The following is a 53,992-nucleotide window of genomic DNA, read 5'->3' as shown; positions in this document are numbered from 1 at the left end:
CGACTTCGTGACCGACGACGAGGGCACGGGCTTCGTGCATTGCGCGCCCTCGCACGGGATGGAGGAATACGACCTCTACCGCGGTCTCGGCATGCTCGAGCAGGTCATCACCTACAACGTCATGGACGACGGCAGCTTCCGGTCCGACCTGCCCTTCTTCGGCGGCGCGCGCATCCTCCGGGAGAACGGCAAGGAAGGCGACGCCAACAAGGCCGTCATCGACAAGCTCGCCGCCGTCGGCGGCCTCCTGGCGCGCGGCAAGATCAAGCATTCCTATCCGCATTCCTGGCGCTCGAAGGCGCCGGTCATCTACCGCAACACGCCGCAATGGTTCGCCGCCATCGACCGCCCCGTGGGCGACGGGCAGGACACCTACGGCACCACGATCCGCGAACGCGCGCTGCGCTCGATCGACGAGCTCGTGACCTGGACGCCGCGCTCCGGGCGCAACCGCCTGCACTCGATGATCGCGGCGCGGCCCGACTGGGTGCTGTCGCGCCAGCGCGCCTGGGGCGTGCCGCTCACCTGCTTCACCCGGGCCGGCGGCAAGCCCACGGACCCCGATTTCCTGCTGCGCGATCCGGCCGTGAACGCCCGCATCCTCGAGGCGTTCGAGGCCGAGGGCGCGGATGCCTGGTACAAGCCCGGTGCCAAGGAACGCTTCCTCGGCGACGACCACGACCCGGCCCAGTGGGACCAGGTGTTCGACATCCTCGACGTGTGGTTCGATTCCGGCTCGACCCACGCCTTCGTGCTGCGCGACCGCGCGGACGGCACCGAGGACGGCATCGCCGACGTCTACATGGAGGGGACCGACCAGCACCGCGGCTGGTTCCATTCCTCCATGCTGCAGGCCTGCGGCACGATCGGCCGGGCACCCTACCGCAACGTGGTGACCCACGGCTTCACGCTCGACGCCAAGGGCAACAAGATGTCGAAGTCGCTCGGCAACACGGTGGTGCCCGACGAGGTGGTCACGCAGTACGGCGCCGACATCCTGCGGCTCTGGGTGGCGCAGGCGGACTACACCGCCGACCAGCGCATCGGCCCCGAGATCCTGAAGGGCACCGCCGACAGCTACCGGCGGCTCAGGAACACCATGCGCTTCCTGCTGGGCGCGGTGTCGCACTTCTCCGAAGCCGACCGCGTCGCGCCGGCCGAGATGCCCGAGCTCGAGCGCTGGGTGCTGCACCGGCTCGCCGAACTCGACGTCCGGGTGCGCGAGGGCTACCGCAGCTTCGACTTCCAGGGCGTGTTCCGCACGCTCTTCGACTTCTGCACCATCGACCTCTCGGCCTACTATTTCGACATCCGCAAGGACGCGCTCTACTGCGACGGCGACACCGCGCGCCGGCGCGCGGCGCGCACGGTGATGGACCTCCTGTTCCACCGGCTGACCACCTGGCTCGCCCCGGTGCTCGTCTTCACCATGGAGGAGGTCTGGCTCGAGCGGTTCCCGGGCGAGGACAGCTCCGTCCACCTGCAGGACATGCCCGAGACCCCGGCCGGATGGCGCGACGACGCGCTCGCCGCCAAGTGGGCGCGCGTGCGCCAGGCCCGGCGCGTGGTGACCGCGGCGCTCGAAGTGCAGCGCACCGACAAGGCGATCGGCGCCTCGCTCGAGGCGGCCCCGGTGGTGCATGTGGAGGACACCGAGATCCTCGCGGCGCTGCGGGACGTGCCCTTCGACGACATCTGCATCACCTCGGGCATCGCGCTCTCGGGCGACCCGGTGCCCTCCGACGGCTTCCGCCTCGCCGAGAGCCCCGGCATCGGCGTGGTGTTCGAACGCGCCGATGGCGGGAAATGCGAGCGCTGCTGGAAGATCCTGCCCGACGTGGGCACCCACCGGCATCCCGCCGTCTGCGCGCGCTGCGACGCGGCCCTCGGCTGAGGCGGGCGGGGACCGCCCCGCCCCTTCTTCTTGGCGGAAATATCCCGGGGGTCCGGGGGCGGAGCCCCCGGCGCCGCCCGCCTAGCGCAGGCCGTCCTCGCCCTTGGCCTCCGCCGCGGTGAGCCCGCCCACACGCGGCAGGGGCCGCCCGGAATCGGTGACCGCGACCGCCACGAGGATCTCGTCCGCCCGCGGCGCGTCGTTCAGCCGGATCTCGATCCCGTCGAAATGCGAGCGCACATAGGCCGCGTCCTTGTGCCCGAGCGGCACGTCCAGCACCTGCCCCGGCCCGCCCATCTTCTTCGACGAGGGCACCAGCGCCGCGCCCTTCTCGACCGCGGCGCGGAGCGGCGCGCCGAGCTTCGGATGCAGGATCGCCGCCGCGTGCTCGAGCTCGCCGTTCTCGCCCACCATCGCCGCCTTGCCGTAGCTCTCCGCCTGCCCGGGCGCGATGCCGAGCGCCGCCACGCAGCGCGCGCCGAGAAGCCCGCCCAGTTCCGCGCCGATCTCCATGAGCGGCGCGAGGTCCTCCTCGTAGCGCCCGGCGAAGGGGTTCGCGATCACCGCCGCCGCCACCGCCTTGCGGGTCGCGGGCGCGATGGCGCGCCCCGCCTCGCGGTGGGTTTCCTCGACCCAGACCGCGATCTTCCGGATGTCCGCGCTCATCTCAGTCCGTCCTTTCCCTCGATGTCGGCCGCCGCCAGTCCGCCCACGCGCGCATGCACCCGCGCGCCGGTGGTCATGACCAGGACGACGACGATCTCGTCGGCCCTGGGTCCGTCCGGCAGCCCGACCTCCATCGCGTCGAAATGCGAGCGCACGTAGGAGGCGTTCACATGCGTCACCGGCACGTCGAGCCGCGCGCCGACGCCCCCCACCTTCTTGGTCGAGGGCACGATGGCCATGGCTCCGCCCAGCGCCTCGCGCATGGCGTAGCCGCCGGGCACGTGCCAGAGCGCGCCGTGCTCGAGCTCGCCCGCGCCGCCCACGATCGCCCCCTTGCCGTAGCCCTCGATCCGCGCCGGGTCGCCGCCCAGCGCCGCGAGCAGCCGGTTCGCCATGTCGAGGCCGAGCGGCTTCAGGTCCTCCATGAAGGGCGCGATGTCGGGCGCGTACGCGCCGGCATAGGGATTGGCGATGGCGCAGAGGATCGCGCCCCGCAGGAGCGGCGTCCCGGGCGGGGGCCCGAATTCGTGGCGCACCTCCTCGATGAGCGTGGCGATCTTGCGGATCTGCACGTCAGGCATGTTCCGGTCTCCTTAGGCGTTGCGGGGCGAGCGCGCCGGTGCTGCGGGTCGATCCCCGCAGGAACAGCGCGGCCGCGGCGATCAGGCCCGCGCGGCGCATCGCGTCGGCGGCGCGGGCGCCGCGGTCGAGCGCCGCGGCGATGTCCTCGGGGTCGAGCAAGCCTACGGCGGTGACGACCGCCACCTGCCCGAGGTCGCTGTCGTCCCGCAGCGTCGCGGCGGGCGCGCGGCGGATCGCAGGATGGCCCGCGAGGTCGACGGCATTGGCGATGCGCGTGGCCGCCACGTCGGCGGCGGCGGCCGAGGCCGCGAGCACCGTGACCGCGTCCGCGATCCCGAGGCTCAGGCTCCGCCCGCCCTGCCCGCTCGTGGCGATGCCGCGCACCGGGTCCCCCGCGGCGATCCGCGCGGTCCCGAGCGACGTGCCGTCGGGCGCGGCGATGCCCGCCGCGTATTCCGCGCCCTGCGCGATGTGCAGCGCGATGTCGCCGCCGTTGTTGACATAGGCGCGCCTCAGGGGGGCCGCCGCGACCATCGCCGCCAGCACCGTCTCGGCCACCGCCCCGGCGACCGCGGCCATGGGCGTCGTGATGCCGTCCGCGTGCGGCAGGCAGGCCGCGTGCATGCGCCGCGCGGTCTCTCCCTCGGGCGTGGGCGAGGGCACCGGGCGGCGCAGCTGCGGCAGCTCCGCCACCAGTTCCTCGAGCACCGTGTCGAACCGCGCCCGCGCGGCGGCAAAGGCCGCCCGCCGGTCGCCCTCGGCCCCGATGACGAGGTCGATCGGCCCGTGCTGGAGGTGCAGCCGGTCCCCCGGGAGAAGCGCCGCGGCTGGCCTCATCCGCGCCGCCCGCGCGACCATCGGAAATTCTCGCGGTCCGCCGGATCGGGTTCGCCCTCGCGGGGCGGGACGCGGCGGATCTGGGGCGTGATGACGCTCTCGACCGGCCGGATCCGGTCCACGTGGCCGCCGAGCGCGCCGTAATCCTCGCGCCGCAGCGTGAACTCGATGGGCGCGACCAGCGCGGGCGTCGGCACCGAGCCGAAGGAATTCGTGGGCATGTCCATCACGTCGACCATGAAGGTGATGCCGCCGCCGGGCCAGACATAGGCCTCGGCGCCGCCGCAGGAGACGTGGGTCAGCGCATCCTTCACCGACCGCGTCAGCCGCACCGGGTTCTCGGTCACGCCGGCGCGCAGGGACCCTCCCGCCCCGCCCATGAACAGCACCGAGCAGAGCGAGGGCTCGCAGTTCTCGGCGATCCGCTCGGCCACCGCGGCCAGCGCAGGGGGCATCCCGGCCGGCTGCGGCACGAGGTCGCCGTCGAGCACGTAATAGGCCGCCTGCTCGCCGGTGGTCGAGATCATGAGGAGCCTCAGGCCCGCCCATGCGCGTTTCGGGTCCGCGGGCTTGAGGATGGTCAGCGGGTCCTCGATGTCGGTCCCGCCCCAGCCGGTCCCCGGCGCGGCAACCTGGAAATAGCGCCCGGGCGTCGACCGGCGTCCGGCCACGCGGATGCCCGACGGCGTCATGTCGAGCCCCCGACCCGCCTCGTGCTCGGTCAGCACCCCGGTGATGTGGTCGTCGACCACCACGACCTCGTCCACGTGACCCTGCCATTGCTGCGCGAACATGCCGATGGTCGCGGAGCCGCAGCCCACGCGCATCAGCCGCTCCGGCGCGCCGTTGATGACCGGCGGATGGCCCGCCTGCACCACCAGCGTCGCGCCGCCGTCGATCTGCATCTCGACCGGCTCGCGGTTGCAGAGCGCGAGCAGCGCCTCGCAGGTGACGCGGCCCTCCTTCTTGGACCCGCCGGTCAGGTGCTCGACCCCGCCGAGAGACAGCATCTTCGAGCCGTATTCCGCCGTCATCACGTGCCCGATCATCTCGCCGTCGACGCGGACCGGGCTGCGCTCCTCGCCGATGTGGCGGTCGGTGTCGATCTTCACCTTCACGCCGCAATAGGAAAAGATCCCCTCGGTCACCACTGTGACCATGTCGATGCCCTGCACCTCCTGGCTGACGATGAAGGGCGCGGGCTTGTAGTCGGGATAGGTCGTCCCGGCGCCCACGGCCGTCACGAAGGACCGCGCGCCCTGGATGACGTCGCCGTCCCAATCCTGCGCGTTCTCCCCGGTGTCGAGGAAGGCGACCGCCGGCGCGCCGCGCTCGATCACCGTCAGGGGATCGAGCCGCACCAGCGTGCCGCCGTGGTTGGCGTAGCGGTCGCAGGCGCCCGCGCGGCCCTCGGCGATGTAGCACATCACCGGGCAGGCGTCGCAGCGGATCTTCTCGGACGGGGGCGCCGTCACGCGGTCGTCGGGCATGTCAGCCTCCCTTGGTCGGCGCGGGTCCGGTCAGGCATGGCCAGCCTCCTTCAGCGCGGCGCGCAGCCGCGCGGGCGTGGCAGGCACCTGTGTCACCGTCACGCCGGTCGCGTGCCGGATCGCGTTCAGGATCGCGGGCGCGGTCGGGATCAGCGCGTGCTCGCCAAGCCCCTTGGCCCCGAAGGGCCCGACCGGGTCCGGGACCTCCAGCACCAGTGTCTCGACGGGCGGGACGTCGCCCGCGGTGGGGATCAGGTAATCGTGCAGGTTCTCGGTCCGTCCCGGCACGAATTCCTCCATCAGCGCCATGCCGAGGCCCTGCGCCACGCCGCCCTCGACCTGCCCCTCGACGAGCAGCGGGTTGATCGCGCGGCCGACGTCATGGGCGGCGACGATCCGGAGCGGCCGCACGGTGCCGAGCGCCACGTCCACCTCCACCTCGGCGAGGTGGGCCGCGTAGCCGAACTGCGCGTAGGGAATGCCCTGCCCGTCCGCGTCGAGCGGCGCGATGGGCGGGTCCCATGTCTCTTCCGCCGCGAGGACGTAGCCCGCGGGATCGGGATCGAGCCGGGCGAGGTCCAGCGCCTCGATCCGGGTGCCGTCGCGCACGTGCACGTGGCCGTCGCCGAGCGTGATCTCGGCATCGGGCCCGGCATTGGCCGTGCGCAGGATCGCGGCCCGCAGCGCCGCGCCCGCGGCGCGCGCGGCGTTGCCGCTGACGAAGGTCTGGCGCGAGGCAGAGGTCTTGCCCGCGTCGGGCGTCAGGTCCGTGTCGGCGCCGAGAATGTCGATGTCCGCCACCGGCACGCCCAGCGCCTCGGCGAAGATCACCGGGATCACGGTGTTCGACCCCTGCCCGATGTCGACCGCGCCCTGGTGGAGCACCACGCGGCCCCTGGCGGTGAGTCCCGCCCGGATGGTCGAGGGGTTCGGCAGCGAGGTGTTGCCGCAGCCGTACCAGCCCGCCGCGACGCCCACGCCCCGGCGGAGCGGCCCGCCGGCGGGGTCGAAGGACGCGCAGTCGCGCAGCGCCTTGGTCCAGGCCGGCCGCAGCGCCTCGAGGCAGGCGACGATGCCGACCCCGCTGTCGAAGACCTGCCCGCAGACCGTCGGCATCCCGTCGCGCAGCGCGTTGCGGATGCGGAAGTCGAGCGCGTCGATCCCGAGCCGCGCGGCGAGCATGTCGAAGGCCGCTTCCTGCGCGATCGCCGATTGCGGCACGCCGAATCCGCGGAAGGCGCCCGAGGGCGCGGAATGGGTGTGGATGGCGCGGCTCTCGGCGCGGTAGTCGCGGCACGCATAGGGCCCCGAGGCGTGGATCGGCACCCGGTTCGCCACCGTGGGCCCCCAGCTCGCATAGGCCCCGGTGTTGAAGTCGCCGCGGAAGGTCATGCCCGACAGCCGCCCGTCGGCCGCCGCGCCGACCCGGACGGCGATGCGCGCGGGGTGCCGCTTGGTGGTCGTCGCCATGGATTCCGTGCGCTCGTAGCACATGCGCACGGGCTTTCCCGTGCGCATCGCGCCGAGCGCCACCATGGGCTGCAGCGTCAGGTCGAGCTTCGATCCGAACCCGCCGCCCACCGCGGTCGGCACCACGCGCACGCGGTCCGCCGGCAGCGCGAGGAGCCGCGCGAGGCCGTCGCGGAACATGCCCGGGGCCTGCGTGCAGGTATGAAGGTGCAGCCTGTCCTCCACCATCTCGGCATAGCCCGCCTCGGGCTCGATATAGGCGTGTTCGACGAAACTGGTGGCAATCTCGATCTCGGCCACCTCGGCCGCGGCCGCCAGCGCCGCGTCCGCATCGCCGCAGGCCACGCGCCCGCCGCACATCACGTTGCCCGCACGGCCCGCATGCAGGTCGCCCGCCCCCTCGGCCAGCGCGTCGTCGAGCGCCAGGAGCGGCGTCAGCGGCTCCCACGTCACGGGGAAGTGCCCGAGGTCCAGCGCCGCGACCGCCTCGGCCGTGCCCACGACGCAGGCGACCGCCTCGCCCTTGAACCGGGTCTCGCCCTCGGCAAAGACCGGCTGATCCTCGAAGCCCGGGATGGTTCCGTAGGCGTTCGGCCCCGGCACGTCCGCGGCGGTCAGCACGCAGGCGACGCCCGGATGCGCCGCGCGCCAGCCGTCGAGGTCGCCGAAGGCGAACCGCGCACGGTGGTGCGGGGCGCGGACCGCGCGCGCCACCAGCGCCCCCGCGGGCGCCACGTCGTCGCCGAACCGCTCGGTGCCTGCGACCTTGGCCCGCCCGTCGAGCCGCGGCGCGGCCACGCCGAGGCCGGCCTCGGGCGCGGGCCCGGCGTCCTCGTGCGCGGTGCGGACGGCCTCGAGGATCTTGCGGTAGCCCGTGCAGCGGCAGAGGACGCCGCCCACCGCGTCGGCGACCTGCGCCTCCGAGGGCTCGGGCACCGTGCGCAGCAGCGCCACCGCCGACACCATCATGCCGGGCGTGCAGATGCCGCACTGCGCCGCCTGGTGCCGCTCGAAGCTGCGGGCGAGCCGGGCCGCGTCGGCATCCGCCGCCACGAGCCCAGCGAGCGTCTCGACCCGCCGCCCGGCCACTGCCTGCGCGGGCGTGAGGCAGGCGCAGACCGGCGCGCCGTCGACCAGCACCGTGCAGGCGCCACAATCGCCCGCGTTACAGCCGACCTTGACGTCGCGCGCGCCCAGCCGTTCGCGCAGCGTCTCGGACAGACGTTCGCCGAGCCGCGGCGCCGCCTGCACGTCGGATCCGTTGAGAATGAAGGCCGTCAGCGTCTCGGCCGCGATGCGATCCATCATGCGTCTCCTCGCGTGGCGGCGGCGAGCGCGCGGCGCACCGCCTCGGCGGCCGCCTCGTGCCGGTAGGCGGCGCTGGCGCGGATGTCGTCCACGGGCGTCAGTGCCGGAAACGGGGCATGCGCGGCGACGACCGCGTCGACCTCGCCAAGCGCGCAGTCCTCGAGCGCCGCCTCGAGCGCAGGCAGGCGCACCGCGACGGGTGAGGCCGCGCCGACGGCGATCCGTGCACCGCGCACGCGGCCGGCGGTCACCGACACGACGGCCGCCACCATGACGATCGAGATGACGAGGTAGGCGCGCGCCCCGAGCTTGACGAAGCTGCCATGCGCTCCTTCGGGCGGGTCGGGAAGCACGAGCGCCGTCACCAGCTCGTCCGGGGCGCGCGCGGTGCGCCGGACGCCGGTCACGAACTCCGCGAGGGGCAGCCGGCGCGCGCCGCGCGGGCCCGTCAGCTCCACCTCGGCGTCGAGCGCGAGGAGTGGAGGCACCCCGTCGGCGGCCGGCGAGGCGTTGCAGAGATTGCCCGCCACGGTGGCCGCGTTCTGGATCTGGATGCCGCCCACGGCGCGTGCGGCAGCGCGCAGCCCGTCGCAGGCGGGCGGCAGCATGTCCGCGCGCGCCACGTCGGTCCAGGTGGTCGCCGCGCCGATCCGCCAGCCCTTGTCGTCCGCGGCCCGTGCGATGCCGCGCATCCCCTCGATCCGGGTCACGTCGAGCAGCGTGCCCGCGAAGGGCCGCGTGCCCTGTGCCGGATACCAGTCTGTGCCGCCCGCGATGATGGCCGCGCCCTCGGTCAGGGCGTCCAGGGCCTCGTCGAGCCGGGTCGGGGCAAGATAGGGCATCGCCGCCTCACTCTCGACCGGGCACCGCCTGCGCGGCCCGGTCCCGCTGCGAAAAACTTGTTAGCATACGAATAAGAAATCGCCACGGGTGCTCCTGTCAACGACAATCGCGCGGCCGGTGCGTCCGCACCCCGCCGGCGCCCCTTTCCCGGGCAGCGCCGCGCGCCGCGCAGGCCGCGCGCACCGGGCGCTTGATCGGCGCGCCGAAGCTGTTAGCGTTCAAACAAACTTTTCCAACGCCGCAGGAGCTGTCCGATGTCCGACACGACGCAGAAACTGGTCATCCGCAACGTGGGCCTGATGCTGTCGGGCCGGATGGAGGAGCCGATCCTCGATGCCGATTGCGTGGTCGCGGAGGGCGGCCGGATCACCGCCATCGGGCGCGCGGGCGACATCGACATCGAGGGGGCGACCCACGAGATCGACGCGCACGGCGCGGCGCTGGCGCCGGGGCTCATCGACAGTCACGTGCACCCGGTCGTGGGCGACTACACGCCCCGCCAGCAGCAGCTCCACTGGATCGATTCGACCCTGCACGGCGGCGTCACCACCATGATCTCGGCCGGCGAGGTGCACATGCCGGGCCGGCCCAAGGACATCGTCGGGCTCAAGGCGATGTCGATCGCCGCGCAGCGCTGGTACGAGAATTTCCGCCCCTCGGGCGTCAAGGTCCATGCCGGCGCCCCGGTGATCGAGCACGGGATGGAGGAGCACGATTTCGCGGAGCTCGCGGCGGCCGGCGTGCGGCTCATGGGCGAGGTGGGCCTCGGCTCGGTCAAGGACGGCAAGACCGCCCGCCAGATGGTCGAGTGGGCGCGCAAGCACGGCATCCAGTCGACGATCCACACCGGCGGCCCGTCGATCCCGGGCTCCGGCCTCATCGACGCGGACATGGTGCTCGAGACCGGCACCGACGTGGTGGGGCACATCAACGGCGGCCATTCCGCCCTGCCCGACGACCAGATCACCTGTCTCTGCGAGACCTGCACCGCCGCGCTCGAGATCGTGCACAACGGCAACGAGCGCGCGGCGCTGCTCACGCTCAACACCGCACGGGAACTGGGCAAGCTCGACCAGATCATCCTCGGCACCGACGGGCCGGCGGGATCGGGCGTGCAGCCCCTGGGCATCCTGCGGATGATCGCGATGCTGTCCGCCCTCGGCAACGTGCCGGCCGAGATCGCGTTCTGTTTCGGCTCGGGCAACACCGCGCGGCGGCGCGAGCTCGATTGCGGGATGATCGAGGTCGGTCGCGCGGCGGATTTCGTGCTGATGGACCAGGCCCAGCATGCGCCGGGGCGCGACCTGCTCGAATCCGTGGCGCTCGGCAACCTTCCGGGCGTCGGCATGACGGTGATCGACGGGCTGCCGCGCACCGCGCGGTCGCGCAACACGCCGCCCGCCACGCGGCTGCCGGAACTCGTGCGCGGCGCGCTGGCCTGACCCGGCAACCCCGCGGAAGGGCTTGACGGCGCGCGCCATTCGCGGTGCCAACTGGATGCCATGAAGCTCATCACCCACGACGCCACCGCCCACCGGCTGAGCTGGCGCGGCGCCTGCGACGCGATCCTCGCGGGCCACCGCCGCCCGCGGGCCGAGATCGGCGACACCTTCCTCGGGCCCTCCGACGCGACGCTCCTGTCGCGCGCGGCCTACATTCCCGACCTCGGCTACGGCGTGAAGTCCGTGAGCGTCGTGGCCGGGAACGCGGCGCGCGGCCTGCCCACGGTGCAGGGCGCGATGCTGGTCTTCGCCCCCGGGGATGGAGCGCTCTCCGCGGTGATCGAGAGCCGGCTCGTCACCGAGTTCAAGACCGCGGCCGATTCGGTGCTGGGCGCCGAGCTGCTCGCGCGGCCCGACAGCCGCACGCTGCTCGTCGTCGGCGCAGGCACGGTGGCGCGGTCTCTGGTGCGCGCCTACAGCGCGATCTTTCCGGGGCTCGAGCGCATCGCGGTCTGGGCCCGCGACGCCGACAAGGCCCGCGCCTTCGCCGAACCTTTCCGCGACGAGGGCCTGCCGGTCGAGCCCGCACCGGATCTCGCCGCCGCGGCGGCCGAGGCCGACATCGTCTCGACCGCCACCATGACCCGCACGCCGATCCTCCGCGGCGACTGGATCCGGCCCGGCACGCATGTCGACCTGATCGGCGCCTTCAAGGCCGACATGCGCGAGGCCGACGACGCGCTGATCGCGGGCGGACGGCTCTTCGTCGACAGCCGCGAGACCACGCTGCACCACATCGGCGAGCTGATGATCCCGCTCGCCTCGGGCGCGCTCCGCGAGGCCGACGTGCGGGCCGATCTCTACGATCTCGCCGCCGGCGCCGAGGGGCGCACAAGTCCCCGGGACATCACGGTCTTCAAGAACGGCGGCGGCGCGCATCTCGACCTGATGATCGCGGGCTACATCGCGTCGGTCGCCTGACCCCGCCGCGCGCCCGTCGCTTGTGCGGCCACGCGGCTTCGCGCTAGCATACGACAGCATCCCGACAGGAGACCCGCGTTGGCGCCGACCGATCACCGCCCGCTCACCCTGCGCGACGTCTCCGAAGCGTCGGGCGTGTCCGAAATGACCGTGAGCCGCGTGCTGCGCAACCGCGGCGACGTGAGCCAGGCCACCCGCGAACGTGTGCTCGAGGCCGCCAAGGCGCTCGGCTACGTGCCGAACAAGATCGCGGGCGCGCTGGCGAGCCAGCGGGTGAACCTCGTCGCCGTCATCATCCCGTCGCTGCGCAACATGGTGTTTCCCGAGGTCATGTCCGGCATCAGCCAGGAGCTGGAGGAGACCGACCTGCAGCCCGTCGTGGGCGTGACCGACTACCTGCCGGAAAAGGAGGAGCGCGTCCTCTACGAGATGCTGTCGTGGCGGCCCTCGGGCGTCATCATCGCGGGGCTCGAACACTCCGACGCCTCGCGGGCCATGCTCAAGGCCAGCGGCATCCCGGTGGTCGAGATCATGGACACCGACGGCACCCCCGTGGACGCCGCCGTGGGCATCTCGCACCGCCGGGCGGGACGCGAGATGGCCCGTGCCATCATCCGCGCAGGCTACACCCAGATCGGCTTTCTCGGGACCAAGATGCCGCTCGACCACCGGGCGCGCAAACGCTTCGAGGGTTTCACGGAACACCTGGCCAAGCACGGGATCGAGGTCGCCGACCAGGAGTTCTACTCGGGCGGCTCCGCGCTGGCCAAGGGGCGCGAGATGACGCGCACCATCCTCGAACGCACGCCAGAGCTCGATTTCCTCTACTACTCCAACGACATGATCGGTGCAGGTGGGCTTCTGCACCTGCTCGACCTCGGCGTGGACGTGCCCGGGCAGGTCGGACTGGCCGGCTTCAACGGCGTGGAACTGCTCGACGGGCTGCCGCGCAAGCTCGCCACCATGGACGCCTGCCGGGCCGAGATCGGACGCAAGGCGGCGCAGATCATCGCCGCGCGCGTCGCCGATCCCGCCAGCGCGGCCGAGAAGGTGATCGAGCTCACGCCGACGATCAGCTACGGCGAGACGCTGAAGCGCCGCTGAGGGCCCGCCCGCGCGCGAGATACGGCCTGCAAACACAGGGGAAGGTTGTCATTCCCGCGACATGTTGGGGCGATAGAACACCCTGCATGATGACCGAGATCCGTCCCGTCCTGCCGCCCCGTGCGCGGTCCGTGCGCGTCCGCCTGACCGGGGCGACGGTGCTGCGTGGCGGCATGTTGCAGCGGCGGTCGGTGGCCATCGAGGACGGCCGCATCTCGAAGGGCCCGCTGCCCGAGGTCGACCTGTCGGGCTTCCTCGTCCTGCCGGGCATCGTCGACCTTCACGCCGAACGCCCGATCCCCCAGCACGCGGTTCCACAGCACGCCGGTGCCCGCCACACGGCGACCTTCCTCGCCGCGATCGAGCGCGAGGCCGCCGCGAACGGCGTCACCACCGCCTGGATCGCGCAGGGGTGGAGCTGGGAGGGCGGCACCGCCGCACCCGAGGCCGCGCAGGCCTTCCTCGCCGCGCACGAGGGCTTCGTGGCGACCCGCGGGCTCATCGACCTGCGCGTCTCGCTGTCCTGCGAGACCCACACGGTCGAGACGCGCGACGCGCTCCTCGCCGCCGTGCGCCGCCACCGTGTCGACCTCGTGCTGTTCACCGACCGGCTGTCGCAGCTCGTGCGCTCCGGCGCCGCGCCGTCCCTGCCGGGCGCGCGCGCCGACCTCGCCAGCCGGATGCGGCGGGCCGCCGGGGAACGGCGCGAGGTGCCGCGCCACCTCTGCCGGCTCGCCGAGGGCTTCGACACGCTGGGCGTGACCTATGGCAGCCTCGACGACGCCGACGGCGAGACGCGCGAGACCTGGGCGATGATCGGCGCCAAGCTGTGTGCCCGCCCCGTGAGCCGCAAGGCCGCCGCCCTGTCGCGCGCCGTGGGCGACCCGGTCGCGGTCCCGGCCGCGCAGGTCCTGGACGAGTCCGGGACCGCCCACGACCTCGTCCGCGACGGGCTCTGCAGCGCGTTGATTTCGAACGGGGTCTATTCGGCGCTGGCCGACGCGGCGTTCGGGCTGGTCGAGGCCGGCACGCTGTCCCTGCCGCAGGCCTGGGCCCTGATTTCATCCGGGCCCGCCGAGATCCTGCGCCTGCCGGACCGCGGCGTGATCGACTACGGCCGCCGCGCCGACCTCACGCTGGTGAACGCGCGGACCCGGTCGATCGAGGGCACGATCTGCGCGGGACGCATCGCCCACCTGGCGGGAGAGGCGGCCGACCGGTTCGTGCAGTCGAGCGGCGCGGTCAGCGCTCTGGCCGCGACCGGATAGGCGCGTCCGAAAACCTTCGCCTGGATTTCGTCGTACTGTCATGCGCGGCTGATACTGGGGCACCGCGACAGTGACCGACCGCTGCCTGTCCCCATCCGGTGGCGGCCAGACCAGAGCGATTTTACGCATCCTTTTCAGAACGCGGGGGCGGTCTTCGGACCGTCCCTTTTTCGTTCCGGGGACCGAGCCATGCATGTCCCGGGTGCCGGGCTTGCAGCCTTGGGACTGGTTATGCCGCGCTGCGGCATCTAGCTCTGTGGACAAAGGGAGGGCCAGATTTTCAGGAGGTTCTGACAATGGCCTACGCATCCACCGACGCCGCCGCCCCGGCGACCGGCACCGCCACCGGCTTTTTCGAGAAGCTGTTCCGCCCGTTCATCCTGCTCGCGGAAAGCAATTCGCGCCTGCGCAGGATGCAGGCGCTGAACGCCATGAGCGACGCGGAACTCGCCCGCCGCGGCATCCGCCGCGAGGACATCGCGCGCCACGTCTTCGCCGACGTCCTCTACGTCTGAGCCGCGCACGACGCCCGAACGGGCACCGGGACATGAAAGAACCCCCGCAGGGATCGCCTGCGGGGGTTCTTCGTTGTGCGGCGCAGCGATGCGGACCCCGCGGCGCGCCCCGAAGGGCGCCGCGGGGTCGCGGCATCAGTTCTGCGCGTAGAATTCGATGACGAGGTTCGGTTCCATCTGCACGGCGAACGGAACGTCCGCGAGGCCCGGCTGGCGGACGAAGGTGCAGGTCATCTTGGAGTGGTCGACCTCGAGGTAATCCGGCACGTCCCGCTCGGGCAGGCCTGCGGCCTCGAGCACCGAGGTGAGCTGCTTGGACTTCTCGCGCACCTCGATGACGTCGCCTTCCTTCACGCGGTAGGAAGGGATGTTCACCCGGCGGCCGTTCACGAGCACGTGGCCGTGGTTCACGAACTGGCGGGCCGCGAAGACGGTCGGCACGAACTTGGCGCGGTAGACGACCGCGTCGAGCCGGCGCTCGAGCAGGCCGATCAGGATCTCGCCGGTGTCGCCGCGGACACGCTCGGCCTCGGCGAAGATGCGGCGGAACTGCTTCTCGGTCAGGTCGCCGTAATGGCCCTTGAGCTTCTGCTTGGCGCGAAGCTGCAGGCCGAAGTCGGACATCTTGCCCTTGCGGCGTTGGCCGTGCTGGCCGGGGCCGTATTCGCGGCGGTTGACCGGGGATTTCGGACGACCCCAGATGTTCTCGCCCATCCGGCGGTCGAGCTTGTACTTGGCAGAGGTGCGTTTGGTCACCGTCTGATCTCCTTCAATATGTGATGCGCCCTCGCGGTGGTCGCTCGGGCCCGGCTGAAGGGCGTTGTCCTCTCGGGCGGAGGGCCCGTGACAGGCATCCCCTTGCGGGGGCCACCAACACCAACGAAAGCGGGCTTATAGACGGCTGGGGTGGGGAGTCAACCGGCCCCGAACGGCCGCCCGTTAAGGCGACGTTAGGTCGCCGCGCGGCATAACCGGTGCACCAGGACAGGAGATGACCCGCCGTGCCCCCGCCGCAGGATCCCGACGACCCGAGGAACGCGCTCGATGCCGCGCTTTCGGTCCGCGACCGCGACGTGGTGGCCACGGTCACGGAGGCCGTGCGCCACGGGCAGGTGCGGCTCGCCTTCCAGCCCGTGGTGGCGGCGCAGGCGCAGGGGCGCGTCGCCTTCTACGAAAGCTTCGTGCGCGTGCTCGACCCGACCGGCCGGATCATCCCGGCGGCCGAGTTCATGCGCGAGGTCGACGAGACCGAGGCCGGGCGCCTACTCGACTGCGCGGCGCTCGACCGCGGCCTGTGCCACCTGCGCGAAACCCCGGATCTCCGGCTCGCGGTCAACATGTCGGCCCGCTCGATCGGCTTTCCGCGCTGGCGACAGCTGCTCGAACGCGGGCTCCGGGACGACCCGACCCTCGGCGAACGCCTGATCCTCGAGATCGCCGAACCCTCGGCGATGCTGCTGCCCGACCTCACGCTCGACTTCATGCGCGCCTGCCAGCCGCTGGGAATAGCCTTCGCCCTCGACGATTTCGGCAGCGACGTGACCCGCTTCCGCTGGTTCCGCGAACTGCCCTTCGACATCCTGAAATTCGACGGGCAGTTCGTGCGCGGCGTGGCCGGCGATCCCGACAACCAGGTCCTGCTGCGCGCCTTCCAGGCGCTGGCCACGGAATTCGACCTGCTGACGGTCGCGGAATCGGTGGAAAACGCCGCCGACGCCGCCTTTCTCGCCGGGATCGGGGTGACCTGCCTGCAGGGGTACTACTTCGCCGCGCCGACACTGCAGCCGCCCTGGCGCGACACCGCCGGACGGGCTTCTGCCTGAGCCGCCCGCGCGGCGTGCTGCACGCCAGCGGCGAGTTGTGCCGTGCCCGCAAACCCGGTAGTGACTCGGGGGACGGACGCGCCGCTGCGAGCAGCCGCGCATCCCCGCCTGACCACGGAGGGAGATCAAGGCATGACCAACATCGTGATCGCATCCGCTGCCCGCACCGCGGTCGGCAGTTTCAACGGCGCCTTCGCCACGGTTCCGGCGCACGATCTGGGGGCCGCGATGCTCGAGGCGCTGGTCGAGCGCGCAGGCGTCGACAAGTCCGAGATCTCCGAGACCATCCTCGGGCAGGTGCTGACCGCGGCGCAGGGCCAGAACCCCGCCCGGCAGGCGCACATCAATGCCGGCCTGCCGCAGGAAGCGGCGGCTTGGGGCATCAACCAGGTCTGCGGCTCGGGCCTGCGCGCGGTCGCGCTCGGCGCGCAGCACATCATGCTCGGCGACGCCGACATCATCTGTGCCGGCGGCCAGGAAAGCATGTCGCTGAGCCCCCATGCCGCGCACCTGCGCGCCGGCCACAAGATGGGCGACGTCAAGTACATCGACACGATGATCCGCGACGGCCTCTGGGACGCGTTCAACGGCTACCACATGGGCCAGACCGCCGAGAACGTCGCCGAGAAGTGGCAGATCAGCCGCGAGATGCAGGACGAGTTCGCGCTCGCCTCGCAGAACAAGGCAGAGGCGGCGCAAAAGGCCGGCCGGTTCGACGACGAGGTGATCCCGTTCACGGTCAAGGGCCGCAAGGGCGACACGGTCGTCGACAAGGACGAGTACATCCGCCACGGCGCGACCATCGACAGCATGCAGAAGCTGCGCCCCGCCTTCACCAAGGACGGCAGCGTGACCGCGGGCAACGCCTCGGGCATCAACGACGGCGCCGCGGGCGTCCTCTTGATGAGCGCCGAGAACGCCGAGAAGCGCGGCATCGAGCCGCTCGCGCGCATCGTGTCCTATGCCACCGCGGGCCTCGACCCGGCGATCATGGGCGTGGGCCCGATTCACGCCAGCCGCAAGGCGCTCGAGAAGGCCGGCTGGAAGCCCGAGGACCTCGACCTCGTCGAGGCGAACGAGGCCTTTGCGGCGCAGGCCTGCGCGGTCAACAAGGACATGGGTTGGGATCCCGAGAAGGTGAACGTGAACGGCGGCGCCATCGCCATCGGCCACCCGATCGGCGCCTCGGGTGCGCGCGTGCTCAACACGCTGCTCTTCGAGATGAAGCGCCGCGGCGCCAAGAAGGGTCTCGCCACGCTCTGCATCGGCGGCGGCATGGGTGTCGCCCTCTGCGTCGAGCGGCCCTGATCCCACCGGACCGGCGGCGGGGCATGGCCCCGCCCGTCACCTGATGGCCGGGCTTCCGCGCGCACCCGAACAGATCGTCTTTTCCGGAGGCGGCCTGCGCTGCTTCTGGCAGGGCGGCTTCATGGAGGCGCTGTGCGAACGGCGCCGGCCGACGCCCGACCGCGTGGCGGGCGTCTCGGGCGGCGCGCTTTCGGCCGTGGGGTTCCTCGCGGGCATCGAGCGCAGGCTCCTCGAGGAAATGTGCGCGGCCTTCTCTGATCAGGACCGAAACCACAACCTCTTCGATCCGCGGCATCTCTTCGAACGCGGCGGACACGGGATCACCTCGCACCAGCAGCTGTACTGCGAGGTCGTCGAGCGCGTCATCGACGCGGCGGCCGAGAAACGCGTGGCCGACGGCCCGCAGTTGCAGATCCTTGTCGCGCACCCGCCCGACCGCCGCTGGCCCAAGCTCACGGGCGCGGCGATGACGCTGTTCTACGAAGCCGAGCTGCACCTGATCAACGCGCCGCATTTCGAATGGGCCGAGAAGATGGGCCTGACCTCGACGCTGGTGGACGCCAACGAGGCCGCCCGCGAAGGCCGGCTCGCCGACCTCGTCTGCGCCGCCGCGGTGATCCCGCCGGTCTTCGACCCGCCCGACTGGGACGGGCGGCCGGTGATCGACGGCGGCATGGCCGACCAGGCACCGATGCCCTCGCCCGACCGGGGCGAGACGCTGATCCTCCTGACGCGGGACTACCGCAGCATGCCGGACAGTCCCCGCCGCCACTACGTCTGCCCGAGCGAGGAGACGCCCGCGGACAAGATCGACTTCACCGATCCCGACAAGCTGCGGCGGACCTGGGACCAGGGCGAAGCGGACGCGCGCCGGCTGCTTGACGCCGAAGAGGAAACCTGATCTGTCGTTTGTAATATTGTTGCGATTTATCGCAGTGATTTGGAACGGAATTACCCAGCCACCACGGAGGAGAACGGAATGGCACGCACAGCACTGGTTACCGGCGGCAGCCGCGGCATCGGCGCCGCGATCTCGAAGGCATTGAAGGCCGAAGGCTACCAGGTGGCGGCCACCTATGCCGGCAACGACGAGAAGGCGAAGGCCTTCACCGACGAGACCGGCATCAAGACCTACAAGTGGAACGTCGCCGACTACGAGGAATCGAAGGCCGGGATCGAGGCGGTCGAGGCCGATCTCGGGCCGATCGACGTGATCGTGGCCAATGCCGGCATCACCCGTGACGCGCCGTTCCATAAGATGACCCCCGAGCAGTGGAAGGAGGTCGTCGACACCAACCTCACCGGCGTCTTCAACACCGTGCACCCGGTCTGGCCGGGCATGCGCGACCGCGGCTTCGGCCGCATCATCGTGATCTCGTCGATCAACGGCCAGAAGGGACAGTTCGGCCAGGTGAACTACGCCGCGACCAAGGCGGGCGACCTCGGCATCGTGAAGAGCCTCGCGCAGGAAGGCGCCGGCAAGGGGATCACCGCCAACGCGATCTGCCCGGGCTACATCGCGACCGAGATGGTCATGGCCGTCCCCGAGAAGGTGCGCGAGAAGATCATCAGCATGATCCCCGCCGGCCGTCTGGGCGAGCCCGAGGAGATCGCCCGCTGCGTCACCTTCCTCGCTTCGGAGGATTCGCAGTTCATCAACGGCTCGACGATCTCGGCGAACGGCGCGCAGTTCTTCGTCTGACGACCGATCCACGGCACCAGGGGGGGCGCGTTCCGTGCGGACGCGCCCCCTTCTTGTGCCGCGCGTCCAGGTGGATGCGTGCGAGAGCGCACTGATCAGGTGCCCGGATCCGCATTTTCCGCACAGCGCGCCGCCCCTATCTTCGCGTCAACAAAACCGAGGAGACGGCCATGATCACGGACATCAAGGGGCTGCACCACGTGACCTCGCTCGCGTCGGGCGCACAGTCCAACAACGATTTCTTCACCAAGGTGCTCGGCCTGCGCCGGGTCAAGAAGACGGTCAACTTCGACGCGCCCGAGGTCTATCACCTCTATTACGGCGACGAGGCGGGCACCCCCGGCACGGTTATGACCTACTTTCCCTTCCCGCATGCCCGCCGCGGGCGGCGCGGCGCGGGCGAGGTCGGTGTCACGGCCTTCGCGGTGCCCGTCGGCGCCCTGCCCTACTGGAAGGACCGCCTGACGGCCGCGGGCGTCACCGGGATCGATGCCGGCATCCGCTTCGGCGAGGCGCGGCTCGCGTTCGAGGGGCCGGATGGCGACGTCTTTGCGCTGGTCGAGGTCGATGATGACGACCGCGCCCCGTGGACCGGCAACGGCGTGCCGGCCGACGTGGCGATCCGCGGCTTCCACTCGACCGACATGGCGCTGCGCGATCCCGCCGCGACGGCGGAGCTGCTGCGCTTCATGGGCTATGTCGAGGACGAGACGCGCGAGGGCACGACCCGCATGCGGCTCGAGGACGGCAACGGCGCCCATGTGATCGACCTGACGCGCCTCGACGCGCCGCGGGCCGACCAAGGCGCGGGATCGGTGCACCACGTGGCCTTCGCCGTCGAGAACCGCGCGAAGCAGCTCGAGGTGCGCAAGGCGCTGACCGACACGGGCTACCAGGTGACGCCGGTGATCGACCGGGACTATTTCTGGGCGATCTACTTCCGCACCCCCGGCGGCGTGCTGTTCGAAGTGGCCACCAACGAGCCCGGCTTCGACCGCGACGAGGACAGCGCGCATCTCGGCCAGGCGCTCAAGCTGCCCAAGCAGCACGAGCACCTGCGCGAGGCGCTGGAAACCCGCTACCTGGAGCCGATCCATGACTGATGCGGCGGACCTCTACGTCCATGCCGAGACACAGGGGCGCCCTGGCGCGCCCCTCGTCGTCACCCTGCACGGGACCGGCGGGACCGAACGGCAATTTCACGACGCGGCGTCGGACCTTCTGCCCGGCGCGCATGTCGTCTCGCCCCGCGGCGACGTGTCGGAGGGCGGCGCCCTGCGGTTCTTCCGCCGCGCGGCCGAAGGCGTCTACGACATGGACGACCTCGCACGGGCGACGGAGGCCATGGCGCGCTTCGTCTCGGCGCACAGGGACCGGGTCGGCGCCACGCGGACCATCGCCCTCGGCTACTCGAACGGCGCCAACATCGCCGCGTCGGTGGCGCTGGCGCATCCCGAGGTGTTCACCGACCTCGCGCTCCTGCACCCGCTGATCCCGTGGGACCCGGCGCCGCAGCCGGGCCTCGCGGGAACCCGCATCCTCGTGACGGCGGGCCGGCGCGACCCGATCTGTCCTGCGCCCATGACGGAGGCACTGATCGCCTACCTGTCGGCACAGGACGCGCAGGTCACGTCGGAATGGCATGCGGGGGGACACGAGATCGCGCCGGCGGAGGTCGAGGCGCTCACGGCCTTCCTGCGCGGCTGAGACGCCCGGCCGCGGCACGGGCGGTCATGCGGTCGTTCCAGGTGGACCCCGGCGCGGGCGCGCGCCGGGATCCCTAAGCCGGTACCGTGCATCGGGCGGTGCCCGGCACGGGCGGGTGCAACCCCCTCAGTGCAGCCTGGTTTCCGACAGGCGCGTGATCTCTTCCTTGAGACGCAGTTTCTGCTTCTTCAGCTCGGCGACATGCAGGCGGTCCATGCCCGGCGCGCGCTGCGCGGCCTCTACCGCCTCGCTCAGCGACGCGTGTTTTCTCTTCAGTTCCTGCAGATGCGAACTCAAGCTCATAGGGGCCTCCTGTAAGGGAACGTGGAGCTTGATTGCAGCACAGGACGACCCGAAAGTCACGTCGCGATGCATCATTCGGCAACGGGCGGCTAACGGCTCGGTAACAATCGTGCGAAATCACGGCGAAAAGCGCAGCGGCGCGCCATCGCGCAGGATCGCTGCCACCGCGGGGGCGTAATCCTCGGCGTCGCTTTCGTGCCGGTCGCCGGCATGCAGAATCAGCGGCGCCAGCGCGCGGAACGCGGCACGCCCACCCTTGCGCCCGCGCAGAAGGATCAGCCGCGCAGGCCGCCCCACGCGCGGCGCGAGCGGGAGGAACTCGATCCCGCCGAGCCGCGCGTCGAAGGCCGCGAGGAGCTCGGGCAGCCGCTCGACCCGCTGGATGAAGGTGACGCTGCCGCCATGTGCCGTGCGCCGCGCCGCGGTCGCTACCCAGTCCGCAAGGGGAGTCGGGCCGGCGAGCCCCGTTTCGCGCCCTGGATCGGCGGCGCCCTGCCGACGGGCGGGTTCGAAATAGGGCGGGTTCGCGATGACGTGATCGAAGGTCTCCTGCCGCAGGTCGGGCGGCAGCGCCGCCACGTCGGCCGTCACCACCCGGGCGGGACACTCCGCGTCGGCCGCGTTCCTCCGCGCGAGGCGTGCGTAGGCCGGCTGCAGCTCGACCCCGGTCAGGTCGAGCCCCGGAACCCGCGCGCCGAGGCAGAGCATCGCCGCGCCCGCGCCGCAGCCGAGGTCGAGCACCCGCTGCCCGGGCACCGCCGCCACCGACGCGGCCAGAAGCACCGGGTCGACGCCCGACCTGTAGCCCCGCCGCGGCTGCCACAGCCGCACCCGCCCCCCGAGGAAGGCGTCCTGCGTCAGGTCGGCATCGGCAAAGGCCTCATCGCTCAAACGCCACCCCGTTTTCCCACAGGATGCGCCGCGCGCGCGGCAGGTCCGCGCTGCGCACCATCAGCCGCCGCGGCAGAATGCCCAAGGATCCCTCGAGGACGCTCATGTTTACGTCCAGTTCAAAGCTCACTATACCCTCCTCGTCGAGCAGGGTGCGGGCAAGCGGGATCAGCGTGATATCGTTGGTGCGCAAGAGTTCTTCCATGCCCGAGATGTAACCCGCCGGCGCGCGCCCCGTCGAGAGCGTCCCGAACAGAGCGACAGGAGGTCCTCCATGAGCCTCGATCACCCGTCGGCGAAACCGCACGACCGCCTGGCCGCGGCCCTGTCCGACGACCTTGCGGCGGTGAACCGGCTGATCCGCGCGCGCATGGCGTCCGAGAACGCGCCGCGCATCCCCGAGGTCACCGCGCACCTCGTCGAGGCCGGCGGCAAGCGGCTGCGGCCCATGCTGACACTCGCCGCGGCGCGCATGTCGGGCTATGGCGGCCCCTTCCACGTGCACCTCGCCGCGACGGTCGAGTTCATCCATACCGCGACGCTCCTGCACGACGACGTGGTGGACGAAAGCCGCCAGCGGCGCGGGCGTCCCACGGCGAACCTGCTCTGGGACAACAAGTCGAGCGTGCTGGTGGGCGACTACCTCTTCGCGCGGTCGTTCCAGCTGATGGTCGAGACCGGCTCGCTGCGGGTCCTCGACATCCTCGCCAATGCCGCCGCCACCATCGCCGAGGGCGAGGTGCTGCAGCTCACGGCGGCGCAGGACCTTGCGACGGACGAGGGGATCTACCTCCGGATCGTGCGCGGCAAGACCGCGGCGCTGTTCTCGGCGGCGACCGAGGTCGGCGGCGTCATTGCCGGCGCGCCGGAACCGCAGGTGCGCGCGCTGCACGAATACGGCGACGCGCTGGGCATCGCGTTCCAGATCGTCGACGACCTCCTCGACTACCAGGGCGATGCCAAGGCGACCGGCAAGAACGTCGGCGACGATTTCCGCGAGCGCAAGCTGACCCTGCCGGTGATCAAGGCAGTGGCCGCCGCGGATGCCGAGGAACGCGCCTTCTGGGCCCGCACCATCGGCAAGGGCCGGCAGGAGGAGGGCGACCTCGACCACGCGCTGCGGCTTCTCGATCGCCACGGCGCGCTCGAGGCGACGCGGCAGGACGCGCTCGGCTGGGCTGCCAAGGCGAAGGCGGCCATGCAGGTCCTGCCCGACGACGCCTTCCGCGCGATGCTGATCGACCTCGCCGACTACGTGGTCGCGCGCGTGAACTGATCCTCGCCGAAGGACGCGGCCATGTCCGCGCCGTTCAGCGTCACCGCGGCGACCCACCATCCGGGTTCGGCCGCGGCGATGCGGTCGGCTGCGCGGCGCGCCGCCGCCGCGTCGGCATAGAGCCCGAAACAGGTCGCCCCCGACCCCGACATCCGCGCCAGCATCGCGTCCGAGAGCGCGGCGAGCACCTCGCCCACAACGGGCGCGAGACCGCGCGCCGGGGGTCCCAGATCGTTGCGCTGCTCGGCCAGCCAGCGCGCGCAGTCCGCCGCGTCGCCGAAGGTCGGCACGACCTCGGGCATGGGCGGGTTCTCCTTGGTCTCGAGCGCGCCGTAGACGGCCGGCGTCGAGAGCTCCATGCCCGGATTGACCAGGACCGCCGGCAGTTCGGGCAGTTCCACCGGCATCGTCCCCTCTCCCGCGCCGGAGATGCGCTGCGCGCCGGGCGCGAGGCACATGGGCACGTCCGCGCCGAGGATCATCGCGTTCCGCGGCACCGGCACGCCCCAGAGCTCGGACAAAGCGCGGAGCGTGGCGGCCGCATCGGACGACCCGCCGCCGAGCCCCGCCGCCGTCGGCAGGCGCTTGTCGAGCACGATCTCGGCCCCGCGCACCGGGTCGAGGAGCCGCGCGGCCTTCTGAACGAGGTTCTCGGGGCCGTCCGGCACGCCGTCGGCCCGCGGGCCGGTCACCCGGAGCGACAACGCGTCGGCCGGCGCGACGCGCACGCTGTCGCCCACATCGGCGAAGACGACGAGCGAATCGAGCGCGTGGTAGCCGTCGGGCCGCTGGCCGGTGACGTGCAGCGTCAGGTTGATCTTCGCCGGGGCAAAGGCCTCAATCACCGCCATCGGCAGCCACGTCCAGCGGGGGCGATCCTTCCTCGGCCAGAACCGCGTCGAGCCCCACCTCGAGCTTGCGGCGGATGCGGTCGGGATCGGCATCCTGGCTCACGTTCTCGGCCTCGACGAAGGACAGCGCGCGCCGCCACATGAACTCGGCCTCGCGCGTCCTGCCGACCGCCCAGTAGACGTCGCCCAGGTGGTCGTTCACCACCGGGTCGATGGGCATCAGCTCGGCGGCGCGCTCCATCGGATCGACGGCCTCCTCGTAGCGGCCGAGGCGGTAGAGCACCCAGCCGAGGCTGTCGACGATGTAGCCCGAATCGGGCTCCGCGGCGACCGCCTCCTCGATCATCGACAGCGCCTCGTCGAGCTTCACCTTCTGCTCGACCAGCGAATAGCCGAGGTAGTTCAGCACCTGCGGCTGGCCGGGATTGAGCTCCAGCGCCTTGCGGAAATCGTCCTCGGCCTCCTGCCAGTTGCCCTGCCGCTCCTGGCTGATGCCGCGGGCGTAGTAGAGGAACCACTGCGTGCGGTCGGGCTCGTCGTAGCTGTCGATCGCATCGGTGTAGGCGCGGATGGCGTCGGGGAACCGTTCCTGCTGGCGCATCAGGTCGCCCAGCGTCGACATCACCACCGGCAGGTCGCCATGGGTCTGCGCCAGGCTTTCCAGCACCTCGATCGCGGCGTCCGTGCGGCCGCTCACGCGCAGAGAGTTCGCCCGGCCGAGTTCCGCCGCATGGTAGGAGGGATGGTCGCGCGGCACCTTGCGGTAGGCCTCGACCGCGAGGTCGTGCTGCCCGAGACTGTCGAGCAGCTCCGCCGTGAGGAGAAGCCCGTCCACGTGTTCGGGGCGCAGGTGCACGGCGATCCGCGCGTAGACCAGCAGGAAATCCTCGGACATCTCGTTCGAGAACGCGCCGGCAAGCGTGTAGAACACCTCTGCCAGCCCGTCGCGGGCCCGCTGCGCATGGGTGAACGGCACAGCCTCGCCTTCCGAGAGCGCATCGTGCAGCGCCCGGAGCCCCGGGTCGATCCCGGCGGTGAAGGCGTCGTCGATCAGCGCCAGCGCCTCGCCGTTGCGGCCGAGCTGGCTCAGGATCTCGGCCCGCGCCATGACCGCGCGGCGCGTCATCTGCACCGAGCCGAGCGCCCCCGAGGCAAAGATCGTCTCGGCCCCCTCGTAATCGCCGACCGAGGCCAGCGCGAGCGCCTTGTGGTAGGTGGCGAAGGGCGCGAGGCCCTGCATCTCGCCCACCTCGTCGAAGGCCACCAGCGCATCCGACATGTCGCCCTGCCCGAGCAGCGCCCAGGCGCGGATCAGGCCGTCGACGATGCGCCCGACGCTGTCGCCCGCGTCGATCTGCGCGATGGCGCCGGCGTAGTCCTCGGATCCGAGCCGCTGCGCGAGAAGCGCGAGGTTCGCGATCTGGCTCGGCTGGTTCAGCGTGTCGAGACGTTCGGCAAGCGTCGCCGCCCGCTCGATGTCGCCGAGCGCGAGGTGCGAAAACGTCGCGCGCTCCAGCAGCTCGGGCCGCTCGCGGTCGTGCTGCAGCGTGCGGTCGTAGTAGCGGGCCGCCGCGCTGAAGTCGCCCTCCATGCTGGCCGCCCGCGCCGCGAGATAATCGCCCGACACGCCCTGTGCCGCAACGCCCGCAGGCATCCCGGCGGCCAGCGCCAGGGCCGCTGCCGCGGCCAGCCGGCACAATCCCTGCCTGCGCATGTTCCCGATGCCGCCCATGCCGATGCCTCCCGCCTGTGCCTGCACTCGCTGCCGTTTGGGCGAGCCTACAGGCGCCGGGGATGCCATGCAACGCGGGCGAGGCCGATCCGCCCGGCCCGGCGGATAACGCCTTCGTCACCGCCGCCCGCGCGGGCGATCGCCGCCGCGCGCGGGCGCGGCCCCGGCATCACATGTTGGGGTAGTTCGGGCCGTCGCCGCCCTGCGGGGTCGTCCAGGTGATGTTCTGGGCCGGGTCCTTGATGTCGCAGGTCTTGCAGTGGACGCAGTTCTGGAAGTTGATGACGAACCGCGGCTCGCTGTCGGTGTCCACGAACTCGTAGACGCCCGCCGGGCAGTAGCGCTGCGAGGGGCCGGCATACTCCGCCCAGTCCACCGTCACCTGCACCTCGGGCTCCTTCAGCTTGAGGTGCGAGGGCTGGCTTTCCTCGTGGTTCGTCATCGCGAAGGACACGTTGGTCAGCCGGTCGAAGCTCAGCTTGCCGTCGGGCTTGGGATAGTCGATCGGCTTGAAGTTCTTCGCCTTGCCCGTCGCGGCGGCGTCCGACTTGCCGTGCCCGAGCGTGCCGAACGCGGAAAAGCCGAAGGTGTTCGTCCACATGTCGAACCCGCCGAGCGCGAGGCTCGCCGTCAGGCCGTATTTCGACCAGAGCGGCTTGATGTTGCGCACGCGCTTCAGGTCCTGGCCGATCGCACCCGTACGCACCTCGGTCTCGTAGTCCGCGAGCTCGTCACCGGCGCGGCCGGCCGCGATCGCCGCATGCGCGGCCTCGGCCGCGGCCTTGCCCGACAGCATCGCGTTGTGGTTGCCCTTGATCCGCGGGACGTTGACCATGCCGACCGAGCAGCCGAGCAGCGCCACGCCCGGCGCGACCATCTTGGGCATCGACTGGTAGCCGCCCTCGCTGATCGCGCGCGCGCCGTAGGCCACGCGCTTTCCGCCCTCGAGCAGCTCCTTCACCATCGGGTGGTGCTTGAAGCGCTGGAACTCCATGTAGGGGTAGAGGTACGGGTTCTCGTAGTTCAGGTGGACGACGAAGCCCACGTAGACCTGGTTGTTGTCCAGGTGGTAGATGAACGCCCCGCCGCCCGCGTTCTTGCCGAGCGGCCAGCCCATGGTGTGGGTGACGGTGCCGGCGCGGTGCTTGGCCGGGTCGATCTCCCAGATTTCCTTCATCCCGAGGCCGTATTTCTGCGGCTCCTTGCCCTTGGCGAGGTCGTGCCGGGCGATCACCTGCTTTGCCAGCGATCCGCGCACGCCCTCGCCGAGGAAGACGTACTTGCCGTGCAGCTCCATGCCGGGTTCATAGCCGTCGCCGGGCGTGCCGTCGGCATTGAGGCCGAACTCGCCCGCCACCACGCCCTTGACCGTGCCGTCCTCGCCCCAGACGATCTCCGAGCACGCCATGCCCGGGAAGATCTCGACGCCCAGCGCCTCGGCCTGTTCGGCCATCCAGCGGCAGACATTGCCCATCGACACGATGTAGTTGCCGTGGTTGTTCATGAGCGGCGGCATCGGCCAGTTCGGGATGCGCGCCTGCCCCTCTTCGCCCAGCAGGTAGAAGTTGTCCTGCGTCACCTTCACCGTCACCGGCGCGTTCCGGTCGCGCCAGTCCGGGATCAGCGCGTCGAGCCCGCAGGGGTCGAGGACCGCACCCGACAGGATGTGCGCGCCGACCTCCGATCCCTTCTCGAGGACGACGACGGACAGATCGGCGTCGAGCTGCTTCAGGCGGATCGCGGCGGACAGGCCCGCAGGCCCCGCTCCCACGATCACCACGTCGTATTCCATCGCCTCGCGCGTCACGTCGGTCATCTCGCTTCCTCTCGGCATGTCTCGACGTGAACTAAAGGTCGCGGGCGGCCGGGGTCAATTGTGACACGGCGTCTTGCGATCCGTTTGCGACACGGGGCCGCCGCGCCGGCGATGCCCGTCGCCCCTTGAAATCGACCCGCCTTTGCGGTCAAGTGCGAGGCTGACACCGACGGGCGGCCCAAGGGCCGCCCAAAGACGTTTGGACGATCCATGGACAAGATACCGATGACCCGCGCGGGACATGCCGCGCTCGAAGCCGAATTGAAGACGCTCAAGTCCGAGGAGCGGCCGGCGATCATCCGCGCGATCGCCGAGGCACGCGAACACGGCGACCTGTCGGAAAACGCCGAATACCATTCGGCGCGCGAGAAGCAGAGCTTCATCGAGGGCCGTATCAAGGAGGTCGAGGGCATCCTGTCGCTCGCCGAGGTGATCGACCCCCGCACCCTGTCGGGCGCGGTGAAGTTCGGCGCGACCGTCACCGTGGTCGACGAGGACACCGACGAGGAGAAGACCTGGCAGATCGTCGGCGAGCACGAGGCCAACATCGAGAAGGGCCTCCTGAACGTCCGCTCGCCCATCGCCCGCGCCCTCATCGGCAAGGAGGAGGGCGACAGCGTCGAGGTGCGCACGCCCGGCGGCGAGAAGTCCTACGAGATCCTCAAGATCAGCTACGTCTGACGTCGTCCGGGGAAGGACCATGGCCCACGAAGACGCGCGCCCCGGAAGCCTCGGCCTGTACGACCGAGGCGACCGGCCCGATCCGTCGCCCGGCGAGCTCGTCGCTGCGGGCCTCTCGGTGCTCTGGCTGCTGGTGGCCGGCGGCTACTTCGTGTTCTTCGGCGCGGCCGAGGACGAGGGTGCGCTGCGGCTCCTGCTGACGCTCCTCGTGATCTTCCTGCCCGTGGCGATGGTCTGGGTCGCCACGACCGCCATGCGCGCCACCCGCATGATGCGTGCCGAGAGCGCGCGGCTGCAGGCATCGGTCGACGCCCTGCGGCAGGCCTACGTGGCGCAGGCGCAGTCGGGGCGAAGCGACCAGCAGGGCACGTCGATCACCCGGCGGCTCGACGAGCTCGCCGCCGCGCAGAAGAAGACCGACGCGGCGCTCGCCACCTTCACCTCGACCCGCGCGCAGGGCGGCCAGCCGCCGGCGCGCGCCGCGACGCCCGCCGCGCGCCCCGCGCCCGCCCAGCCGCAGGCTAAGACGCCCCGCGCCGAGGAACAGGCGACCTTCGCCCTCGGCACCCCGCCCGAAACGGACGCGCCGCCGCTCGGCAATGCCGACTTCGTGAGCGCGCTGAACTTCCCGGAAACGCCCGAGGACCGCGAGGGCTTCGCCGCGCTCCGCCGCGCGCTGAAGGACCGCCCGGCCGCGCAGCTGATCCAGGCGGCGCAGGACGTGCTGACCCTGCTCGCGCAGGAAGGCATCTACATGGACGACCTCAAGCCCGACATGGCCCGCCCCGAGACCTGGCGGCGGTTCGCGCAGGGCGCCCGCGGGCGCGAGATCGCGGCGCTCGGCGGCATCCGCGACCGCTCGGCGCTCGCGCTGACGGCGGCGCGCATGAAGGCCGACCCGATCTTCCGCGACGCCGCGCACCATTTCCTGCGCCTCTACGACCGCGGCTTCGCCCGGTTCGAGCCCGCGGCGACCGATGCCGAGATCTCGGATTTCGCCGACACCCGGTCCTCGCGCGCCTTCATGCTGCTCGGTCGCGTCGCCGGCACCTTCGACTGAGGCTCAGGGCACCCGCGCCGCGGCGTCGAGCACCGCCTCGTGGCCGTGACCCAGGATCCATCCCTCCTCCCGGTCGCCCTCGCGGAGCATCGCGTCGAGCCTGCCAGCCTCGAGCCGCCACAAGGCGCGGGCAAGGACGCGCACCTGCGTCCGGTCGCGCACCTCGCCCGGCTCCGCCAGCGCCGCCACGGTGGACGCGATGAGCGACGGGAACGCCTCCGCCAGAACCAGCGGGCGGTCGGGCGGCTCGAAGGGGGCCACGCTCAGGTCGGCACCGTAGCGGCGCCGGAGCCGGGACAGGACCGGCAGGCCGAGCAGCGCCTGCGAGCCGACCGACCCGGTGGTGTAGAGCTTCCAGCAGGGCTGCGCGCGGGGCAGCCGCGCCTCGATCCGCCGCCGTTCGGCCATGCCGTGGCCGTGCCGCAGGCTGCCGCGCGCCGGCAGGTCCGGCCCCGCCTCTCCGGCAGGGCACCCCCAGAAGGGCCCGACGCCCGGGAACATGCGATTGAGCGCGCGTGCCACGTCCCAGCGGTTGTTGGCGTTGTCCGGCCCGTCCTCGACCCGTGCCGCAAGCCAGTCCCATAGCCGGAGCGGATCGTCCGCCCCGGTGACCGCGCCTGCGAACCCCGCCGGGTAGGCGAAGGGAAAGTCGAACCCCGCCAGCACCCTGTCGCCCCGGTCGAGCGCTGCGTCGAACAGCGCGGCCAGCGCCGCCTCGGCCGCCGCGCGGGTACGCATGTAGGCGCACTCGGTCCCGCCGTCCGGCCCCGCGATGCCGATCCAGATGGCGTCCGCGCTCTCGCGGCGCGGCGAGGGGGCGGAGCGCGCCGACCAGTCCACGACGACGATCCTGTCGAAGCTCCTCAATTGTGCCTCTCCGACGCATGAAATCCGAACCGGCCCCCGGCGGGCATTTGCATCTGCCGGCGCGCGGGACTAGGCAATGACCGATCTAGGGGAGACGCGGCCATGGCGGCAAGTGCTGCACGTTCGAGTTACATGCGGGGTCTCCGCGACGGACTGCCCTTTCTCGCCGTCATCCTGCCCTTCGGAATGCTCTTCGGCGTCGTCGCCACCGAGGCCGGCCTCTCGATCTTCGAGGCGCTCGCCTTCTCGATCGTCGTGATTGCCGGCGCCGCCCAGTTCACCGCGCTCCAGCTGCTGAACGACGCCGCGCCGCTTGCGGTGGTGATCGCCTCGGCGCTGGCCGTGAACCTGCGCATGGCCATGTATTCCGCGTCGATGACGCCGCATCTGGGCGCGCTTCCGATGTGGAAGCGCGCGCTCGTCGCCTACTTCCTCGTCGACCAGACCTACGCGCTTTCGCAGATGGAATTCGAGGCAAAGCCGCTCTCGCTCACCGAGAAGCTCGGCTATTTCCTCGGCACCGTGACTCCCATCTGCCTGCCCTGGTACGGGGCAACTGTGGTGGGTGCCTGGGCGGGCGCGGCGATCCCGCCCGAGACCGGCATCGACTTCGCCGTGCCGCTGGCCTTCCTCGCCATGATCGGCGGCATGCTCAGGACCACCGCGCACCGGTGGGCCGCTGCCGCCGCGGCGGTTGTGGCCGTGGGCTTCGCCTGGCTGCCCTGGAACCTCGGCCTGATCGTCGGCGGCGTCGCCGGCATGGTGGTCGGCGCACAGGTGGAACTCTGGACCGAACGGCGCGAGGCCGCGAAGGTCGTCAAGGAGGAGGCCGACGCATGATCGACCGCACGATGCTCTGGATCGTGATCGTGGCGCTCGGGATCGGGTCGTTCGGCCTGCGCTTCGTTTTCCTCGGCCTGGTGGGCGACCGGCCGCTGCCGCCCTGGCTCCTGCGGCACCTGCGCTACACCGCCGTCGCGGTGCTGCCCGCGCTCGTCGCGCCGCTCGTGCTGTGGCCGCGCGCCACCGAGGGCGAGACCGACCCCGTGCGCATCGCCTCGGCCTGCGTCACGCTCGCCGTGGCCTTCGTCACGCGCAACGTGATCGCCGCCATGGCGTCGGGCGCGGGGGTGCTGGCGCTCGGCATGCTGATGCTCGGCTGAGGCCGGGTCGGAGGCCGCTGCAGGGGGCGGGCTCAGCCGCCCGCCGCCCCATCGAAGAACGCGTCGACCGCGAGGCTCTTGTCGTCCGGGTCCTCCTCGTAGCGCCTGCGCGTGGTGACACCCGGAAGCGCACCGAACTGCCGCGACAGCGCGTTTGGGAAGAATGTCGGCCGGATCGATTCGAACCCTGGCAGCTGCCGCAGGATGCCCGAGGTCGCCTGCGTGCAGAACGCCTGCGCGACGGTGCCGTTCTGCATGGCGAGCTGCAGCGCCTGCTCGGCCACCGCGGGCGGCACCTCGATGCGCTGGATCACAACGTGGTAGGTCTCGCGCGCATGGGCGCGCTCGTAGAGCTCGGCCAGTGCCGGCGTGATACCGTAGAGGACGTCGCCCCGTTCGACCAGCTGAGGATGGCTCACCGATCCCGCCGGGTCGAACACGACCCGCTGCGAGGCGTTGATCATCAGCGAGGTGTGCTCGCCGCCGCCGCTCGAGTTGTTCACCATGGTGAAGAGCGTGAGCGCGGGCGGGCCGTCATGGCGGTAGGCGGCTGCCGCCACCGCCTCCGGCGGGGCGTCGGGGCCGGATTTCGGCGTGGCGCAGCCGGCCAGTGCCAGCGCGCCCGCAAGCGCCAGAGCGCAGGCGCGCAGTGTCATGCGTGGATGTCCCGGGATCAGGCGCCGACGAACGCCAGCAGGACGACCCCGACCGCGATCACGATCACCGTGCGCACCGTGAAGGTCACGAAGCCCTCGAAGGTCTTTTCCTGTTCGGTGATGTCCATCTCGCCGTGCTTGTGCTCAGCCATCTTTCGCTTCCCTGAAAGCCGTCTCTTGCAGCGCAGTAGCGCACTTTCCGGCGCCTGTCACGCCTGCGGCCCCCCGGCATTCTGACGCGGGCCATGGGTGTCGCCGAGAGCGCGGAACTGCCACGCGCCGTCGTCGCGCAGACTGCGCTCGGCGCGTCCCTCGTGCCAGAGGTTGAGACAGTGCGCGACGGCCTCCACCATGGCGAGCCCGTATTCCGCCGGCCCGATCCGCCGCTTGAAGAGGGGCGCGAAGCACTCGCCCGCCGCCCGCGGTTCTGACAGGTGCGCGTGCAGCCGGGCGAGCGCGCCGTGATGGTTGTCGATGAGCTGCCGCATCCGGAGCGGCAGGCCGGTGAAGGGCAGCTTGTGCCCGCCCAGCACGAAATGGTCGGGCCGCGCGCAGCTCTCGAGCCGTTCGCAGGCCTCGAGCCACTCGGCCACGGGATCGGCCTCGGGCTGTGTCGCGTAGACGCCGATGTTCGAGCTGATCGAGGGCAGGATCTGGTCGCCGGCCAACACGAGCGGGCAGTCGCGGCTCCAGAAGGTGGCATGTTCGGGCGCGTGTCCGTTGCCGATCCGCACGTCCCAGTCGCGTCCGCCGATGCGGACCACGTCCCCCTCGGCGACGCGGGTGAAGCCGAGCGGCATCGGGTGCACCACGTCGGCGAAGTTGAAGGGCCGCTCCTGGGCGCGCTGCGCGAGGATCTCGGGGTCCATGCCGCAGCGGCGCCAGAAGGTAAGCGTCTCCTCGGTCGGGCGATCCTGCACGTCGAGCGTCAGCATCCGCGCGAAGAGCCACGCGGTGCGGGTCGAGACGAGTTCCGCGTCGTGCACCTTCTGGAACCAGCCTGCCATGCCGACATGGTCGGGGTGATGGTGGGTCACGATGACCCGGCGCACCGGGCGGCCGGCCAGCGGCCCGTCCAGGAGCCGCTCCCAGATCGCCACGCCGCGCTTCGAGTGAAAGCCGGTGTCGACCAGCGTCCAGCCGTCGCCGTCGTCAAGCGCGTAGACGTTCACGTGGTCGAGCTTCATCGGCAGGGGAAGGCGCATCCACAGGACGCCCTCGGCCACCTCGATCGCCGCGCCCTCCTCGGGCGGCTCGGCGAAGGGATGGCGGATGCCGCGCGCGCTCGTGCCGTCCATGGGGCGCTCTCCTCGGGTCGTGACTGCCGGAACGCGTCCGTCCTGTCACGCGGGCGGGGTCGCCGCAAGGGCGGCCCCGCGCGGCGTCAGGCGGCGAGGTCGTCGGGCGTGATCGCGTAGAGATCCTCGGCCCCGCTGCGGGCATGGGCCAGGAGGCCCGCATGTTCCGGCAGGAGCCGCGTGATGTAGAACCGGGCGAGCCGCGCCCTCGCGCCGCCGGGATCGGCGATGGCGGCCTGCAGGTGGTGGTGGGCGCCCAGCACCCGCGCAAAGGCCCGCAGGAACGGCGCCGAGCCCGCGAACCGCGCCGACAGGTCGCCCTGCCCCACCAGCCATTCGACCGCCTCGCGCAGCGTCTCGGCCGCGTTCCAGACCGGCGCGGCCAGGTCAGGGACCTGCGCGCGGGCCTGTTCGGCAAAGGCCTCGACCTCGTCCAGCAGCGCGACCGCCGCCTCGCCGCCATCCGCCATCTTGCGCGACACGAGGTCCATCGCCTGGATGCCGTTCGTGCCCTCGTAGATCGCGGTGATCCGCACGTCGCGCAGGTACTGCGCCGCGCCCGTCTCCTCGACATAGCCCATGCCGCCGTGGATCTGCACGCCCATGTCCGCGACCGCCATGCCGACCTCGGTGCCGAACGCCTTGGCGATGGGCGTCAGGAGCGCGGCACGCGCCTGCCATTCCGCCTGCCCCGTAGCCCGCGCCATGTCGAGCGCGGTGGCGCAGGACAGCGCGATGGCCCGCGCGGCGAAGATATCGGCCTTCATGCTGGCGAGCATCCGGCGCACGTCCGCATGATCGACGATGGTGCCCGTGCCGTCCGGGATCGGCGCCGCGCCCTGCTTGCGGTCGAGCGCGTAGGCGAGCGCCGCCTGGTAGGCCGCCTCGGCGATGCCCACGCCCTGCGCGCCGACGCCCAGCCGGGCATTGTTCATCATGGTGAACATGGCCTTCATGCCGCCGTTCTCGGCGCCCACGAGCCAGCCCGTCGCGCCGTCGTAGTCGAGGACCGCGGTGGGCGAGCCGTGGATGCCGAGCTTGTGCTCGAGAGACACCGTGCGCACGCCGTTCCGCTGCCCCGGCGTGCCGTCCGCGTCGGGCAGGAATTTCGGTACCATGAAGAGGCTGATGCCGCGGGTACCCTCGGGCGCGCCCGGCAGCCGCGCCAGCACCAGGTGACAGATGTTGTCGGTCAGATCGTGGTCGCCCCACGTGATGTAGATCTTCTGGCCGGTGATCCGGTAGGTGCCCTGCCCGTCGGGTTCCGCCCGCGTGCGCAGCGCGCCCACGTCCGACCCGGCCTGCGGCTCGGTCAGGTTCATGGTGGCGGTCCATTCCCCCGAGACGAGCCGCGGCAGGTAGAGCTGCTTCAGCGCGTCGCTCGCATGGTGCTCGAGCGCCTCGATCTGGCCCTGCGTGAGCAGCGGATTGAGCTGCAGCGCGAGGTTCGCCCCCGACAGCATGTCGTTCACCGCCGTGGTCAGTGCCATGGGCAGGCCCATGCCGCCGTAATCGGGATCGGCGGACACCGCGATCCAGCCGCCCTCGGCCATGGCACGGAACGCCTCGGCGAAGCCCGGCGAGGTGCGCACGACGCCGTTCTCGAGCCGCGCGGGATGCAGGTCGCCGTCGCGCCGGGTGGGCGCGACCACTTCCTCGCAGAGCTTGCCGGCCTCGGTCAGGATCGCCTCGACGGTCTCGGGCGTGGCCTCGGCAAAGCGCGGCTCGGCGGCGACGCGGTCGAGCCCGACCACGCGGTCGAAGAGGAACAGGAAGTCTGAGACGGGAGCGCGGTAGGGCACGGGCCTCCTCCTTTCACCTTGCGGGACGGCTTGCGCCTGTCTGGGGCGGGCCCCTGCCTGCGGCGCGGGGGGCCGACCCCCGTGCCGGGCGGACCCGGTTCGCCCGCCACCGTGGCAGGCCGCCGCCGCTGCGTCCATCGGAACGCCGCGTCCCGCCCGCGGCGGGAAACGCGGCGTCACGCGCGCACGGCCCGCGACGCTTCCAATCGGCGCCCGCATCGGTCATGACGGCGACGCCCGCCGGAAGCGGGCATCGGACGGGGACGCGGGCGATGGCGGATCAGGAGACCGAACGGCTGGCAGCGGACGCGGCGGGCATCGCGCGCGCCGCCGGGCACCTGCGCGCGGGCCGTGCCGTCGCCTTTCCGACGGAAACGGTCTACGGCCTCGGCGCCGACGCGCGATCGGACGACGCGGTCGCGGGGATCTACGCCGCCAAGGACCGGCCGGGCTTCAACCCGCTCATCGTGCACGTGGCCGACATCGCCGCCGCGCGCCGCCTCGTCGCCTGGCCCGACGCGGCCGAGGCGCTCGCGGCCGCGTTCTGGCCGGGGCCGCTGACGCTGGTGCTGCCGATGCTGCCCGACGCGCCGGTCTCGCGGCTCGCGGCCGCGGGGCTCGACACGCTCGCGGTGCGCATGCCCGCCCATCCGGTCGCCCGCGCGCTGCTTTCCGAGGCGGGTCTGCCGGTGGCGGCGCCCTCGGCCAACCGGTCGGGGCGGATCAGCCCCACGACCGCGGCGCACGTGCTTGCAACGCTCGACGGGCGCATCGCCGCGGTGCTCGACGGCGGACCGACCGAGGTGGGCGTCGAATCGACCATCCTCGGCCTCGCGGAGGCGCCGCGGCTGCTGCGCCCGGGCGGCCTGCCGCGCGAGGCGCTCGAGGCGGCGCTCGGCGCCGCCCTGCCCGGCGGTCCCGCGGGCGACGCGATCACCGCGCCCGGCCAGACCGCGTCGCATTACGCCCCCGTTGCCGCGCTCCGGCTGGACGCGACCGCGTGGCGCGACGGCGAGGCGCGGCTCGGCTTCGGTCCCGTCGCCTGCGACCTGAACCTGTCGGCCGCGGGCGACCTGCGCGAGGCGGCCGCGAATCTCTTCGCCCACCTGCACGCCCTCGACGCCGGCGGGCCGCGGGTGATCGCGGTCTCGCCCGTTCCCGGGCACGGGCTCGGCGTCGCGATCAACGACCGCCTGCGCCGGGCCGCGGCCCCCCGCGCCTGAGGTCAAGCCGCTTCCGGGTTGCCTTCGGCGCACGGGGCCGGGCATGGTCCGCGCGACCGACAGACGACGCCCGGAGACACGCCCATGGCCTTCACGCTCGCCACCTGGAACATCAACTCCGTCCGCCTGCGCGAGGCGCTCGTGGCGCAGCTGCTCGCGGAGGAGGCACCCGACGTCCTGTGCCTGCAGGAATGCAAGAGCCCGGTCGACAAGATCCCGATGGAACGGTTCCGCGCGCTTGGCTACGCGCACGTGGTCGCGCGCGGCGACAAGGGCTACAACGGCGTCGCGATCCTGTCGAAGCTGCCGCTCGAGGACGCGGGCAGCCTCGACTTCGCGGGGCTCGGCCATGCCCGGCACGTGGCGGCGCGGCTGCCGAACGGCGTGCTCGTGCACAACTTCTACGTCCCCGCCGGCGGCGACGTGCCCGACCGCGAGAAGAACGTGAAGTTCGGACAGAAGCTCGACTACGTCTCGGACATGACCGCGCATTTCGCCGACACGATGCCGCAGCGCTCGGTGCTGGTGGGCGACCTCAACATCGCCCCGCGCGAAGACGACGTCTGGTCGCACAAGCAGCTCCTCAAGGTCGTGTCGCACACGCCGGTCGAGGTCGAGCACCTGACCCGCGCGCAGGAGGCCGGCCGCTGGGTCGACGTCACCCGCAAGGACATCCCCGAGGGCCAACTCTATTCCTGGTGGTCCTACCGCTCGCCGGACTGGAACGCCGCCGACAAGGGCCGCAGGCTGGACCATGTCTGGGCCTCGCCGGACATCGCCGGCGCGGCGCATGGCAGCCGCATCCTGCGCGAGGTCCGCGGCTGGGAAAAACCGTCCGACCATGCCCCGGTCTTCGCCACCTTCGACCTCTGACGCGGGCGCCGCGTCCCCTTGCAACACAGGGCCGCGTGCTCCATCTAGACCGGCATCACAGGAACGCGAGAGCCCGAGGGAACCGGAAACATGATCGAACTGGGCACAGCCAAGGCGCAGGAAGCGCCGGACCTCATCAAGGACGTGACCGAGCAGAGCTTCATGCAGGACGTCGTCGAGGCGTCGCGCGAGGTTCCCGTCATCGTCGACTTCTGGGCGCCGTGGTGCGGGCCGTGCAAGACCCTCGGCCCGATGCTCGAGGACGCGGTGCGCGCGGCCAAGGGTGCGGTCAAGATGGCCAAGGTCAACGTCGACCAGGCGCAGATGATCGCGAGCCAGCTGCGCATCCAGTCGATCCCGACCGTCTACGCCTTCTGGCAGGGCCAGCCGGTCGACGGCTTCCAGGGCGCGGTTCCGCAGTCCGAGATCAAGGCCTTCGTCGACCGGCTGGTCGGCCAGGCGGGCGGCGACCCGTCGGGCGGGCTCGACGACGCGCTGGCCGCCGCCGAGGAGATGATCGATCAGGGCGCCTATGCGGACGCGCTGCAGGTCTTCCAGGCGATCCTCGGCGAGGACGAACGCAACCCGACGGCCTATGCGGGCGTGGTGCGCACGCTGGTCGCCATGGGCGACGTCGCGCAGGCCGAGGCGGTGCTGAACGGCGTGCCGGCCGAGATCGCGACCGCGCCGGAACTCGAGGCCGCGCACGCGCAGATCCAGCTCGCCCGGCAGGCCGAGAACGCGGGCCCGGTGGCCGATCTCGAGGCAAGGGTCGCCGCCGATCCGCAGGACCACCAGGCGCGGTTCGACCTCGCGCAGGCGCTGCAGGCGGCGGGCCGCACGCAGGAGGCGGTGGATCACCTGCTCGAGCTTTTCCGCCGCGACCGGGAATGGAACGACGGTGCCGCCAAGACGCAGCTCTTCACCGTTTTCGACGCGCTCAAGGCCAACGATCCCATCGTCCTGAACGGTCGTCGAAAACTCAGCTCGATGATATTTGCCTGAGCCCGGGTCCGGGCTAGCTGGCGCGTCATGGAGCGACTTCCGGATCTGCCCAAGGTCATCCCCGTATTCCCGCTGACCGGCGCGCTGCTGCTGCCGCGCGCCCGGTTGCCGCTGCACCTTTTCGAACCGCGCTACCTCGCGATGCTGGACGACAGCCTCAAGACCGACGCGCGGATGATCGGAATGGTGCAGCCGAACCCCGTGCCGGGCCGCGACAAGAAGGCCCTGCACACGATCGGCTGCGCCGGTCGCGTGACCCAGCTGTCCGAGACCGAGGACGGCCGGTACATGATCACGCTGACCGGCATCTCGCGCTTCCGCATCGAGCGCGAGGTCGAGGGCTTCACCCCCTATCGCCGCTGCGAGGTCCGCTGGGACGGCTTCGAGGCCGACCGGGGCGGGCCCGAGAACGACAACGACTTCCCCCGCGACCGCTTCCTGCAGTTGCTCGACCGCTACTTCTCGTGGCGGAACCTGTCGGCCGACTGGTCGACGCTCAAGGAGGCCGACGACGAGCTGCTCATCAACTCGCTGTCGATGCTTCTGGACTTCGATCCCGAGGACAAGCAGGCGCTGCTCGAGGCGCCGTCGCTCGGCACGCGGCGCGAGACGCTGGTGACGCTGATCGAGTACGCGCTGCGCGGCGGCCCGGGCGGTGAGGAGATGATGCAATGACCGACGAAGCCCCGCGGCCGCGCGCCGCCTTCGACCGCCGGATGCTCGAGGCGCTGATCTGCCCGGTCAGCCACGGCTCGCTCGACTACGACGCCGAGCGGCAGGAACTGGTGAGCCGGAACGCGAATCTCGCCTTTCCGATCCGCGACGGCATCCCCGTGATGCTGCGCGAGGAGGCGCGCATCCTCGACTGAGGCACGCGCCGCGCGGTGCGATTGACAGCCCGCCCGGCGCCCGCTACGCCCCCGGCCTCATCCGCGGCAGGGTAACGGGAACGGCATGGCACGCACACGCAAGGGACGCGACATCTCGGGCTGGCTGGTGGTGGACAAGCCCGCCGGCATCACCTCGACCGCCGTGGTGGGCAAGGTCCGCTGGGCCCTCGATGCCAAGAAGGCGGGCCACGCAGGCACGCTCGATCCCGACGCGACCGGCGTTCTGGCGGTGGCGCTCGGCGAGGCGACCAAGACCGTTCCCTTTGTCACCGATGCGCTCAAGGCCTACCGCTTCACCGTGCGGCTCGGGCAGGCGACCGACACCGACGATGCCGAGGGCCGGGTCATCGGCACGTCCGACGCGCGCCCGTCGGACGCCGAGATCAAGGAGGCGCTGCACGCCTTCGTGGGCGAGATCGCGCAGGTGCCGCCGCAATATTCCGCGGTCAAGATCGACGGGGAACGCGCCTATGCCCGCGCCCGCGACGGCGAGGTGATGGAGATCGCCGCCCGCCCCCTCTGGGTCGAGGAGCTGGTGATGACCGACCGGCCCGACAGCGACCACGTGACGCTCGAGATGACCTGCGGCAAGGGCGGCTACGTGCGCTCCATCGCCCGCGACCTGGGCGAGGCGCTGGGCTGCCTCGGCCACGTGCGCGAGCTGCGCCGCCTCTGGTCAGGGCCGTTCGACGCCGAGGACGGCATGGCGCTCGACGAGATCGAGCGGCTGGCGCGCACGCCCGACCTCGACGCGCGGCTCCTGCCGCTCGAGACCGGGCTCGCCGAGCTGCCCGAGGCGCGCTGCACCGCCGAGGCGGCGACGCGGCTCCGCAACGGCAACCCGGGCATGGTGATCGCGCCCGACCTCGAATTCGGCGACGAATGCTGGGCGGCGCTCGACGGCCGCGCGGTGGCGGTCGGCACCTATCGCGGCGGCGAACTGCACCCGAGCCGGGTGTTCCGCCACCGCTGAGGCAAGACGCCGCCGCGGCCTCAGATGATCTCGTCCTCGTCGAAGAGCGCCGGCGCGTCGAGATGTTCGGCCATCTCGACCTGCGCGGTCTCGTGGTGCACCGGGCGCGCCGGTTCGGCCACGTGGAACAGCGCGTCGCCCTCGTTGACCACCGGCAGGTTGGTGCGCCCGACGATGATGCCGCTCGCGGGCGCGCGCACCTCGGCCTCGACATCGCCGAAGGGGTCGGACACGAGGCCCAGCACCGTGCCCTCGGTAACGTAGTCGCCGCTCGCCTTCAGCGTCCGGAGAAGGCCGCCCGACGGCGCCCGCACCCAGGTCGAGCGTTCGCAGTGCACCGACGCGCCCCGTGCCCGCGGCACGCCCCGCGCGCCGATCATCTCGGCCGCCTGCATCACCCGCAGGATGCCCGCGACGCCCGCCCGCGCCGCGACCTCGTCGAAGCGCAGCCCCTCGCCCGCCTCGTAGAGCAGGAGGTCCACGCCCGCGGCCTCGGCCGCCTCGCGCAGCGACCCCTCGCGCACCTTCGACATCAGCGTCACCGGCGCGCCGAAGGCCGCGCCCAGCGCCCGCAGCCGCGCGTTGCCGGGCGTCAGCCGGATCTGCGGCAGGTTGGTGCGCCCGACCGCCGCCGAATGCAGGTCGATGCCGATGTCGCAGCGCGCGACGATCTCGGTCAGGAAGAGGTCGGCGAGCCGTCCGGCGAGCGAGCCCTGCGCGTGTCCCGGGAACGACCGGTTCAGGTCGCGCCGGTCGGGCATGTAGCGTGACTGGTTGAGAAAGCCGAAGGCGTTGACGATGGGCACCGCGATCAGCGTGCCCGCCAGCCGGTCGAGCGGCGCGGCGCGCAGCAGCCGGCGGACGATCTCGACGCCGATCACCTCGTCGCCGTGGATCGCCGCGGACACGAACATCACCGGCCCCGGCCGGCGGCCGTGCACCACGTGCGCGGACAGGGTCACGGGCGTGTGGTCCGACAGGACGGATACCGGCAGGTCGACCGTGCGGCGTGCACCGGGCGCGATGCGCGTCCGGCCGAGGATGAACGGCGTGGTCATGAGGGGCGGGCTCCTTTCGGCTGGCGATCAGACCGCAAGCCCGCGCGCGAGGCAAGGTGCGCCCCGCGCGCGACCGGCCCGGCGGGGCCGCCGCGCCGCATCCCTGTGCAGGACCGGCCCGGGTCGGCCGGCGTCAGGTCCTCAGCCCGGGACCTTGGTCATGCGCAGGTAGGGCAGCACGGTCTGGTACTGGCCGAACCGGGTCGCCGCGTCCTCCTCGCTCACGGTCGCGGGGATCACCACGTCGTCGCCCACCTGCCAGTTCGCGGGCGTCGCGACGCCGTGCGCGGCGGCGGTCTGCAGGCCGTCGAGGGCGCGCAGCACCTCGGCGAAGTTGCGGCCCACGTTCATCGGGTAGGTCATCATCAGCTTCAGCGTCTTGTCGGGCGCGACGATGAAGACCGCCCGCACGGTGGCGGTGTCGTTGGGCGTCCGGCCGTCCGGCAGGTAGGCCTCCGCCGGCAGCATGTCGAACGCCTTGGACAGCTCGAGATTGGTGTCGGCGACGATGGGAAAGCCCGCCTTGGCGCCTTGGCTCACCACCTCGATGTCCGACTTCCACTTCACGTGGTCGGCGGCCGAATCGACGGAGATGCCCAGCACCTTCGTCTTGCGCTTCTCCCATTCCGGGGCGAGCTGCGCCACGGCACCGAACTCCGTCGTGCAGACGGGGGTGAAGTCCTTGGGATGCGAGAACAGGATAGCCCAGCTGTCGCCGATCCACTCGTGCAGGCTGAACGTGCCCTGGTCGGTCTCGACCGTCAGGTCGGGGATGGTGTCGTTGATGCGCAGGGACATGGGGTCCTCCGTGTCGATGATGTGCGTCTCCCCCTGCAACCTAGGCGCGGCGATGCGCGTTTGCAGCCCCCGACGTGCCGCTTGCCGCTTGCAGGTGCCGGCGGGCGGTGCGACGATATGATCAAATTCTACGGAAATCTCGTGAAGGGAGACCACCCATGATCGAACGCCGGCAATTCTACATCGACGGCGCCTGGACCGACCCGGTCGCAGGCACCGACCACAAGGTGATCGACCCGTCGACCGAGGAGCCCTTCGCGGTCATCTCGCTCGGCGGTGCCGCCGACACCGACGCCGCAGTCGCCGCGGCCAAGCGCGCCCTGCCGGGCTGGATGCACGCCGACCCGGCCGAGCGCATCGCCTGCCTCGAGCGGCTGCTCGAGGTGTACAAGCGCCGCGCGGACGACATCGCCGAGGCCATGAGCCAGGAGATGGGCGCGCCGCGGGACCTCGCCCGCAGCAGCCAGTCGGGCGCGGGCGCCTTCCACCTCCAGGAGTTCCTCGACGCCGCGCGCGACTTCCCGTTCGAGGCGCCGCTGCGCGACGACGCGCCGGGCGACCGCATCATCCGCGAGGCGGTGGGCGTCGCGGCGCTCATCACGCCGTGGAACTGGCCCATGAACCAGGTCACGCTCAAGGTCGGCGCGGCCGCCGTCGCGGGCTGCACCATGATCCTGAAGCCCTCCGAGGAAAGCCCGCTGTCGGCGATGATCTTTGCCGAATGCATGGACGAGGCGGGGTTCCCCAAGGGCGTGTTCAACCTCGTGAACGGGGACGGCCCGGGCGTCGGCACCCAGCTCTCGGGTCATCCCGACGTCGACATGGTCAGCTTCACCGGCTCCTCGCGCGCCGGCCGGCTGATCTCGAAGAACGCCGCGGACACGCTGAAGCGCGTGCACCTCGAGCTCGGCGGCAAGGGCGCCAACCTCATCTTCGCCGATGCCGACGAGAAGGCGGTCAAGCGGGGCGTGCTGCACATGATGCAGAACACCGGCCAGTCCTGCAACGCGCCGTCGCGGATGCTGGTCGAATCCTCGGTCTATGACCGCGTGGTCGACGAGGCTGCCCGCGTCGCCGAGCAGGTCAAGGTCGGCCCCGCCTCGGAGGACGGCCGCCATATCGGCCCGCTCGTGAACGAGACGCAGTGGCAGAAGGTGCAGGACCTGATCCAGAAGGGCATCGACGAGGGCGCCCGGCTGGTCGCCGGCGGCCCCGGCCGGCCCGAGGGCCTGAACCGAGGCTTCTTTGCCCGCCCCACGGTCTTTGCCGACGTGACGAACGACATGACCATCGCGCGCGAGGAGATCTTCGGCCCCGTGCTGACCATCATGCGGTTCGAGGACGAGGCGCAGGCGGTCGAGATCGCCAACGACACCGTCTACGGGCTCACGAACTACGTGCAGACGCAGGACGGCGCGCGCCGCAACCGGCTCGCGCGGCAGCTGCGCTCGGGCATGGTCGAGATGAACGGCCAGGACCGTTCCGCAGGCTCACCCTTCGGCGGCATGAAGCAGTCCGGCAACGGGCGCGAGGGCGGCCATTTCGGCATCGAGGACTTCACCGAGATCAAGGCCGTCTCGGGCTGGGCGGCCGAGTAGGACCCGTCGCGCCGTCGCCTCAGAAGGGCGGCGGCGCGCGGAACCGCACGCCCGCGCCGCCGTCGGGATGGCGCAGGCGCAGCTCCTCGGCGTGCAGCATCATGCGCGGGAACGCCGTCGCCGTCTCGGGGGCGTAGAGCGGATCGCCGAGGATCGGGTGCCCGAGCGCCAGCATGTGCACACGCAGCTGGTGGCTGCGCCCCGTCCGCGGCATGAGCCGCACCCGGCTCTCGTCCTCCGCGGCCCGCAGCACCCGCCAGTCGGTCAGCGCCGGCCGGCCCTCGGCGCGGTCGACCTTCTGCAGGGGCCTGTTCGGCCAGTCGACGGCCAGCGGCAGATCCACCTGCCCGGTCTTCGGCTCGAGCCGCCCCGCCACCCGCGCCAGGTAGGTCTTCTTGGCCTGCCGTTTCTCGAACTGCAGCCCGAGATGGCGCTGCGCGTGCGGCGTCAGCGCAAAGATCATCACCCCCGACGTGTCGCGGTCGAGCCGGTGCACCAGCAGGACCTGCGGGAACGCCTCGGCAAGCCGCGCGATCAGGCAATCGGCCAGGTCCGGCCCCTTGCCCGGCACGGACAGGAGCCCCGCGGGCTTTTCGACCGCGAGGATCTCGTGGTCGGCGTGCAGGATCGGTATGTCGCCTTGCGGCGGGGCGTAGACGTCGCTCATGGCGCCGTTCCCTGCCAGCCGCCGCCGCGCGCCGCAAGGGTGCGCCGCGTCTCAGCCGACGGCAAGCCGCGCCGCGAGTCCCGCGAACACGAGCGCCGAGAGCCGTCCGAGAAGGCGCCCATGGGCGGCGAGCCGCGCCCGCGCCGCGCCCGCCGCGACGCCGTAGGCCCCCGTCACGACGAAACCCGTGAACGCGAAGACGCCCCCGAGGGCGAGAAGCTGCGCCCAGACCGGCCCGCGCGCCGGATCGGCGAATTGCGGCAGGAAAGCCAGGACGAACAGCGCAACCTTGGGGTTGAGGACATTGGTGAGCGCGCCGCGGCGGAACGCTCCCGCAAAGCTGGCCGCGCCCTCGCCCGCCGGCCCCGCCGCGCCCGCCTCGCGCCAGGCCCGCACCGCGAGGACGGCGAGATAGGCTGCCCCGGCCCAGCGCAACGCCGTCAGCGCGGTTGGCGCCGCGGACAGCGCCGCCGCGACGCCCATCGCCGTCAGCGCCACGTGCACGAGGCATCCCGCGCTCACTCCCGCCGCGGCGGCAAGCCCCGCCCGCGGCCCGCCGCGCAGGCCCGAGGCGATGGCGAAGGTCACGTCGGCCCCGGGCGCGAGGTTCAGCGCCAGCGCGGTGCCCAGTAACGACAGGAGCGCCGCGCCCTCGGGCAGGAGCGCGCTCAGTCCCATCCCGGCACCGCGGTGGCGCCGAGCGCCACGCCGTAGAGGATGAAGCAGGCCGCGAGCCCGCGCCGCACGAGGCGGTTGCCCACCGCCCCAAGCGCCGCGCGCCCGAGCAGCGCGCCAAGCGCGGTGTAGCCGGAATAGCTCATCGCGGTGATGGCGAGCGCGGTGGGCACGATCGCCCACATCTGCGCGCCGATCGGCACGTCCGGCTCGACGAACTGCGAGAACACGGCGAGGTAGCCCGCGACGCTCTTGGGATTGATCGTGGCGACCATGAAGGCGCGCAGCCAGATCGACCCTGGCCGCGCGGCCTCGGCCGGCAGCGGGCGGTCGGCGGCGCGCCAGGCCCGGACGCCGAGCCAGACCAGCACCAGCGTGCCGGCGATCTTCGCCGCGAGGAACCCGGTCGGCGACGCCGCGATCAGCGCCGTGATGCCCACCGCCGACAGCGTCAGGAACAGCGCCGCCTGCGTGAGGATCCCCGCCACGCCCCAGAGCGCGCGCAGGAAGCCGAAATTCATGCCGTTGCGGATGCAGTTGACCGCGTTCGGACCCGGCGAGACGACGAAGATCGTCCAGACCAGCGCGAAGACGGCCCAGCCGCCGAGGCTCACCGCGCGGTCCGGAACGTGTCCGCGAGGATGGCGGCGAGACCCGCCTCGTCCGAGGGTCCGAAGGCGGCCGGGCGGTCGCTGTCGATGTCGAGGACGCCGAGCAGCGTGCCGTCGCCCGTGAAGACCGGCAGCACGATCTCGGACCGCGTGCTGGACGAACAGGCGATGTGCCCCGGAAAGGCGTCCACGTCGTCGACGATCTGCACCGTGCCGGTGCGCGCCGCGGCACCGCAGACGCCCCGGTCGAACGGGATCACGAGGCAGCCATGACCGCCCTGATAGGGACCGATCTTGAGGAGACCCGGCGCCGTGACGCGGTAGAACCCGGTCCAGTCGAAGCGGCTGTCGGCGTGGTGCAGCTCGCAGGCGACGGTCGCCATCAGCGCCACGCTGTCGGTCTCGCCCTCGGTCAGCGCCGCGATGACCTTTGCCAGCTCGCCGTAATCCGCCTGCATGGCCGTCCCTTCCGGTCAGAAATCCTGCCCCAGCGGATAGCAACGCCCGCCCCCCGCCGGCAAGGCCCCGTCAGGCGCGCGCGTCCTTGGGCGAGCCCATGACCACGTAGGTCGTGATCGCGTTGACCTGCGGCAGCGTGCCGAGGACATCGGTGTGGAACACCTTGTAGGCCGCAAGGTCCGCGGCCTCGACCCGCAGCAGGTACTCGACCGCCCCGGTGACGTTGTGGCATTCCCGCACCTCGGGGGCCCGCGCCAGCGCGCGCTCGAACGCCTCCTGCGCGGTCTTGGTGTGGGTGTTCAGCCCCACGGTGACATAGGCCACGAAGCCGATCCCCAGCCGTTCTGGCGACAGGACGGCGCGGTAGCCCCGGATCACGCCCGCCTTCTCGAGCGCCGCGACGCGCCGCAGGCAGGCGGAGGGCGACAGCCCCACCCGTTCGGCGAGCGCAAGGTTGCTCTGCCGCCCGTCCACCTCGAGCGCACGCAATATCCTGCGGTCCGTATCGTCGATCTCGGTCATTTGTTGCGAATAATGCGGATACCGACAAGATTTCGCAACCAAATGCCGCGCCCGCTGCACTTTCCTGCGCGGCATGACACCTGACCTCTTCACGGCACTTCTCGCCTTCGCCTTCGTCACCGTCGTGACGCCTGGGCCGAACAACTTCATGCTGATGGCCTCGGGCGCGAATTTCGGGCTGAGCCGGTCGGTCCCGCACATGGCCGGGATCGCGCTCGGCTTCCCGGCGATGGTGTTCCTCGTGGGGCTCGGCGTCATGCGGGTCTTCGACCTCTGGCCGCCCGCCTACGTCGTCCTCAGGGTGCTGTCGGTCCTCTACATGCTCTACCTCGCGTGGAAGATCGCGAATGCCGCCGCCCCGGAGACCGCGCGCACGGGCGCCGCGCCCCTGACCTTCCTGCAGGCCGCCGCGTTCCAGTGGGTCAATCCCAAGGCCTGGTCGATGGCCCTCTCCGCGATCACGCTCTACGCACCCGGCCGCGACGTGGGCGCGGTGTTCTGGGTCGCGGGCACCTATGTCGCCTGCTCCATGGTCTCGACCACCTCGTGGACCGTGCTCGGCACGGCGATCCGCCGGCTGCTGCGCGGGCCCCGGGTGCTGAGGGCCTTCAACTGGGCCATGGCGGCACTGCTCGTCGCCTCGCTCGTGCCGGTGCTGCTGCCCTCCTGAGGCCCGTCCCCGGGGCGGGCGACGGTTGCATCCGCGTCCGCCCCGCGCCATATCGGACCGCACGACCCAAGGGGCACGCGCAAGATGCATTATCTCGACTTCGAAAAACCGCTCGCCGAGATCGAGGGCAAGGCCGAGGAGCTGCGCGCCATGGCCTCCGCCAACCCCGAGATGGACGTGGAGGACGAGGCCCGCGCGCTCGACCGCAAGGCGCAGGCGATGCTGACCGACCTCTACACCAAGCTCACGCCCTGGCGGAAATGCCAGGTCGCGCGCCACCCCGAGCGGCCACATTGCCGCGACTACATCGCTGCCCTGTTCACCGAATACATGCCCCTCGCCGGCGATCGCGGCTTTGCCGACGACCACGCCGTGATGGGCGGGCTCGCGCGCTTCAACGACCGCCCGGTGATGGTGATCGGCCACGAGAAGGGCAACGACACCCAGTCGCGGCTCACCCACAATTTCGGCATGGCCCGGCCCGAGGGCTACCGCAAGGCGATCCGACTGATGGAGATGGCCGACCGGTTCCGCCTGCCGGTGGTCACGCTCGTCGACACGCCCGGCGCCTATCCCGGCAAGGGCGCCGAGGAGCGCGGCCAGTCCGAGGCGATCGCGCGCTGCACCGAGACCTGCCTGCAGATCCGCGTGCCGCTCGTGTCGGTCATCATCGGCGAGGGCGGATCGGGCGGCGCCGTCGCCTTCGCCACCGCCAACCGCGTGGCGATGCTCGAGCATTCCGTCTATTCCGTCATCTCGCCCGAGGGCTGCGCGTCGATCCTGTGGAAGGATTCCGAGAAGATGCGCGAGGCCGCCGAGGCGCTGCGCCTGACCGCCCAGGACCTCCTGAAGCTCGGCGTGATCGACCGCATCATCCCCGAACCGCTGGGCGGCGCGCATCGCGACGTCGACAGCACCATGGCGAGCGTCGCGGGCACGATCGCGGCGATGCTCGGCCAGCTCGAGGACCTGCCGCGGGCCGAGCTTCTCGCCGCGCGCCGGCGCAAGTTCCTGTCCATGGGCTCGAAGGGGCTCGCCGCCTGATCCGGCCGCGGCCTCAGCCGACCAGCATCTTCAGGCCCTGTGTCACGTCCGAGCGCACCGCAAGCCGCAGCCCCGGTTCGTCGCCCGCGCGCAGCGCGGCGATGATCAGCCGGTGGAAATGCGGCGATTCCGACCGCCTGAGCCGCGCGTAGAGCGCCCGCATGGTCGGCCCGAGCTGCAGCCACACGGTCTCGGCCATGGCGAGCATCGCGGGGGCCTGCGCGCGCAGGTAGAGCGTGCGGTGGAACTCGAGATTCGCACGGATGTAGCCCACGGCGTCGCGGTTCGACACCACGTCCGAGATGCTGCCGTTGATCGTCTGCAGCCGCTCGATCAGCGCCATGTGCGCCCGCGGCAGCGCCCGGCTCGCCAGCTCCACCTCGAGCAGCGCACGCAGCGCGGCAAGCTCCTCGATCCGCTCGTTGGTCAGCTCGGGCGTCGACACCCGTCCCGAGGCCGACATGGACAGCGCCCCCTCGGCCACCAGCCGCTGCACCGCCTCGCGCGCCGGCGTCATCGACACGTCGAAGTCGCGCCCGATGCCGCGCAGCGTCAGCGGAACGCCCGGGGCCATCTGGCCGAACATGATGCGCGAGCGCAGGCCCCGGTAGACCCGGTCGTGCGCCGAGGGCGCGGTTTCCGCCGCGCGGGGGCCGAAGATGGGCGAGGATCGGGACGAGGACAGCATGGCCCCGTCTTGTGATCACGAAACGCGGCGGCGTCAATCGTCCTCGGCGGGCGCGGCCTCGAACCGGTAGGCGTGGAGCCGCCCACCCTCGCGCCTGAGCCAGTCGCGCTGGTCCTGCCAGTCGCCGCAGAGCCGGTCGACCAGCGCCCAGAAGGCACGCGAATGGTTCATCTCCACAAGGTGGGCCACCTCGTGCGCGGCGACGTAGTCCAGGACCTCGGGCGGCGCGAGGATCAGCCGCCAGGAATACATGAGCCGCCCCTCGGACGAGCAGGACCCCCAGCGCGAGCGCGTGTCGCGCAGCGCGAGCTGGCCGTAGCGGCGCCCGAGCGCCGCCGCGTGCCGGTCCGACGCTGCGGCGAGCCGGTCGCGGGCGCGCGCCTTGAGCCACGCGGAAAGCCGCGCGGGCACCTGGCGCTCCGCCCCCGGCACGAGAAGCACGCCGTCGCCCTGCCGCACCGACCGCCCGGGTCCCGTCTCGATCCGGTGCGCGCGCCCTTCCACCGGCAGCGTCGCGCCAAGCCCCACCCGCACCTCGGGCGCCCGGTCGGCGAGGTGCCGGCGCAGCCACGCCTCCTTCTCCCGCAGGAAGGCCAGGCCCTCGGCCTCGGGCACGCGGCGGGGCAGCGTCAGCGTCACCCGCCCGTCGAGCCCCGACAGGCGCAGGCTGATGCGCCGCGCCCGCGAAGAGCGGCGCAGGTCGACGTCGATCGGGGGGTTGCCGTGAAGCGCGATGCGTCCCATCTCTGCCCTACCTCCAGGGCCGCCCGGAGCGGGCGGCCGCCCGCGCGCGCTCTGCCGTTGACGGCCCCCGCGCGTTATGGCAGGGGGCCGGGATTGTCCGCAAGACCCGAGACCTAGTGAAAGGGACTCCCATGCCCAAGGAAGAATGGGGCGTCAAGCGCGTGTGCCCGACCACCGGCAAACGCTTCTACGACCTCAACCAGTCGCCGGTCATCAGCCCCTATACCGGCGAGGTCGTCGAGATCGAGACCGGCAAGCGCAGCATGATCGCCGCGGACGCCGCCGACGGCGCCTCGCGCAAGTCGAAGTCGTCGAGCAAGAGCACCAGCAACGACGACGACGTCGAGGTGATCGAGGACGACGATGTCGAGGTCGAACTCGACGACGATGACGTCCTCGAGGACGAGGACGACGACGGCAACGTCTCGCTCGACGAGATCGCGGACGTGTCCGACGAAGGCGACGACTGACACGGGACGCCGCGGCGGGATTTTCCGCTTGATCCCGCCCGCGGCTTTCACTACATCGCCCGCACGGCGCCGCGACGCGCCGGTTCCGGGGCCTTAGCTCAGCTGGGAGAGCGCCTGCATGGCATGCAGGAGGTCAGGGGTTCGATCCCCCTAGGCTCCACCAATACCCCCCGAACATCCCCGTGGACCCGGCCCGCCCGCGCGGTCCTGCGCCCGTTTCGCGGGATCACGGCACGCCGTGCCGCCGGGACCCGTTCCCGCAGCCCGGGCCCGGCCCTTGCGGCGCGCCTGCCTCAGCCCAAGTCGAGCCGCATGGTCGCCATGCCGCCCCGGCGCGACAGCTCCTCGTAGCCCGCCGAGACGTAGGCGTTGAACGCGGGCTCGTTGTCGGTCTCGACCTTCAGCGTGATCGTCAGCGCGCCCAGGTCCCGCGCCGCCGCCTCGACCAGCGCCGCCATCTGCGCGCCCGCCCCGCCGCGCGCCGCCTCGGCCACGTAGACATAGGTCAGGTGACGCACCTCCGGCCCCACGCCGACCCTCAGCGCGAAGAAGCCCACCGCGCGCCCGTCCGCGTCGAGGATGTAGAACGAGGCGTCGTCGGGTTCGTTCAGCCACTTCTCGACCCATTCCTGCGGGTCGAACGGGTGCTTGGCGTTCGGGTTCACCAGCGCGAGGTCGTCCGCGTCGGTCAGGAGCTCCGACAGCGTCTCGAGCTCGAACGGCGCGTTCTTGCGGATCGTCAGGTCCGGCATGGCATCTCTCCTCCGGGCGGGATGGCCGTGATGCGCCGGGGGCTGCCACGGATCGCGCCGCAGGGCAAGGTCACGCCACGGCGCGCGCCGCCCGCGCGAGGTCCTCGCGGAACCGCGCGCGCTCCTCCTCGGCCCGCGCCCGGTCGGGCAGCCGCAGGAGCCGAGACGGGTGCACCGTGACGAGGACAGGCGTGCCGTCCGGCGCCGCCTCGATCCCGCCGCGCCTCCGCAGGAGGTCGCCGCCCCGCCCCGTCAGCGCCCCCGCGGCCGTCGCCCCGAGCGCCACCGCCAGCCGCGGGCGCACGAGCGCGCGCTCGAGGTCGAGCCACCAGCGGCAGGCCTCGACCTCGCCCGCGTCGGGGCGCTGGTGGATGCGCCGCTTGCCGCGCGGGGCGAACTTGAAATGCTTGACCGCGTTGGTGAGCCAGGCCGCCCCGAGGTCGAGCCCCGCCTGCGCGGCCTCGGCGCGCAGGACCTGCCCCGCGGGCCCGACGAAGGGCCGCCCGGCCAGGTCCTCCCGGTCGCCCGGCTGCTCGCCCACCACCATGAGCGCCGCATGGGCCGGCCCCTCGCCCGGCACCGCCTGGGTGGCGGGCCCGCAGAGACCGCAGCGCGCGCAGGCGCCGATCTCGCGGGCGAGCCGGCCGGCCGCGTCGACGGGCTCGGCCTCGGCAAGAAGCGCGCGCGCCGCCGCGCGCAGCTTCTCGGCCCGGGGCGGGGCGACCGGCGCGGGCGCCGCCGCGGCCATGGCCCGCACCCGCGTCTCGGCCCCGCGCACGAGTTCCGGGATCAGCGCCGCCTCGGGCAGGTTCTTCCAGTACTTCCGGGGCATCTCGGCGCACATCGCCTTCACCATCACCCGCGCGGGGTTGAAGATCGACGCGTAATAGGTGCGCCACAGCTCCTCGGTCGCGTCCTCGGGCGGCCGCATGCCCGCGCGCGTCGCCTCGAAGCGCAGCGCTCCGGCCTCGAACCGCGCGGTCACCCGCGGCGTCGCGATGACCCAGTCCATGTCGCCGAAGCGGCGGGCGAAGAACGGCGTCGCGCGCTCGACGCAGGGGTGCTCGGGCTCGAACCATGCGGCGAAGGCGCGCCGCGTCCCCCCGCCCGGCACCTCGCGGAACCGCACGAAGGCATGCATCTTGTGGATGTCGCGCCCCACCGCCTTCGCGTGGGCGAGCACGGTGCGCACGTCGCGGTCCGACCGGTCGCCCCAGGCCACCGCCCCCGAGGACAGCCGCAGCACCAGCCGGTAGGCGCGCGCGAACCGCTCGGGATCGGAATGGCAGAGCGCGCTCTCGATCGTGTCGATCGCCGCCCGCGGCAGCCTCGGCCGCGCGGCACGGGACGTTCCGCCTTCTTCTTGGTCCAAATATCCCGGGGTCCGGGGCGGAGCCCCGGCCTGCTCCCCGCCGGCGAAGAGGTCGGCCGTGGCTTCGCCCACCGACCACAGGACCGCGTCCGCCGGCACGCCCTCCGCGGCCAGTGCACGGGCCGCGCGGCGCCAGGCGGGCACCGTCTCGACCTCGGGCAGCACCACCGCGCGCACGGGGTCAGAACAGCGCGAGCTGCTCGGGGGCGGGCGCGAAGCGGGCGCGCAGCCGCTCCGCCTCGAGCAGCCCGTGCGGGCTCCAGCCGCCCGCGACGATGAAGGCCTGCGCCTTCTTCAGGACCGCGCCCATGGCCTTCAGGTGCTCGTAGCGCACCGCCCCGCGCCGTCGGGCGGCGAGGATGCGGCCCACCGTCTTGGTGCCGAAGCCCGGCACCCGCAGCAGCTCCTCCCGGCTCCCGCGGTTCACGTCGACCGGGAACCGCTCGCGGTGCCGCAGCGCCCAGGCGGTCTTCGGGTCGATGTCGAGGTCGAGCATGCCCGAGCTGCCGCCGATCTCCTCCACCCCGAAGCCGTAGAACCGCAGGAGCCAGTCCGCCTGGTAGAGCCGGTGCTCGCGCATAAGCGGCGGCGGCTTCAGCGGCAGCGCCTTCGCGGGATCGGGAATCGGCGAGAAGGCGGAATAATAGACCCGGCTCAGCCCGTAGCTCGCGTAGAGCGTCGAGGATTGCGTCAGGATCGTGCGGTCGCAGGCCGCGTCGGCCCCCACGATCACCTGCGTCGACTGGCCCGCGGGCGCGAACCGCGCCGGCCGCTTGCCGCGGAAGGTCGGCCCCTCGCGAGACGCCTCGCGCCGGAGCCGCACCTCCGCCATGGCCTTGCGGATGCCCTGCGCGCTCTTCTCGGGCGCGTAGTCCGCGAGCGAGGCCTCGGTCGGCATCTCCACGTTGATCGACAGCCGGTCCGCCCAGCGCCCCGCCTCGTCGATCAGCTCCCGGCTCGCCGAGGGGATGGTCTTGAGGTGGATGTAGCCGCGGAAGCCCTCGACCTCGCGCAGGGTGCGCGCGATGCGCACCATGTCCGCCATGGTGTCGTCGGGCGAGCGGATGATGCCCGAGGACAGGAACAGCCCCTCGATGTAGTTCCTGCGGTAGAACTCCACCGTCAGCCGCACCACCTCCTCCACCGAGAAGCGTGCGCGCTCGACCCGGCTCGACGCGCGGTTGATGCAGTAGGCGCACTCGTAGATGCAGAAATTGGTCATCAGGATCTTGAGCAGGCTGATGCAGCGCCCGTCGGGCGCGTAGGCGTGGCAGATGCCCGACCCGCCCGAAGAGCCGAGCCCCTTGCCGTCGCGCGAATCGCGCCGCTCACCCCCCGACGATGCGCAGGAGGCGTCGTACTTGGCCGCGTCAGACAGGATCGCGAGCTTCTCTGCAAGGGTACGCTTCACCATGCGTTCATCATATGTTCCCCCAAGGTTCCACTCAAGCCCCGCATCGGCCCGTCACCTGCGACAGGGCGGCGCGGGCAGGTACGGCCCGGCGCCGGGGCGGCGGACCGCCTCCGGCACGGCCCGCGCGGGGCGGATGGTTGCGCTCGGGAT

57 protein-coding genes and 1 tRNA gene (1 of these 58 running past the window's edge) are annotated in these 53,992 nt (G+C 71.7%); 28 read left to right on the top strand and 30 right to left on the bottom strand.

The genetic code is table 11. The features are described from left to right. Nucleotides 1-1,894 carry the 3' portion of an isoleucine--tRNA ligase gene (ileS, locus tag RISW2_RS02935; protein ID WP_043766348.1) on the top strand. The gene continues 1,112 nt to the left of window position 1, outside the view, so the window shows 1,894 of its 3,006 coding nt (coding positions 1,113-3,006); its start codon lies off the left edge, out of view; it ends in the stop codon at nt 1,892-1,894. Nucleotides 1,895-1,975: 81 nt separating this feature from the next. Here ileS and RISW2_RS02930 read toward each other — a convergent pair whose 3' ends face one another. From RISW2_RS02930 to RISW2_RS02905, 6 genes are read right to left on the bottom strand one after another with little or no spacing between them, the layout of a single operon-like run. Next, a complete protein-coding gene (locus RISW2_RS02930) occupies nt 1,976-2,560 on the bottom strand; it encodes an amino acid synthesis family protein (RefSeq protein WP_043766346.1) in 585 nt (194 codons plus the stop codon). After that, entirely contained in the window at nt 2,557-3,141 is a 585-nt protein-coding gene (locus RISW2_RS02925) for an amino acid synthesis family protein (RefSeq protein ID WP_043766343.1), read from the bottom strand. The genes RISW2_RS02930 and RISW2_RS02925 overlap by 4 nt, the downstream gene beginning before the upstream one ends. Further along, a complete protein-coding gene (locus RISW2_RS02920) occupies nt 3,134-3,979 on the bottom strand; it encodes a UPF0280 family protein (RefSeq protein ID WP_043766509.1) in 846 nt (281 codons plus the stop codon). Before RISW2_RS02920 ends, RISW2_RS02925 begins: the two co-directional genes overlap by 8 nt. Then, nucleotides 3,976-5,469, bottom strand: a complete 1,494-nt coding sequence (locus RISW2_RS02915; protein WP_043766342.1) for a hypothetical protein — start codon at nt 5,467-5,469, stop codon at nt 3,976-3,978. The genes RISW2_RS02920 and RISW2_RS02915 overlap by 4 nt, the downstream gene beginning before the upstream one ends. 30 nt (nt 5,470-5,499) lie before the next feature. Then, nucleotides 5,500-8,244, bottom strand: a complete 2,745-nt coding sequence (locus RISW2_RS02910; RefSeq protein ID WP_043766341.1) for a molybdopterin-dependent oxidoreductase — start codon at nt 8,242-8,244, stop codon at nt 5,500-5,502. Further along, complete coding sequence (locus tag RISW2_RS02905) at nt 8,244-9,089, bottom strand: FAD binding domain-containing protein (protein ID WP_043766338.1); 846 nt, start codon at nt 9,087-9,089, stop codon at nt 8,244-8,246. The genes RISW2_RS02910 and RISW2_RS02905 overlap by 1 nt, the downstream gene beginning before the upstream one ends. Nucleotides 9,090-9,344: 255 nt before the next feature. Between RISW2_RS02905 and RISW2_RS02900 the strand changes: the two genes are divergently transcribed. From RISW2_RS02900 to RISW2_RS02880, 5 genes are all read left to right on the top strand, one after another. Continuing rightward, the gene (locus RISW2_RS02900; RefSeq protein WP_043766334.1) at nt 9,345-10,532 is read left to right on the top strand and encodes an amidohydrolase family protein; all 1,188 of its coding nucleotides are present in this window, start codon (nt 9,345-9,347) and stop codon (nt 10,530-10,532) included. Between the two features lie 60 nt (nt 10,533-10,592). Beyond that, a complete protein-coding gene (locus RISW2_RS02895) occupies nt 10,593-11,513 on the top strand; it encodes an ornithine cyclodeaminase family protein (protein WP_043766332.1) in 921 nt (306 codons plus the stop codon). A gap of 78 nt (nt 11,514-11,591) precedes the next feature. Beyond that, on the top strand, nt 11,592-12,617 hold the full coding sequence (locus tag RISW2_RS02890) for a LacI family DNA-binding transcriptional regulator (protein WP_043766329.1): 1,026 nt from the start codon (nt 11,592-11,594) through the stop codon (nt 12,615-12,617). Nucleotides 12,618-12,703: 86 nt separating this feature from the next. Next, the gene (locus tag RISW2_RS02885) at nt 12,704-13,885 is read left to right on the top strand and encodes an amidohydrolase family protein (protein ID WP_341872001.1); all 1,182 of its coding nucleotides are present in this window, start codon (nt 12,704-12,706) and stop codon (nt 13,883-13,885) included. 296 nt (nt 13,886-14,181) lie between these two features. Continuing rightward, entirely contained in the window at nt 14,182-14,400 is a 219-nt protein-coding gene (locus tag RISW2_RS02880) for a hypothetical protein (RefSeq protein ID WP_043766327.1), read from the top strand. 135 nt (nt 14,401-14,535) lie between these two features. Here the strand turns inward: RISW2_RS02880 and rpsD are convergent, their stop codons facing one another. After that, nucleotides 14,536-15,156 carry a 30S ribosomal protein S4 gene (gene rpsD, locus RISW2_RS02875; RefSeq protein WP_043766325.1) on the bottom strand — a complete coding sequence of 207 codons (621 nt, stop codon included), beginning with the start codon at nt 15,154-15,156 and terminating at the stop codon, nt 14,536-14,538. A 245-nt stretch (nt 15,157-15,401) separates the two neighbouring features. Here rpsD and RISW2_RS02870 point away from each other — a divergent pair, with 245 nt between their 5' ends. From RISW2_RS02870 to RISW2_RS02845, 6 genes are all read left to right on the top strand, one after another. Then, on the top strand, nt 15,402-16,223 hold the full coding sequence (locus RISW2_RS02870; protein WP_043766322.1) for an EAL domain-containing protein: 822 nt from the start codon (nt 15,402-15,404) through the stop codon (nt 16,221-16,223). 132 nt (nt 16,224-16,355) lie between these two features. Beyond that, nucleotides 16,356-17,531 carry an acetyl-CoA C-acetyltransferase gene (locus tag RISW2_RS02865; protein WP_043766319.1) on the top strand — a complete coding sequence of 392 codons (1,176 nt, stop codon included), beginning with the start codon at nt 16,356-16,358 and terminating at the stop codon, nt 17,529-17,531. Between the two features lie 43 nt (nt 17,532-17,574). Next, nucleotides 17,575-18,432, top strand: a complete 858-nt coding sequence (locus tag RISW2_RS02860) for a patatin-like phospholipase family protein (protein ID WP_043766317.1) — start codon at nt 17,575-17,577, stop codon at nt 18,430-18,432. 78 nt (nt 18,433-18,510) lie between these two features. After that, entirely contained in the window at nt 18,511-19,233 is a 723-nt protein-coding gene (gene phbB, locus RISW2_RS02855; protein WP_043766314.1) for an acetoacetyl-CoA reductase, read from the top strand. A gap of 170 nt (nt 19,234-19,403) precedes the next feature. Further along, nucleotides 19,404-20,336, top strand: coding sequence for a VOC family protein (locus tag RISW2_RS02850; protein ID WP_043766311.1), 933 nt, complete (start codon nt 19,404-19,406; stop codon nt 20,334-20,336). Further along, on the top strand, nt 20,329-20,940 hold the full coding sequence (locus RISW2_RS02845) for an alpha/beta hydrolase (RefSeq protein ID WP_043766308.1): 612 nt from the start codon (nt 20,329-20,331) through the stop codon (nt 20,938-20,940). The genes RISW2_RS02850 and RISW2_RS02845 overlap by 8 nt, the downstream gene beginning before the upstream one ends. Before the next feature lie 126 nt (nt 20,941-21,066). Here RISW2_RS02845 and RISW2_RS23860 read toward each other — a convergent pair whose 3' ends face one another. The 3 genes from RISW2_RS23860 to RISW2_RS02835 form a co-directional block, all read right to left on the bottom strand. Continuing rightward, on the bottom strand, nt 21,067-21,243 hold the full coding sequence (locus tag RISW2_RS23860; RefSeq protein ID WP_084615223.1) for a YdcH family protein: 177 nt from the start codon (nt 21,241-21,243) through the stop codon (nt 21,067-21,069). 117 nt (nt 21,244-21,360) lie between these two features. Next, the gene (locus tag RISW2_RS02840; protein ID WP_043766306.1) at nt 21,361-22,134 is read right to left on the bottom strand and encodes a tRNA1(Val) (adenine(37)-N6)-methyltransferase; all 774 of its coding nucleotides are present in this window, start codon (nt 22,132-22,134) and stop codon (nt 21,361-21,363) included. Then, nucleotides 22,124-22,339, bottom strand: coding sequence for a putative signal transducing protein (locus RISW2_RS02835; RefSeq protein WP_043766304.1), 216 nt, complete (start codon nt 22,337-22,339; stop codon nt 22,124-22,126). The genes RISW2_RS02840 and RISW2_RS02835 overlap by 11 nt, the downstream gene beginning before the upstream one ends. 69 nt (nt 22,340-22,408) lie before the next feature. Between RISW2_RS02835 and RISW2_RS02830 the strand changes: the two genes are divergently transcribed. Continuing rightward, the gene (locus RISW2_RS02830) at nt 22,409-23,410 is read left to right on the top strand and encodes a polyprenyl synthetase family protein (protein ID WP_043766302.1); all 1,002 of its coding nucleotides are present in this window, start codon (nt 22,409-22,411) and stop codon (nt 23,408-23,410) included. Here RISW2_RS02830 and RISW2_RS02825 read toward each other — a convergent pair. The 3 genes from RISW2_RS02825 to RISW2_RS02815 all read right to left on the bottom strand — a co-directional run bounded on the left by RISW2_RS02825 (nt 23,386) and on the right by RISW2_RS02815 (nt 27,809). Continuing rightward, nucleotides 23,386-24,255 (bottom strand): 4-(cytidine 5'-diphospho)-2-C-methyl-D-erythritol kinase, encoded by an 870-nt coding sequence (locus tag RISW2_RS02825; protein WP_084615222.1) that lies wholly within the window; start codon nt 24,253-24,255, stop codon nt 23,386-23,388. The two genes, RISW2_RS02830 and RISW2_RS02825, sit on opposite strands and share 25 nt — an antisense overlap. Next, nucleotides 24,248-25,993, bottom strand: a complete 1,746-nt coding sequence (locus tag RISW2_RS02820) for a tetratricopeptide repeat protein (RefSeq protein WP_244437495.1) — start codon at nt 25,991-25,993, stop codon at nt 24,248-24,250. Before RISW2_RS02820 ends, RISW2_RS02825 begins: the two co-directional genes overlap by 8 nt. A gap of 169 nt (nt 25,994-26,162) precedes the next feature. Beyond that, nucleotides 26,163-27,809: an electron transfer flavoprotein-ubiquinone oxidoreductase gene (locus tag RISW2_RS02815; protein WP_043766299.1), complete on the bottom strand. Its 1,647-nt coding sequence runs from the start codon at nt 27,807-27,809 to the stop codon at nt 26,163-26,165. Nucleotides 27,810-28,019: 210 nt separating this feature from the next. Between RISW2_RS02815 and greA the strand changes: the two genes are divergently transcribed. Together greA and RISW2_RS02805 are read left to right on the top strand one after the other, a co-directional pair. Next, nucleotides 28,020-28,490, top strand: a complete 471-nt coding sequence (gene greA, locus RISW2_RS02810) for a transcription elongation factor GreA (protein ID WP_043766297.1) — start codon at nt 28,020-28,022, stop codon at nt 28,488-28,490. A 19-nt stretch (nt 28,491-28,509) separates the two neighbouring features. Next, nucleotides 28,510-29,550 (top strand): hypothetical protein, encoded by a 1,041-nt coding sequence (locus RISW2_RS02805; protein WP_043766294.1) that lies wholly within the window; start codon nt 28,510-28,512, stop codon nt 29,548-29,550. A gap of 3 nt (nt 29,551-29,553) precedes the next feature. Here RISW2_RS02805 and RISW2_RS02800 read toward each other — a convergent pair whose 3' ends face one another. Then, nucleotides 29,554-30,417 carry a hypothetical protein gene (locus tag RISW2_RS02800; protein WP_043766291.1) on the bottom strand — a complete coding sequence of 288 codons (864 nt, stop codon included), beginning with the start codon at nt 30,415-30,417 and terminating at the stop codon, nt 29,554-29,556. Nucleotides 30,418-30,519: 102 nt separating this feature from the next. Between RISW2_RS02800 and RISW2_RS02795 the strand changes: the two genes are divergently transcribed. Then, nucleotides 30,520-31,257 carry an AzlC family ABC transporter permease gene (locus tag RISW2_RS02795; protein ID WP_043766288.1) on the top strand — a complete coding sequence of 246 codons (738 nt, stop codon included), beginning with the start codon at nt 30,520-30,522 and terminating at the stop codon, nt 31,255-31,257. Beyond that, complete coding sequence (locus tag RISW2_RS02790; RefSeq protein ID WP_043766286.1) at nt 31,254-31,580, top strand: AzlD domain-containing protein; 327 nt, start codon at nt 31,254-31,256, stop codon at nt 31,578-31,580. Before RISW2_RS02795 ends, RISW2_RS02790 begins: the two co-directional genes overlap by 4 nt. A gap of 32 nt (nt 31,581-31,612) precedes the next feature. On the opposite strand, the gene RISW2_RS02785 is transcribed toward RISW2_RS02790, so the two are convergent. The 4 genes from RISW2_RS02785 to RISW2_RS02770 all read right to left on the bottom strand — a co-directional run bounded on the left by RISW2_RS02785 (nt 31,613) and on the right by RISW2_RS02770 (nt 35,336). Beyond that, nucleotides 31,613-32,236: a hypothetical protein gene (locus RISW2_RS02785; protein ID WP_043766284.1), complete on the bottom strand. Its 624-nt coding sequence runs from the start codon at nt 32,234-32,236 to the stop codon at nt 31,613-31,615. A gap of 17 nt (nt 32,237-32,253) precedes the next feature. After that, nucleotides 32,254-32,388: an aa3-type cytochrome c oxidase subunit IV gene (locus RISW2_RS02780; RefSeq protein ID WP_043766281.1), complete on the bottom strand. Its 135-nt coding sequence runs from the start codon at nt 32,386-32,388 to the stop codon at nt 32,254-32,256. Between the two features lie 57 nt (nt 32,389-32,445). Then, nucleotides 32,446-33,534 carry an MBL fold metallo-hydrolase gene (locus RISW2_RS02775; protein ID WP_051491761.1) on the bottom strand — a complete coding sequence of 363 codons (1,089 nt, stop codon included), beginning with the start codon at nt 33,532-33,534 and terminating at the stop codon, nt 32,446-32,448. A gap of 86 nt (nt 33,535-33,620) precedes the next feature. Beyond that, a complete protein-coding gene (locus RISW2_RS02770; protein ID WP_043766279.1) occupies nt 33,621-35,336 on the bottom strand; it encodes an acyl-CoA dehydrogenase in 1,716 nt (571 codons plus the stop codon). A 272-nt stretch (nt 35,337-35,608) separates the two neighbouring features. Between RISW2_RS02770 and RISW2_RS02765 the strand changes: the two genes are divergently transcribed. The 6 genes from RISW2_RS02765 to truB all read left to right on the top strand — a co-directional run bounded on the left by RISW2_RS02765 (nt 35,609) and on the right by truB (nt 40,300). Beyond that, nucleotides 35,609-36,559, top strand: coding sequence for an L-threonylcarbamoyladenylate synthase (locus RISW2_RS02765; protein ID WP_043766277.1), 951 nt, complete (start codon nt 35,609-35,611; stop codon nt 36,557-36,559). An 84-nt stretch (nt 36,560-36,643) separates the two neighbouring features. Next, entirely contained in the window at nt 36,644-37,432 is a 789-nt protein-coding gene (locus RISW2_RS02760; RefSeq protein WP_043766274.1) for an exodeoxyribonuclease III, read from the top strand. A 90-nt stretch (nt 37,433-37,522) separates the two neighbouring features. Next, nucleotides 37,523-38,437 (top strand): thioredoxin, encoded by a 915-nt coding sequence (trxA, locus tag RISW2_RS02755; protein ID WP_043766271.1) that lies wholly within the window; start codon nt 37,523-37,525, stop codon nt 38,435-38,437. 27 nt (nt 38,438-38,464) lie between these two features. Next, nucleotides 38,465-39,112, top strand: a complete 648-nt coding sequence (locus RISW2_RS02750; RefSeq protein WP_043766268.1) for an LON peptidase substrate-binding domain-containing protein — start codon at nt 38,465-38,467, stop codon at nt 39,110-39,112. Continuing rightward, nucleotides 39,109-39,306, top strand: coding sequence for a Trm112 family protein (locus RISW2_RS02745; RefSeq protein WP_043766266.1), 198 nt, complete (start codon nt 39,109-39,111; stop codon nt 39,304-39,306). Before RISW2_RS02750 ends, RISW2_RS02745 begins: the two co-directional genes overlap by 4 nt. A gap of 85 nt (nt 39,307-39,391) precedes the next feature. Next, nucleotides 39,392-40,300, top strand: coding sequence for a tRNA pseudouridine(55) synthase TruB (gene truB / locus RISW2_RS02740; RefSeq protein ID WP_043766263.1), 909 nt, complete (start codon nt 39,392-39,394; stop codon nt 40,298-40,300). A gap of 20 nt (nt 40,301-40,320) precedes the next feature. On the opposite strand, the gene RISW2_RS02735 is transcribed toward truB, so the two are convergent. After that, the gene (locus tag RISW2_RS02735) at nt 40,321-41,358 is read right to left on the bottom strand and encodes a succinylglutamate desuccinylase/aspartoacylase family protein (RefSeq protein ID WP_043766260.1); all 1,038 of its coding nucleotides are present in this window, start codon (nt 41,356-41,358) and stop codon (nt 40,321-40,323) included. A 141-nt stretch (nt 41,359-41,499) separates the two neighbouring features. After that, complete coding sequence (locus tag RISW2_RS02730) at nt 41,500-42,156, bottom strand: peroxiredoxin (protein ID WP_043766256.1); 657 nt, start codon at nt 42,154-42,156, stop codon at nt 41,500-41,502. A gap of 158 nt (nt 42,157-42,314) precedes the next feature. Here RISW2_RS02730 and RISW2_RS02725 point away from each other — a divergent pair, with 158 nt between their 5' ends. Then, nucleotides 42,315-43,754: an aldehyde dehydrogenase family protein gene (locus RISW2_RS02725; protein ID WP_043766253.1), complete on the top strand. Its 1,440-nt coding sequence runs from the start codon at nt 42,315-42,317 to the stop codon at nt 43,752-43,754. Between the two features lie 19 nt (nt 43,755-43,773). Here the strand turns inward: RISW2_RS02725 and RISW2_RS02720 are convergent, their stop codons facing one another. From RISW2_RS02720 to RISW2_RS02700, 5 genes are all read right to left on the bottom strand, one after another. Next, nucleotides 43,774-44,421 (bottom strand): RluA family pseudouridine synthase, encoded by a 648-nt coding sequence (locus RISW2_RS02720; protein WP_043766250.1) that lies wholly within the window; start codon nt 44,419-44,421, stop codon nt 43,774-43,776. Between the two features lie 51 nt (nt 44,422-44,472). Next, nucleotides 44,473-45,099, bottom strand: coding sequence for a LysE family translocator (locus RISW2_RS02715; protein WP_051491760.1), 627 nt, complete (start codon nt 45,097-45,099; stop codon nt 44,473-44,475). After that, entirely contained in the window at nt 45,090-45,710 is a 621-nt protein-coding gene (locus RISW2_RS02710) for a LysE family translocator (RefSeq protein ID WP_043766248.1), read from the bottom strand. The genes RISW2_RS02715 and RISW2_RS02710 overlap by 10 nt, the downstream gene beginning before the upstream one ends. Next, entirely contained in the window at nt 45,707-46,165 is a 459-nt protein-coding gene (locus tag RISW2_RS02705) for a GAF domain-containing protein (RefSeq protein WP_043766245.1), read from the bottom strand. The genes RISW2_RS02710 and RISW2_RS02705 overlap by 4 nt, the downstream gene beginning before the upstream one ends. A 70-nt stretch (nt 46,166-46,235) precedes the next feature. Further along, complete coding sequence (locus RISW2_RS02700) at nt 46,236-46,688, bottom strand: Lrp/AsnC family transcriptional regulator (protein WP_043766243.1); 453 nt, start codon at nt 46,686-46,688, stop codon at nt 46,236-46,238. Between the two features lie 73 nt (nt 46,689-46,761). On the opposite strand from RISW2_RS02700, the gene RISW2_RS02695 reads away from it, so the two are divergent. Then, on the top strand, nt 46,762-47,358 hold the full coding sequence (locus RISW2_RS02695) for a LysE family translocator (RefSeq protein WP_043766241.1): 597 nt from the start codon (nt 46,762-46,764) through the stop codon (nt 47,356-47,358). Nucleotides 47,359-47,442: 84 nt separating this feature from the next. Further along, nucleotides 47,443-48,402 carry an acetyl-CoA carboxylase carboxyltransferase subunit alpha gene (locus RISW2_RS02690; RefSeq protein ID WP_043766238.1) on the top strand — a complete coding sequence of 320 codons (960 nt, stop codon included), beginning with the start codon at nt 47,443-47,445 and terminating at the stop codon, nt 48,400-48,402. A gap of 13 nt (nt 48,403-48,415) precedes the next feature. On the opposite strand, the gene RISW2_RS02685 is transcribed toward RISW2_RS02690, so the two are convergent. Continuing rightward, nucleotides 48,416-49,090, bottom strand: coding sequence for a GntR family transcriptional regulator (locus RISW2_RS02685; RefSeq protein WP_051491759.1), 675 nt, complete (start codon nt 49,088-49,090; stop codon nt 48,416-48,418). A gap of 33 nt (nt 49,091-49,123) precedes the next feature. Continuing rightward, nucleotides 49,124-49,834 (bottom strand): M48 family metallopeptidase, encoded by a 711-nt coding sequence (locus RISW2_RS02680; protein WP_043766235.1) that lies wholly within the window; start codon nt 49,832-49,834, stop codon nt 49,124-49,126. 131 nt (nt 49,835-49,965) lie between these two features. On the opposite strand from RISW2_RS02680, the gene RISW2_RS02675 reads away from it, so the two are divergent. Continuing rightward, nucleotides 49,966-50,304 (top strand): TIGR02300 family protein, encoded by a 339-nt coding sequence (locus RISW2_RS02675; RefSeq protein ID WP_043766233.1) that lies wholly within the window; start codon nt 49,966-49,968, stop codon nt 50,302-50,304. 87 nt (nt 50,305-50,391) lie between these two features. Continuing rightward, nucleotides 50,392-50,467, top strand: a tRNA-Ala gene (locus tag RISW2_RS02670). 130 nt (nt 50,468-50,597) lie between these two features. Here RISW2_RS02670 and RISW2_RS02665 read toward each other — a convergent pair. The 3 genes from RISW2_RS02665 to RISW2_RS02655 all read right to left on the bottom strand — a co-directional run bounded on the left by RISW2_RS02665 (nt 50,598) and on the right by RISW2_RS02655 (nt 53,839). After that, nucleotides 50,598-51,056, bottom strand: coding sequence for a GNAT family N-acetyltransferase (locus RISW2_RS02665; protein WP_043766230.1), 459 nt, complete (start codon nt 51,054-51,056; stop codon nt 50,598-50,600). Between the two features lie 70 nt (nt 51,057-51,126). Next, on the bottom strand, nt 51,127-52,605 hold the full coding sequence (locus RISW2_RS02660; RefSeq protein WP_043766227.1) for a UdgX family uracil-DNA binding protein: 1,479 nt from the start codon (nt 52,603-52,605) through the stop codon (nt 51,127-51,129). A 4-nt stretch (nt 52,606-52,609) separates the two neighbouring features. Next, nucleotides 52,610-53,839 (bottom strand): putative DNA modification/repair radical SAM protein, encoded by a 1,230-nt coding sequence (locus tag RISW2_RS02655; RefSeq protein WP_156943770.1) that lies wholly within the window; start codon nt 53,837-53,839, stop codon nt 52,610-52,612. Between the last annotated feature and the right edge of the window lie 153 nt (nt 53,840-53,992).

The sequence above is a fragment of the Roseivivax isoporae LMG 25204 genome (genome assembly GCF_000521865.1).
Lineage (GTDB): Bacteria > Pseudomonadota > Alphaproteobacteria > Rhodobacterales > Rhodobacteraceae > Roseivivax > Roseivivax isoporae.
The sequence above is the reverse complement of the archived record's forward strand: the minus strand, read 5'-3'. Positions and strand labels throughout refer to the sequence as shown.

Excerpts from the sequence above, each read along its gene's own strand:
- RISW2_RS02905 (WP_043766338.1), bottom strand. The coding sequence starts at position 9,089 with ATGCCCTATCTTGCCCCGACCCGGCTCGACGAGGCCCTGGACGCCCTG.
- phbB (WP_043766314.1), top strand. The coding sequence starts at position 18,511 with ATGGCACGCACAGCACTGGTTACCGGCGGCAGCCGCGGCATCGGCGCC.
- RISW2_RS02815 (WP_043766299.1), bottom strand. The coding sequence starts at position 27,809 with ATGACCGACGTGACGCGCGAGGCGATGGAATACGACGTGGTGATCGTG.
- RISW2_RS02850 (WP_043766311.1), top strand. The coding sequence starts at position 19,404 with ATGATCACGGACATCAAGGGGCTGCACCACGTGACCTCGCTCGCGTCG.
- RISW2_RS02790 (WP_043766286.1), top strand. The coding sequence starts at position 31,254 with ATGATCGACCGCACGATGCTCTGGATCGTGATCGTGGCGCTCGGGATC.
- RISW2_RS02765 (WP_043766277.1), top strand. The coding sequence starts at position 35,609 with ATGGCGGATCAGGAGACCGAACGGCTGGCAGCGGACGCGGCGGGCATC.
- RISW2_RS02845 (WP_043766308.1), top strand. The coding sequence starts at position 20,329 with ATGACTGATGCGGCGGACCTCTACGTCCATGCCGAGACACAGGGGCGC.
- RISW2_RS02725 (WP_043766253.1), top strand. The coding sequence starts at position 42,315 with ATGATCGAACGCCGGCAATTCTACATCGACGGCGCCTGGACCGACCCG.
- RISW2_RS02930 (WP_043766346.1), bottom strand. The coding sequence starts at position 2,560 with ATGAGCGCGGACATCCGGAAGATCGCGGTCTGGGTCGAGGAAACCCAC.
- RISW2_RS02700 (WP_043766243.1), bottom strand. The coding sequence starts at position 46,688 with ATGACCGAGATCGACGATACGGACCGCAGGATATTGCGTGCGCTCGAG.
- greA (WP_043766297.1), top strand. The coding sequence starts at position 28,020 with ATGGACAAGATACCGATGACCCGCGCGGGACATGCCGCGCTCGAAGCC.
- RISW2_RS02735 (WP_043766260.1), bottom strand. The coding sequence starts at position 41,358 with ATGACCACGCCGTTCATCCTCGGCCGGACGCGCATCGCGCCCGGTGCA.
- RISW2_RS02760 (WP_043766274.1), top strand. The coding sequence starts at position 36,644 with ATGGCCTTCACGCTCGCCACCTGGAACATCAACTCCGTCCGCCTGCGC.
- RISW2_RS02860 (WP_043766317.1), top strand. The coding sequence starts at position 17,575 with ATGGCCGGGCTTCCGCGCGCACCCGAACAGATCGTCTTTTCCGGAGGC.
- RISW2_RS02675 (WP_043766233.1), top strand. The coding sequence starts at position 49,966 with ATGCCCAAGGAAGAATGGGGCGTCAAGCGCGTGTGCCCGACCACCGGC.
- truB (WP_043766263.1), top strand. The coding sequence starts at position 39,392 with ATGGCACGCACACGCAAGGGACGCGACATCTCGGGCTGGCTGGTGGTG.
- RISW2_RS02820 (WP_244437495.1), bottom strand. The coding sequence starts at position 25,993 with ATGGGCGGCATCGGGAACATGCGCAGGCAGGGATTGTGCCGGCTGGCC.
- RISW2_RS02830 (WP_043766302.1), top strand. The coding sequence starts at position 22,409 with ATGAGCCTCGATCACCCGTCGGCGAAACCGCACGACCGCCTGGCCGCG.
- RISW2_RS02665 (WP_043766230.1), bottom strand. The coding sequence starts at position 51,056 with ATGCCGGACCTGACGATCCGCAAGAACGCGCCGTTCGAGCTCGAGACG.
- RISW2_RS23860 (WP_084615223.1), bottom strand. The coding sequence starts at position 21,243 with ATGAGCTTGAGTTCGCATCTGCAGGAACTGAAGAGAAAACACGCGTCG.
- RISW2_RS02865 (WP_043766319.1), top strand. The coding sequence starts at position 16,356 with ATGACCAACATCGTGATCGCATCCGCTGCCCGCACCGCGGTCGGCAGT.
- RISW2_RS02900 (WP_043766334.1), top strand. The coding sequence starts at position 9,345 with ATGTCCGACACGACGCAGAAACTGGTCATCCGCAACGTGGGCCTGATG.
- RISW2_RS02795 (WP_043766288.1), top strand. The coding sequence starts at position 30,520 with ATGGCGGCAAGTGCTGCACGTTCGAGTTACATGCGGGGTCTCCGCGAC.
- RISW2_RS02920 (WP_043766509.1), bottom strand. The coding sequence starts at position 3,979 with ATGAGGCCAGCCGCGGCGCTTCTCCCGGGGGACCGGCTGCACCTCCAG.
- RISW2_RS02695 (WP_043766241.1), top strand. The coding sequence starts at position 46,762 with ATGACACCTGACCTCTTCACGGCACTTCTCGCCTTCGCCTTCGTCACC.
- RISW2_RS02910 (WP_043766341.1), bottom strand. The coding sequence starts at position 8,244 with ATGGATCGCATCGCGGCCGAGACGCTGACGGCCTTCATTCTCAACGGA.
- RISW2_RS02705 (WP_043766245.1), bottom strand. The coding sequence starts at position 46,165 with ATGCAGGCGGATTACGGCGAGCTGGCAAAGGTCATCGCGGCGCTGACC.
- RISW2_RS02780 (WP_043766281.1), bottom strand. The coding sequence starts at position 32,388 with ATGGCTGAGCACAAGCACGGCGAGATGGACATCACCGAACAGGAAAAG.
- RISW2_RS02750 (WP_043766268.1), top strand. The coding sequence starts at position 38,465 with ATGGAGCGACTTCCGGATCTGCCCAAGGTCATCCCCGTATTCCCGCTG.
- RISW2_RS02690 (WP_043766238.1), top strand. The coding sequence starts at position 47,443 with ATGCATTATCTCGACTTCGAAAAACCGCTCGCCGAGATCGAGGGCAAG.
- RISW2_RS02745 (WP_043766266.1), top strand. The coding sequence starts at position 39,109 with ATGACCGACGAAGCCCCGCGGCCGCGCGCCGCCTTCGACCGCCGGATG.
- RISW2_RS02805 (WP_043766294.1), top strand. The coding sequence starts at position 28,510 with ATGGCCCACGAAGACGCGCGCCCCGGAAGCCTCGGCCTGTACGACCGA.
- RISW2_RS02785 (WP_043766284.1), bottom strand. The coding sequence starts at position 32,236 with ATGACACTGCGCGCCTGCGCTCTGGCGCTTGCGGGCGCGCTGGCACTG.
- RISW2_RS02685 (WP_051491759.1), bottom strand. The coding sequence starts at position 49,090 with ATGCTGTCCTCGTCCCGATCCTCGCCCATCTTCGGCCCCCGCGCGGCG.
- RISW2_RS02720 (WP_043766250.1), bottom strand. The coding sequence starts at position 44,421 with ATGAGCGACGTCTACGCCCCGCCGCAAGGCGACATACCGATCCTGCAC.
- RISW2_RS02680 (WP_043766235.1), bottom strand. The coding sequence starts at position 49,834 with ATGGGACGCATCGCGCTTCACGGCAACCCCCCGATCGACGTCGACCTG.
- RISW2_RS02730 (WP_043766256.1), bottom strand. The coding sequence starts at position 42,156 with ATGTCCCTGCGCATCAACGACACCATCCCCGACCTGACGGTCGAGACC.
- trxA (WP_043766271.1), top strand. The coding sequence starts at position 37,523 with ATGATCGAACTGGGCACAGCCAAGGCGCAGGAAGCGCCGGACCTCATC.
- RISW2_RS02925 (WP_043766343.1), bottom strand. The coding sequence starts at position 3,141 with ATGCCTGACGTGCAGATCCGCAAGATCGCCACGCTCATCGAGGAGGTG.
- RISW2_RS02895 (WP_043766332.1), top strand. The coding sequence starts at position 10,593 with ATGAAGCTCATCACCCACGACGCCACCGCCCACCGGCTGAGCTGGCGC.
- RISW2_RS02835 (WP_043766304.1), bottom strand. The coding sequence starts at position 22,339 with ATGGAAGAACTCTTGCGCACCAACGATATCACGCTGATCCCGCTTGCC.
- RISW2_RS02880 (WP_043766327.1), top strand. The coding sequence starts at position 14,182 with ATGGCCTACGCATCCACCGACGCCGCCGCCCCGGCGACCGGCACCGCC.
- RISW2_RS02775 (WP_051491761.1), bottom strand. The coding sequence starts at position 33,534 with ATGGACGGCACGAGCGCGCGCGGCATCCGCCATCCCTTCGCCGAGCCG.
- RISW2_RS02885 (WP_341872001.1), top strand. The coding sequence starts at position 12,704 with ATGATGACCGAGATCCGTCCCGTCCTGCCGCCCCGTGCGCGGTCCGTG.
- RISW2_RS02915 (WP_043766342.1), bottom strand. The coding sequence starts at position 5,469 with ATGCCCGACGACCGCGTGACGGCGCCCCCGTCCGAGAAGATCCGCTGC.
- RISW2_RS02715 (WP_051491760.1), bottom strand. The coding sequence starts at position 45,099 with ATGGGACTGAGCGCGCTCCTGCCCGAGGGCGCGGCGCTCCTGTCGTTA.